The sequence below is a fragment of the Rhodanobacter sp. FW106-PBR-R2A-1-15 genome, assembly GCF_058789735.1.
In genome coordinates this window covers 1-48,523 of the sequence record NZ_JBYTEM010000024.1, presented here as the reverse complement: position 1 = coordinate 48,523, position 48,523 = coordinate 1, and the positions used below count along the sequence as shown (strand labels likewise).

The following is a 48,523-nucleotide window of genomic DNA, read 5'->3' as shown; positions in this document are numbered from 1 at the left end:
CGGTTTTTTTCCCCCCCCCCCCCCCCCCCCGGCGCAAGGTGAGCATGAGGTGTGGCATGTGCGTTCCCCGAAGGGAAGCCGAGAGGCGGCTTCTTGACCAGTTGCCTGCTCCCGCGCGCAGGGCCAAGAGGGTTGGGCTTGGCAAGGCAAGCGCGCGCGACCGGGCAGGGTGCCCGATTCGCGACGCGCTCCCCCGCGGAAGCGGTCACCCGCACCGGACGTTCGGCCCGATGTGTCGGCAGGTCTTCGGACTTTGCGGACGCGGGCCTTGGCCCACCTACTGTGCCTCGCTTCCCGGGTGCTGTGCGCCCAGTGCCTGTAAGGCAGTTCGTTTCCGCTTACCGCTGCGGGGCAGCTCCGGATTCACACCGGATTCCCTTTTCAACCCGGCTGCCGCAAGCGGCCGGGTACCGACAGGCACAACATATTGGGTCTTGTGGCGTGCGTCAATACCAGAGATGGTCCTTGCGTCACGATGTCGGCGCCATGACGACCGCCGGCATCCGGGGCTTGCCGCAGCGCATCATGGCAGCTATGCTGTGCGCTATTGTATTAACGCATTAGTACATCATGAAACGTAGATCACCTGACGCAACTGCCGTGAATGCCGCCGCGCAAAGCCTGTACGAGGCGCTGCTGTCGCTGAAGAACGCGGAGGAAATGGCCGCCTTTCTCGGCGATCTGTGCACGCCGGCCGAGCTGGAGGTGATGGTGGATCGCTGGCGCGTGGTGCCGCTGTTGCTGGACGGCTTGCCGTATCGGGAGATCCACGAGCGCACCGCGGTCAGCATCACCACCATCGGGCGGGTGGCGCGCTATCTCAACCAGGGCAACGGCGGCTACCTGGCCGCAGCAGCCCGCGCGGCGCGGCGGCAGGCGCAGGCCGCGAGGAAGAAGGCATGAAGCCGCGCGACCGCCTGCGCATCGCGATGCAGAAGTCCGGCCGGCTCACCGAGCCGGCGCTGGAGCTGCTGGCCCGCTGCGGACTCACCTTCCGGCAAAGTCGCGACAAGCTGTTCTGCTTCGGCGAGGGCGAGCCGGTCGACCTGCTGCTGGTGCGCGACGACGACATCCCCGGCCTGATCGCGCAGGGCGTGTGCGACCTGGGCATCGTCGGGCGCAATGTGCTGAACGAATTCCAGCTCACCGCGGGGCGCGAGGCCGAGCCGCTGAGTGAACTGCGTCCGCTCGGATTCGGCCGTTGCCGGCTGTCGATCGCGGTGCCGCAGGAGCTGGACTACCACGGGCCCGGGCAACTGGAAGGCCGGCGTATCGCCACCTCGTATCCGGGCCTGCTGGGCGAATGGCTGCGCACGCAGGGGATCGCTGCCGGCGTGGTGACCCTGGCTGGTTCGGTCGAGATTGCGCCGAAGCTGGGCACCGCCGATGCGATCTGCGACCTGGTGCAGAGCGGCGGCACCCTGGTGGCGAACCAGTTGCGCGAAGCCGACGTGCTGCTGCACAGCGAAGCCGTGCTGGCCGGGCCGCAGGCGCTGCCGGTGGACGAGCGCGGCGACCTGCTGGAACTGCTGCTGAAGCGGCTGGACGGGGTGATCCAAGTGCGCGAGTCGCGCCTGCTGCTGCTGCAGACCTCGCGTCACACGCTGGAAGCCGTCACCCGCCTGCTGCCGGGCGGTCCGCAGCCGACCCTGTTGCCGGTAGCCGGACAGCCAGATCAATTGATGCTGCAGGCGCTGTGTGCCGGCGAAGTGAGCTGGCGGCAACTGGAAGAGATCAAGAAGGCTGGGGCACGCGAGATGTTCGTGCTGCCGGTGGAGAAAATGTTGGCATGAAGCAGATTGGCATGAAGAGCAGGCTCACATGAAACGTCTGGACTGGAACGCCCTGGATGAAACGGCGCGCCGCGAGGCGCTGGCGCGCCCCGCGCAGTCGCGGGCCGACGAACTGCGCCGCGGCGTCGAGCAGATCATCGCCACCGTGCGCGAAGGCGGCGACACGGCGCTGCGCGAACTGAGCGCGAAGTACGACCGCTGCGAACTGCAGGCGATCGCGGTGGACGAGACCGAATTCGCCGCAGCCGAGGCTTCCCTCGATCCGGCCCTGAAGGCCGCGATCCGCGAAGCGGCAGCGCGCATCGAGGCGTTCCATCGCGCGGCGGCGCTGCAGCCGGTGGCGGTGGATACCGCGCCCGGCGTGCGGGTGGAGCGCATGCTGCGGCCGATCGGCCGGGTCGGCCTGTACGTGCCGGCCGGCAGCGCGCCGTTGCCGTCGACGGCCCTGATGCTGGGCGTGCCGGCGCACATCGCCGGTTGCCGCGAGGTGGTGCTGTGCTCGCCGGCGCGCGCCGACGGCCGTTGCGACGAGGCGGTGCTGTACGCCGCGCGCCTCACCGGCGTGCACAAGGTATTCAAGCTGGGCGGCGCGCAGGCGATCGCCGCGATGGCCTATGGCACGGAATCGGTGCCGAAGTGCGACAAGCTGTTCGGCCCCGGCAATGCCTGGGTCACCGAAGCGAAATTGCAGGTGTCGTCCGATCCGGACGGCGCCGCGATCGACATGCCGGCCGGCCCATCCGAAGTGCTGGTGATCGCCGATGCTGGGGCGAATCCGGTCTTCGTCGCCGCCGACTTGCTGTCGCAGGCCGAGCACGGGCCGGATTCGCAGGTGATCCTGCTGAGTCCTTCCGCCGACCTGCTGGACCGGGCGGCAGCCGAGGTCGAGCGCCAGTGCGCCGAATTGCCGCGTGGCGAGATCGCCGGCCGGGCGCTGGCGCAGAGCCGGCTGATCGCGGTCGACTCGCTGGCGCAGGCGGTGGAGGTGAGCAACCGCTACGCGCCCGAGCACCTGATCCTGCAGGTGGCCGCGCCGCGCGCGTTGCTCGACGGCGTCGAAAACGCCGGTTCGATCTTCCTTGGCCAGTGGGCGCCCGAATCGGTGGGTGATTATTGCAGCGGCAGCAACCACGTGCTGCCAACCTATGGCTACGCGCGCAGCTACAGCGGCGTGTCGGTGGCGAGCTACCAGAAGCAGATCAGCGTGCAGGAAGTCAGCGCGGACGGCTTGCGCAACATCGGCCCGTGCACCGCCACGCTGGCGGCGGCGGAGCAACTGGAAGCGCACCGCCGCGCGGTGACGCTGCGCCTGGAGGCTTTGGCATGAGCGTGCTCGATCTGGCGCGGCCGGAGATCCGCGCGATGCAGCCGTACTCCTCGGCGCGGATGGAGGCCAGCGGCGGCGAGGTGTTCCTCAACGCGAACGAGTCGGCGTGGGCGCCGGTGGGCGACGACGGCCTTGGCTGCAACCGCTATCCCGAGCCGCAGCCCGCCACCCTGGTTGACGCGCTGGCCGCGCTCTATGGCGTGCGGCGCGAGCAGTTGCTGGTCGGTCGCGGCAGCGACGAGGCGATCGACCTGCTGGTGCGCGCGTTCTGTCGCGCCGGCCGCGACGCGATCCTGATCCAGCCGCCCACGTTCGGCATGTATGCGGTGTGCGCGCGGGTGCAGGACGCAGGCATCGTCGAGGTGCCGTTGACGGCGGACGCCACGCTGGACGCGGATGCGGTGCTGGCCGCGTTGACCCCGGCAGTGAAACTGGTCTTCATCTGCACGCCGAACAATCCCACCGGCCAGCCGGTGCCGCGCACCGACCTGGAGCGGTTGGCGCGCGCGCTGGCCGGCCGCGCGCTGCTGGTGGTGGACGAGGCCTATGTGGAGTTCGCCGACGAAGGCAGCGTGGCCGACCTGATCGACCGCTACGACAACCTCGCCGTGCTACGCACCTTGTCCAAGGCCTGGGCGCTGGCCGGCGTGCGCATCGGCAGTCTGCTGGCGAACGCCGACGTGATCGCCCTGCTGCGCCGGATCATGGCGCCGTACCCGCTGCCGTTGCCGAGCGTGGACGCGGCGCTGCTGGCGCTGTCCGGCTGGGGGCAGGCGAACGCGCGCGAACACCTCGCCGTCGTGCGCGCGGAGCGCGCACGGATGCGCGAGGCGTTGCGCCGGTTGCCCGGCGTGCGCGACGTGCTGCCGTCGCAGGCGAACTTCCTCGCCGTGCGCTTCGACGATGCCGGCGCGGCCTACCGGCGCCTGCTCGCCGCCGGCATCGTGGTGCGCGACGTGCGCCGCTACCCCAACCTCGGCGACGCGCTGCGCATCACCATCGGCACGCCGGCGGAGAACGAGCGGGTATTGGCCGTATTGGATGGCCGGGGTGTTGCCGAGGCAGCGGCATGAGCAAGCGCAAGATCCTCTTCCTCGATCGCGACGGCTGCCTGATCGAAGAGCCGGCCGACGAACAGATCGACAGCTACGAAAAGCTGGCCCTGCTGCCTGGCGTGATCGCCGCGTTGCAGCGCTTCGTCGCCGCCGGCTACGAGCTGGTGATGGTGAGCAACCAGGACGGCCTGGGCACCGACAGTTTCCCTGAGCCGCATTTCACCGGGCCGCACGAACTGCTGCTGCGCATCCTCGCCTCGCAGGGCATCCGCTTCCGTGAGGTGCTGATCGACCGCAGTTTCCCGCACGAGGGCCTCGATACGCGCAAGCCCGGCGTCGGCATGCTGCGGCACTACCTCGCCGATGACGGCTGGAGCCGGGCGGTGTCGGCGATGGTGGGCGATCGCGAAACCGACCTGCAGTTCGCCGCGAATCTCGGCGTGCGCGGTTTCCGTGTGGGCCCGCTCGGCACGAGCTGGGATGCATTGGCGCATCAGCTGCTGGATGCGCCGCGCACCGCCACGGTGGTGCGCAACACGAAGGAAACCCGCATCACGGTCAGCGTCGACCTGGATCGGGTGGCCGAGCCGCAGGCGCATACCGGCCTGGGTTTCTTCGACCACATGCTGGAGCAGATCGGCAAGCATGGCGGTTTCGCGCTGGAACTGGCCTGCGACGGCGACACCCACATCGATGAACACCACACCATCGAGGACTGCGCGCTGGCGCTGGGCCAGGCGCTGAAGCAGGCGCTCGGCGACAAGCGCGGCATCGGCCGCTACGGTTTCACCCTGCCGATGGATGAGGCGCAGGCCAGTGCTGCGCTGGACCTTTCCGGCCGGCCCTACTTCGTGTTCGAAGGCAGCTTCCCGCGCGAACGGGTGGGCGAGGTGCCGACCGAACTGGTGCCGCATTTCTTCCGCTCGCTGTGCGAGACGCTGGGCGCGAACCTGCACCTGAGCGTGCGCGGCGACAACGCGCATCACATGGTCGAGGCCTGCTTCAAGGCGGTGGCGCGTACGCTGCGCCAGGCGATCGCACGCTCCGGCAGCGAACTGCCCAGCACCAAGGGCGCGCTGTGATGAACGTGGTGCTGGTCGACGCAGGTGGCACCAACATCGGCTCGGTGCGCTACGCGCTGCAGCGGCTGGGCGTGGACGCTGCGCTGACCTCGGACGCAGCGGCGATCCGTGGTGCCGACAAGGTGATCCTGCCCGGCGTGGGCGCCGCCGGTCCCGGCATGGCGCGGCTGCGCGAGCTGGGTTTGGTCGACGTGCTGCGCTCGCTGGAACAGCCCGTGCTCGGCGTGTGCCTCGGCATGCAGCTGTTGTGCGCGCATTCGGAAGAGGGCGGCACGGAGTGCCTCGGACTGATCCCGACGCCGGTGCGCCGTTTCACCGATGCGCCCGGCCTGCGCGTGCCGCACATGGGCTGGAATGGCTTGTCGATCCAGCGGGAACATCCGCTGCTGGCCGGGCTCGACGACGGCGAACAGGCCTACTTCGTGCACAGTTACGCTGTACCGACCGGCGACTGGACACTGGCCGACTGCGATTACGGCGACTCGTTCTCGGCGGTGATCGCGCGCGGCAATTTCTACGGCATGCAGTTCCACCCCGAGCGTTCCGCCGCCGTCGGCGCGAAGCTTCTCAAGAACTTCCTCGAACTATGAGTATGAGTGCCACCGGCCGAAAACCTGCTTGTTTGCCGTCATTCCCGCGAAAGCGGGAATCCAGGTTGCTATTGCGCAAGATCGATAGGGATTCCCGCTTTCGCGGGAATGACGGCATGGGAAGTTTCTTCGAGGTTTCCTGGTGACATATTTCGAGGTAATCCCCGCGATCGACCTGCGTGGCGGCCAGGTGGTGCGCCTGAAGCAGGGCGACTATGCGCAGCAGACCACCTATGCGGCCGATCCGCGCGCGCTGGCGCGCCGCTATGCTGAGGCCGGCGCGCGCTGGCTGCACCTGGTCGACCTGGACGGTGCGCGCTCGGGCAGCCTGGCCAACCTCGCGGTGATCCAGGCCATCGCCGCCGATGGCATGCAGATCCAGGCCGGCGGCGGCGTACGCGGTGAAGACGACCTGCGCCGGCTGTTCGACGCCGGCGTGCAGCGCGTGGTGCTGGGCAGCGTGGCGATCCGCGAGCCCGAACTCGTGGCCGGCTGGCTGGGCAGCCACGGCGCCGACAGGCTGACCCTCGCGCTCGATACGCGCCGCCTCGATGGTCGCTGGAGCCTGCCCAGCGCGGGCTGGACCGAAGTCGAAGCGCGCACGCTGGACGAGCTGGCGCCGTGGTACGCCGCGCGCGGCGCGCGCCACCTGCTGTGCACCGACATCGACCGCGACGGCATGCTCGCCGGCTTCAACCTTGATCTCTACCGCCATCTCGCCGCCACGGTACCGTCGCTGGCCGTGCAGGCCTCCGGCGGCGTGCGCTCACTGGACGACATCCGCGCCGCGCGCGGGGCGGGCGCCCGGGGTGTGATCCTGGGCAGGGCCTTGCTGGAAGGGCGCTTCACCGTGGCGGAGGCGTTGGCAGCATGAAATTGGCGACGATCTTGCGGGCTTTTCTCCTCCCCCTGCGTGCAGGGGGAGGCTGGGAGGGGGTAAAGCTCTTGCGCGTTCAGCGAAGAGCACCCCTCCCAAACCCTCCCCTGCTCGCAGGGGAGGGTTTGGATGCGGCGACGGCTGGAGTTGCACGATGCTGAGCCGCCGCATCATTCCCTGCCTCGACGTGCGCGAGGGCCAGGTGGTCAAGGGCGTGCGCTTCCGCGACCACGTGGTGATGGGCGAAATCGTCGATCTCGCGCTGCGCTACCGCGATGAAGGCGCCGACGAGCTGGTGTTCTACGACATCACGGCCAGTCCCGAAGGGCGCAGCGTGGATCGCGGCTGGGTCGAGAAAGTCGCACGGGTGATCGACATCCCGTTCTGCGTGGCCGGCGGCATCCGTTCGGTGGACGAAGCACGCGCGGTGCTGCACGCGGGTGCTGACAAGATCTCGGTGAACTCGCCGGCGTTGGAGCGTCCCGCACTGATCGACGAACTGGCCGCCGCGTTCGGCGTGCAGTGCGTGGTGGTCGGCATCGACTCGCTGCGCGACGCGGACGGCGAGTGGCGCGTGCGCCAGTACACCGGCGACCCCGCGAAGACCCAGGCGCTGCCGCGTCGCACGCTGGACTGGATGGTCGAGGCGCAGCAGCGCGGCGCCGGCGAGATCGTGTTGAACTGCATGGGCAGCGACGGCGTGCGCCGGGGGTACGATCTGGAGCAGCTTTCCGCGGCCCGCGCGCTCTGTCGCGTGCCGCTGGTCGCCTCCGGCGGCGCCGGCGAGCCGGAACACTTCCGCGATGCCTTCGACGAGGCCGACGTGGACGGTGCGCTGGCGGCCAGCGTGTTCCACTCGGGTGCGATCGCGATATCTGCGCTCAAGGAATACCTGCAGTCGCAAGGTGTCGCGGTACGACGTATCCCCTAGCTCGTCATTCCGGCTTTCGTCGGAATGACGGGAGAGCCAAACTTGATCACATGCTTCGACGCATGTTCGCAGCAGGTATCCCGATGACTGATCCCAATGCCGATTTTTCACGTCTCGACTGGGCCAAGGGCGACGGCCTGCTGCCGGCGGTCGTGCAGCACTGGCTCAGCGGCGAAGTGCTGATGCTCGGCTACATGAACGCCGAGGCGCTGGCGCAGACGCAAGCCAGCGGCCAGGTCACCTTCTACAGCCGCAGCAAGCAACGCCTGTGGACCAAGGGCGAAAGCTCCGGCCACGTGCTCGCGCTGAAGTCGATCCGCACCGATTGCGACGCCGACACCCTGCTGATCCAGGCCGCCCCGCACGGGCCGACCTGCCACCTCGGCACCTCCAGCTGCTTCGGCGAAGACCCGCGCCCGCCGCTGGGCTTCCTCGCCGAACTCGATGCGCTGGTCGCGCGGCGTCATGCCGAGCGTCCGGAGGGCAGCTATACCACGAAGCTGTTCGACGGCGGCATTCGCCGCATCGCGCAGAAGGTGGGCGAGGAAGGCGTCGAGACGGCGCTGGCCGCTGTCGCGCAGGGAGATGCGGAATTGCTGGGCGAGGCGGCCGACCTGCTGTTCCATCTCACCGTGGCGCTGCGCGCGCGCGGACTTGGCCTGGCCGACGTCGCCCGCGTGCTGGCCGAACGACATGCGCGGCGTGGATGAGCCGGACTAGCGGGGCGTGGCGACGGATGCGTTGCCGGCCGGCGCCGGGCTGAACGGCAACGCCGGTCCCGGCGTGAGCCCCTTGCGCCACAAGGCGAGTTGCCCGGTGATGCCGCTGCCGATGTCGATCTGCGGTTCCGAGGGGGTGAGCTTGCCCTGCCGCTCCCACTGGCTGATTTCGCCGCTGGCCCGTTTGAACGCATCCGCAAAGTTGTCGGTGCGGTTCAGCGCATCGACCAGCCAGGCCTTGCCGAAGTAGGTGATGTCGGAATCGCTGCCGCAGCCGAACGAGCTGCGGTCGGCGCGGGCGGCGGTGAGCACCAGAGTGCCGGGGCCGCGCAGCGGCGGCACGAAACCGCCCGAGTAGCAGGCGTTGACCACCACCACCTTCCACTTGAACGGGTGCATGGCCAGGATGCCGGCCAGGTCGCTGGCGCCGAGCTGGTCCAGCGGCAGCGGGTCCATGTCGAGCAGGAGGTCGTGGTTCTCGCTGCCGTGGCTGGTGAAGTACAGCAGCAGGATATCCTGGTCTGGTTGCATCACCTTGCCCAGGCCTTCGAGCGCGGTTTCCAGATTGCTCCAGCTGGCCAGCGGCCGGGTGGTCAGGCTGGCCGGGTTGTTCTCCAGCACCAGGCTGTGCGCGCTGGCGCCGAAGCGTTGCGCGAACAACCGCGCGGCGTACTCGGCCTCATTGCGGAATACGTCCTCGTCACCGTCGCCGGCGAAGGCGAGCAGGTACAGGTTCGGCTGGCCAGGTACGCGCGGGCCGAGTTGCGCCAAGGCGTCGCGCATCATCCGCGGCTGCGCATACAGCACCTGTTCCGGGGTGGGAGCCTGGCTGGGCCAGCGGTCGGCATCGGCGTCGTCACTCGGCGCGGCTTCTGCCGCGGCGCTGCCAGGTGCCGCGGCGACGAAGTGGTCGGCACTGGGTGCCGTGGACTGGCTTGGCCACCAGGTCGCCAGCAGCACCCCGGCGGCAAACGCGAGCAGGACGGTCAGGATGCTACGCATGGCGGGGGCGCGTGCGGCGGTTTCACGGCGTGATCGCGTCGAAATCGCGATAGACCGCATGGCGCGGCGCATCGGGCAGCGCCTGCGGCTCGCGCACCAGCCAGCCGGTGTGGAAGCCGGCCGCCTGCGCGGCGTCGAGTTCTTCCGCGATGTCGGACAGGAACAGCAGGTGGCGCGGCTGCTCGCCGATGGCGTCGGCGATGCGCCGATAGGATTCGACCTCGCGCTTCGGGCCGGTCTCGGTATCGAAGTAGCCGGCGAACAGCGCGCTCAGGTCGCCGGCCTCGCTGTGGCGGAAAAACAGTTTCTGCGCCGGCACCGAGCCGGAGGAGTAGACGTACAGGCGCAGTCCGTCGGCGCGCCAGTGGCGCAGCCTCGCGGCGACTTCCGGATAGATGTGCGCGCGGTAGTCGCCGGCCTCATAGCCGTCCTTCCAGATCATGCCCTGCAGCGCCTTCAGCGCGGTGGACTTGCGGTCCTGGTCGATCCACTTGAGCAGCAACTCGATGACGTCCTGGCGATGGGCCTCCACCAGCCCGGCCTCCAAGGCAGCTTCGTGCAGCCAGTGCTGCACCTCGGGCTTGTCGCCGTGGGTCTCGACGAAGGCAGGTAGCCGCTTGCGCGCGTACGGAAACAGCACCTCGCGCACGAAGTCGATCGAGCTGGTGGTGCCTTCGATGTCGGTGACGATGGCGCGGATTTCGATCATGGATTCGGGATCCGGGGTTCGGGAAGAGCATCGCCCGCGAGCGGGCTCCTACACGGCAGGCGCCATGCGCGGGAAGCGCTCGGCGATCGTGTCGCCGGTGAAGTTGGCTACCCAGCCTTCCTTGTTGGTGAACAGGCGGATCGCCACGAAGTAGGGCGCTTCGCCCATGTCGAACCAGTGCCGGGTGCCGTCGGGCACGCCGATCAGGTCGCCCTGCTCGCACAGGATGTCGTAGACCTTGCCGCCGAGATGCAGGGTGAACTGGCCGGAGCCGGCGACGAAGAAGCGCACCTCGTCTTCGCTGTGGGTGTGCTCGCTGAGGAACTTCTGGCGCAGCGCGGCGCGGTCAGGGTGGTACGGGGTGAGACTGATCACGTCCACGGCCTGGTAGCCCTCCTCGCCCATCAGCCGGTCGATGTCGCCGCGGTAGGCGGCGATCACCTCGTCCTGGCTGGCGCCCGGGATGATCGGCTGGCTTGCTTCCCATTGCTCGAAGCGGACACCGGCCCTGGCGAGTTCCGCGACGATCGCGGCGTGTTCGTCGATCACCGTCAGCGGCGATTGCGGTCGGGTTTCGTCGAAGATACGCAGGCGGCTCATGATGCCCTCAGTCTTTTCAGGTCAAGTTCGCAGCCGAGCAGGAACTCCAGCGCTTCCAGATGGCGCCGGGTCTCGGCCATGTCGCGGCCCCAGGTGTAAATGCCGTGGCCGTCGATCAGGTAGGTATGCAGCGGCTTGCCGGTGTCCAGCCAGGCGTCGACCCGGGCCACCAGCTCGGGCATGTGCTGGGTGTTCGGGAACACCGGGATCTCCAGCACGCTTTCGTGGGTGTGGTAGCCGGCGATCGCCTTCTGCAGTTCCCAGCCCTGCAGGCGGATCACCCCGTCGGCGGCGAACAGCCGCGAGGCCACGCTCTGCACGTGCGAGTGGGTGTGCAGCACCACGTTCATCTCCGGCCAGCGTCGGTAGATCTGGGTGTGCAGCGCCGTTTCGGCGCTGGGGCGGGCGTCGGTGCCGACCGCATGGCCGTCCAGGTCGATCAGCATGATGTCGCCGCGGCCCAGCCGGCCCTTGTGCCTACCGGAGACGGTGATCGCCGCGTGGCCGGCGTCGACCCGCATGGAGAAATTGCTGCTGGTGGCCGGCGTCCAGCCCATCGCCGACAGCTCGCGTGCGGCGTCGGCGATGGCGTCGGCGCAGCGTTCGAACACGCTGGCGGGGATCGCAGCTGGCAGGGTCTGGCTCATGCGGTTTGGACGTCCAAATGGACGTTGACTATACCATGTGCTGCTGTGCGACCGTGCTGTAATGAGATCCATTCTCGCAAGTCAGGGAAGATTTGGACGGCGGGCGTACCATCGGCGAGGATCCGGCGCGGGGTGTGCCGGACAGATTCCGACGGAGGCTTGCCCATGTCGAAAGAACAAGATATCGAATCACGTCGCCGGTTCCTCAAGGTGGCTGCCGGCACCACGGCAGCTGCCGTGGTCATGGGCAGCCTGCCGCGCTTTGCGCGGGCGGCGGATCTGCCGGCACTGAGCGAGTCGGATCCGACCGCGAAGGCGCTGGGCTACGTGGAGGATGCCACCAAGACCACCAACGCGAAGCACAAGGCTGGCGACGACTGCACCAACTGCCAGTTCTACAGTGGCGGCCCCACCGGCCGCGGCCCGTGCCAGTTGTTCCCGGGCAAATCGGTGAATGCGAAGGGCTGGTGCGTGTCGCACACGCCGAAGAAAGCCTGATCGCGTCAATCCAGAGGCTTGTATCGAAAGGCCGGCGTATCGCCGGCCTTTTCGTTTCTGCGGGCGAGACGTGTTACGCGGGCAAAAGTGCGGCCCGGACACACCAGGCTGAGGAGCTACCCACCTGACGCGCCGAGCCGCGATCCGGGGCCCACTGCCAAGTGATCAACCCGCGGACTGAGGATGATACTACCGAGTTCGCCGAATGGGCGACCGGTCCCGCGGTTCCTCTTGGAAAATTCTCATTAATTCATTGAAACTAAAGAAGATATTTCAGCTTTCCCGGAAATTTTCGAGAATTTATTAGGTATCGACAGATAAGTACTTTTTGCAGTATTTTGGCGGTCTTTGCAGAAAATACGATTTTTTCTGCGCTATTCGGCGAATTTACGCATCGGTGGAAGGGGCGTCCGCCATCGAGTCGCGCAGGTGGCTGTGCCGGTTGCCATAGCTGAAATAGATCACCAACCCGATCAGGGTCCAGGCGATCATCAGCGACCAGTTGTACCAGGCCATGGTGGACAGCAGGGCGAGGCAGCTGAGGATGCCGAGCGTGCAGACCACCGGCGCGAACGGCACGCGGAATGTGCGCGGCAGCTCCGGCCGGGTATGCCGCAGGATCCACACGCCGGCACAGACCGCCATGAACGCGATCAGCGTGCCCATCGACACCAGATCGCCCAGCACATCCAGCGGGAAGATCGCCGCGAGCAGGGCGATGCCCGCACCGGTGATCAGCGTATTCAGGTGCGGCGTGCGGTAGCGCGGGTGGATTCGCGTGAATATCTTGGGCAGCATGCCGTCGCGGCCCATGATCATGAAGATGCGCGGCTGCGCGATGATCATCACCAGCACCACCGACGACAGGCCGAGCAGTGCGCCGACCTCCACCAGCCAGCGCAGCCATTCCAGCTGCGGGTGACCATGCAGGGCGGTCACCACCGGCTCATCGGTACCGAGCAGGGTGTACGAAGTCAGCCCGGTCATCACCGCGGCCATCGAGATGTACAGCACGGTGCAGATCGCCAGCGAGGCGAGGATGCCGATCGGCAGGTCGCGCTGCGGGTTGCGCGACTCCTGTGCGGCCACCGAGGTCGCCTCGAAGCCGATGTAGGCGAAGAACACCATCGCCGCGCCGCGCAGCACGCCGGGCCAGCCGTATTTGTAGTGACCCTGCGACTCGGGCACGAACGGGGTCCAGTTGGACGGGTCGACGTAGCGCCAGCCGACCACGATCACCAGGGTAATCAGGCCGACCTTGAGCGCCACCATCGCGGTGTTCGCCAGGCTCGACTCGCGGATGCCGACATAGCAGATCCAGGTCAGCAGCAGGATCAGCACCACCGCCGGCAGGTTGAACAGCGCGCCGGTGGCGACCAGCTGGTGGTCGGCGGTAAAGGTCAGCGGCGCATTGGTCAATGCCGCGGGCAGGCTCAGGTCCATGTTGAAGGTGGTGCCGATATGCTGGAGCAGGCTGAGGAAATAGCCGGTCCAGCTCACCGCCACCGCCGAGGCGGACACGCCGTATTCCAGTACCAGGTTCCAGCCGATGAACCACGCCATCAGTTCGCCGAGCGTGGCGTAGGCGTAGGAATAGGCGCTGCCGGAAACCGGGATCAGCGTGGCGAATTCGGCGTAGCACAGCGCGGTGAACGTGCTGCAGATCGCTGCCAGGATGAACGACAGGATCACCGCCGGACCGGCATGGTCGGCCGCGGCCTGTCCGGTGATCACGAAGATGCCGCCGCCGATCACCGCGCCGATGCCCAGCGCGGTCAGCCCCCAGGGGCCGAGCGTGCGGCGCAGGGTAGGCCCGTGCGTGTCGTCGGGTTCGTTGAAGTCGGTCTTGCGGGCGAGCAGTTGCTTGAGCATGGGGTCAGAGCCTGTTCAATGTCTCTATATGGCCCGCGCCGGGAGCTGTTTGCGCGCAGGCCAAGGAAGAACGAGGGAGTGGAGGTCGGTCCACGACCGAGTAATGACGCAGGAATGCGGGCAAACAGCCCCGGCCCTTCGGGTTGCCTTGCCGTGGCTGCCATGCGGCAGCGCGCGGCTTGGCCCCTGCCTTCGCAGGGTCAGGCTCTGCCAGCCAGCCAGGCAGGCGCTGCGCCACGCGCCGCCATCTGACGGCCACGGCAAGACAACGCGGGCCATGTAGAGACATTGAACAAGGCTCTTGTGGACGTGCCGGCGGCGTAGCGATCAGCATGCGTCGGGCGGGATCAGTCCGCTTCGACGCCGCGAGCCAGGTGGCTCTTGCGGTGGCCGTACAGGTAGTACACCACCAGGCCGATCGCACCCCACGCGAAGAAGGTGATCTTGGCTTCCTTCGACAGGTTGAGGAACAGCAGCAGGCAGCCGATGATCGCCAGTGGGCAGATCAGCCACGGCAGCGGGGTACGGAACGGACGCGGGCGCCCGGGCTGGGTGCGGCGCAGGATCAGCACGCCCACCGCCACCATGATGAACGCGAACAGCGTGCCCGAGTTGGTGATGTCGGCGAGGATGCCCACCGGGAACAGCGCGCCGAACAGCGAGACGAAGGTGCCGGTGATCAGGGTGATTACGTGCGGCGTGTGGAAGCGCGGATGGATCTTGGCCAGCTTGCTGGGCAGCAGGCCGTCGCGTGACATGGTGAAGAAGATGCGGGTCTGGCCGTAGGTCATGGTCAGGATCACCGACGGCAGCGCGATGCCGGCGGCGAAGGCGATGAAGGCGGCGGTATTGGTGTAGCCGAGCAGGCGCACCACGTGGGCCAGCGCCTCCTTGCTGCACACCAGCGCGTCCGAACCCTGGCAGGCCGCGGCGAACGCCGGGGTGCCCGGCTCCAGCGCCAGTCCGTCCGGACCCATCATCGGCTGTGAACCCACCGAGCCCACCGCGGCGTAGCTCACCAGCAGGTAGTAGATGGTGCACACGCTCAGCGAGGCGATCAGGGCGATCGGGATGTTGCGGTTCGGGTTGCGGGTTTCCTCGGCCGCGGTGGAGATGGCGTCGAAGCCGATGTAGGCGAACACGATGGAAGCCGCCGCGCCCAGCACGCCGATGCCGCCCATCGGGCTGCCCCAGCCGTTCGGCACGAACGGCGTGAAGTTCTGATCCTTCACCGCCGGCAAAACGATGATGATGAAGACGGTGAGCGCGACGATCTTGACCAGCACCAGTACGGTATTGACCGTGGCCGATTTCGAGGTGCCGATCACCAGCAGGCCGGTGACCGCCAGGCCGATCAGGCAGGCCAGCAGGTTGAAGCTGCCGCCGTCCATCGGGCCTACCTGCAGGAAGTGCGGCAAGCCGAATCCAGCGTGCGTAAGAAGGCCGTTGACGTAGCCGGCCCAGCCCACGCACACCGTGCTGGCGGCGATGGTGTACTCCAGCACCAGCGCCCAGCCCACCATCCAGGCGGTGGTCTCGCCGAGCACGCCGTAGGTGTAGGTGTAGGCCGAGCCGGCCACCGGCACCATCGAGGCGAGTTCGGCGTAGGCCAGCGCAGCGAACGCGCACACCACTGCGGCGATCACGAACGCGATCATCATGCCGGGGCCGGCCTTCTGGCCTGCCTCGGCGGTGAGCACAAAGATGCCGGTGCCGATGATCGCGCCGATGCCAAGCATGGTGAGCTGGAAGGCGCCGAGTTGACGGGTGAGGCCTTTCTTCTCCGCCGTGGCGATGATCTGGTCGATCGGTTTGATGCGCTTGAACAGCATGCAGCGGCTCCCCCGGGGAAAACAGCGACGCCGCGCTCGAACGGAAACGCGACGAAGAGGGACGCGACGAGCCGACGGACGGCCAACCTTAGCGGAGCGATGGAAGGGGTACAAGACGCGATGCAGCTAGAATGGCCGCTGTTTTTCCACCACCTGCCACCAGCCATGCCATCGCATTTTCCGCAGCTGGGCGCTGCATTGGACGACTATCGCGCACGCCATCCCGGAGACGGCGAGCTGGTTGCCGCCTTCAATGTTTTCCTCGCGTCGCATGCCGCGGTGTTCGAGCGCAGCCATCTGCTGGGCCACTTCACCGGCTCGGCCTGGCTGGTCAGCGCGAATGGCGGGCGCGTGCTGCTGATGCACCACCGCAAGCTGGACCGCTGGCTGCAGCCCGGTGGCCACGCCGACGGTGATGCCGAGCTGGCAAGCGTGGCACTGCGCGAGGCGCGGGAGGAGACCGGCGTGGCCGGCCTGCGTGTCGAGGGCGGCATCTTCGACCTCGACCGGCATCGCATCCCGGCACGCGGCAGCGAGCCGGAACACTGGCACTACGACGTGCGCTACGTGGTGCGCGCTGGTGCGGACGAGTGCTTCACGATCAACCAGGAATCCCGTGCGCTGGCTTGGCGACCGGTTGTCGAGGTGGCGAAGGACGAAAGCCTGGACGTTTCATTGCGGCGCATGGCGCGCAAGTGGCTCACCCGTCACTCGTAGGAGCCCGCTCGCGGGCGATGCATTAAGAGCTGGGATTCGGGATTCGCAAGAGCTATCGCCCGCGAGCGGGCTCCTACCCATATCTCGCTGGCGCCGGGTTGAGGTGGCCGCAGGCGGTGCAGGTGCGCGCCTTGCGCGAGCGGTAGAAGCGCTCGAACACCGGCGGGAAGTCGCGCTCGATGCTGTCCAGCACGAAATATTCCTCGTACAGCTTGTGGTTGCAGCGCTCGCAGAACCACATCAGGCCGTCCTTTTCGCCGGCGGTGCGGAGGCGCTCGATCACCAGCCCGATGGAGCCGGCGGCGCGGTTGGGTGAATGCGGCACGCGCGGTGGCAGGTAGAAGATCTCGCCGGCGCGCAGCGGTATGTCGCGGGCTACGCCTTCGTCCTGCACCTTCAGCGTGATCTCGCCTTCGAGCTGGTAGAAGAACTCGGGGCCTTCATCGTAGTGATAGTCGGTGCGCGCGTTCGGTCCGCCCACGATCATGATGATGAAGTCGCCGTCGACGATGCATTTGTTGCCCACCGGCGGCTTCAGCAGGTGGCGGTGTTCCTCGATCCAGCGCTGCAGGTTGATGGGCGGGGGCAGGGCCATGGCGTTGCTCGCAGGTGACGCGTACATCTTAGCGCCAGCGTACGCATCACACCTCCAGCGTGGCCAGGTCGCCCTTTTCCTCCAGCCAGGACTTGCGGTCGCCGGCGCGCTTCTTCGCCAGCAGCAGATCCATGAGGCGTGCGGTGCCGTCGCCGTCGTCCACGGTGAGCTGCACCAGCCGGCGGGTATCGGGGTGGATGGTCGATTCGCGCAGCTGCGGCGGGTTCATTTCGCCCAGGCCCTTGAAGCGGGTGGTGCTGACCGCGCCCTTCATCTTCTCGCGCTCGACCCGCTGCAGCATCGCTTCCTTCTCGGCCTCGTCGAGGCAGTAGAACACCTGCTTGCCCACGTCGACGCGGAACAGCGGCGGCATGGCCACGAACACGTGGCCTTCGCTGACCAGCTTCGGGAAGTGCCTGAGGAACAGCGCGGACAGCAGGGTGGCGATGTGCAGGCCGTCGGAGTCGGCATCGGCGAGGATGATCACCTTGCCGTAGCGCAGGCCGGAAAGGTCGTCCTTGCCCGGGTCGCAGCCGATCGCCACGGCGAGGTTGTGCACTTCCTCCGAAGCCAGCACCGAGGTCGATTCGACTTCCCAGGTGTTGAGGATCTTGCCGCGCAGCGGCAGGATCGCCTGGAACTCCTTGTCGCGCGCCTGCTTGGCGCTGCCGCCGGCGGAGTCGCCCTCGACCAGGAACAGCTCGGTGCGGCTGAGGTCGGTGGCGGTGCAGTCGGCCAGCTTGCCGGGCAGTTGCGGGCCCTGGGTGATCTTCTTGCGCACGATCTGCTTGGCCGCCTTCAACCGTGCGCTGGCGCGTTCGATCGCAAGCGTAGCGATGCGCTCGCCCATCTCCACGTTCTGGTTGAGCCACAGGCTGAAGGCGTCGTGGATGACGTTCTCGACCAGGCCGGCGGCGTGGCGCGAGGACAGCCGCTCCTTGGTCTGGCCGGCGAACTGCGGGTCCTGCAGCCGCGTGGACAGCACGAACGACAGCCGTTCCCACACGTCTTCCGGCGCCAGCTTGACGCCGCGCGGCAGCAGGTTGCGGATGTCGCAGAACTCACGCACCGCGGTGGTGAGGCCCGAGCGCAGGCCGTTGACGTGGGTGCCGCCCTGCGCGGTGGGGATCAGGTTGACGTAGCTCTCCTGCACCAGCTCGCCTTCCGGCAGCCAGGCCAGCGCCACTTCCAGGCCCTCGACGTCGCGCGCCATGTGATGCACGAACAAATCGTTCGGCAGCGCCTCGATGCCGTCGAGTTCGCCGCGCAGGTAGTCGCGCAGACCGTCCTCGTAATGCCACTCGACGACTTCGCCCGAAGCCTCGTCGGTGAACTTCACGCTGAGGCCCGCGCACAGTACCGCCTTGGCGCGCAGCAGATGCTTGAGCTTCGGCAGCGAGATCTTCGGCGAATCGAAGTACTTCGCCTCGGGCCAGAAACGCAGGGTGGTGCCGCTGCGCTTCTTCGGCACGCTGCCGATCACTTCGAGCGGGCTGATCCTGTCGCCGTGCGCGAACACCATGCGGTACTCGGAACCGTCGCGGCGGATGGTCACCTCGACCTTTTCCGACAGCGCGTTCACCACCGACACGCCCACGCCGTGCAGGCCGCCGGAGAAGTTGTAGTTCTTGCCGCTGAACTTACCGCCGGCGTGCAGCCGGGTCATGATCAGCTCGACGCCGGACACGCCCTCTTCGGGGTGGATGTCCACCGGCATGCCGCGGCCGTCGTCGCTCACTTCCACCGAGCCGTCGCCGTGCAGCACCACCTCGATCGCCGTCGCGTAGCCGGCCAGCGCCTCGTCCACCGAGTTGTCCACCACCTCCTGCACCAGATGGTTCGGGCGGGTGGTGTCGGTGTACATGCCGGGCCGGCGCTTGACCGGGTCCAGGCCGGAGAGGACTTCGATATCGGCGGCGTTGTAGCGACTGCTCATGCGGGTGTTTCGATGGAGAAAAGACGGTGAAGCATGGGGTGGCAGGCAGGCAGGGTCAAGCTGGCGGGCGAATGCGCCATGCCGACGGCGTTCGCGGCCGAAGAACCGGACTCGGTGTTTGAATCGATCCTGGATGATGTCAACGATCGCTCCGTGTCGTGACATGGCGCAATTTATTGCGGTCCTGCGGCCGGCTTGTCGCTGCGCGGAACGGGAGATTAGAGTTGCTCGCCAGCTCGCCATGCCGCTTCGGGCATGGCGTGATCTGGTCATCAGATCGAATCAGGGGAAAAGCATGAGCCGAGGATGCAGGTTGGCCGTTGCCATGGCAGCGGTATTGGGAGTGGGTGGCTGTGCACAGCAGGCGCAGGTGATACGGCCGAGTTCGGCCCAACTGCAGGCGCTGGAGCCGCTGCCGGTGGTTGACGTCATTGATCAGGACAGCTTGGCTGCGCAGGATACTTTTACTGCCGCCAACATCAGCGTGGTGCCGGGGCCTGGCGTGCCGATCCTTGCAGCAGCAGCCGGGGGCGCACTCGGCATGGTGATCGTGAATGCCGCAGTGAAGGCGGAGGCGGAGCGTTTCGCCGAGGCGCACGTGCAACCGTTGCGCACGGCGCTGCAGGGGTTTGATGCGAGGTCGGTGCTGGGCGACTCGTTGCAGCAGGCGCTGGTCCTGCAACCAACGCATTTCGGCAATTACACGATGACGTCAACCCGACCGACCTCTGCGGCCCGTCGTTTACTGGTGCAAACCGCATATTCGATGACACCGGATTTTTCAGCACTGCAAGTGATCGCGACTGTTTCGATTCAGGACGCCGGCGCAACTCCGGACCAACCGGTTTATCGGAACGTGCTGGTTTATCAGTCGGAGCGCCAGGTGGCGCCGCAGAAAACCGCTGAAGACAGCCAACGCATGGTGACGCAGGAGAATCAGCGTTATTCCGCATTGCACGTCGATGACGACATTGCGAAGGCAAACGCCGAGCCGAATCGGCGCGACTCGGAAGCGGCCCGCCTGCGCACGAAGATCAACCAGGAGCAGGTCGAGCATCGCCAGCGGCTGGCTCAGGCGGCCCTGCCAGTCTGGGATGCCGATACCCGCGCCCAGCATCTGGCAAATGCGTGGGCAGCCAATCAGGGTGATGCGCTGAAGACCGCGATGCGGGCCAGCGGTGCCGAGATTGCACATATGCTGCAGCTTGATCTGGCCGGCCAGATCGCGACTGATCGGATCGAACAGTCGCGTAAGGTGTTCAGCGAAGGCACGAGGGAGATCGACTATGTCAGCGGCGGCCGCATGGTATCGATGGCGACGGGTGACGCCGATGCCTCGCTGAAAAAGCCTTCGCCGATGGTGATGGTGCCGGTCAATGCCGCAGGTCGCCGTTGAACGATGCCGTAGGCTGCCTTCTTCTTGCGGAAGGATCCTGGTTCCGCAGCTGGTGAAGAAAGCCACATCTGTGGTTTTCTTCGATCGCGGGCCCCGTGCACGGCCGGACTCGCTCACGCGAATCCGGCACCGGCGTAGCTGATCCGTGGCGTTTCAGGGATGTTCTGGTCAGGTCTTTGCTCGTCATTCCAGCGAAAGCTGGAATCCAGCGTCTTCAAACAGTTGGGCGCTGGGTCCGGGCTTTCGCTGGGATGACGGCTTGTTCAGACCTTTCCTGGGGGGCGGGCTTCGACGTCGAGTGTGCCGAACTTCAAAGTTGAGTCTTCCGGCCAGCAGCTGCTGGTGGTTGCTGCGGTCGTCACGGCCTCACCGATACCCCTGCGCCTGCAGCGAAAACAGCTGCGCGTAGTGCCCGCCCAGCGCCATCAGCTGCTGGTGGTTGCCGTGTTCGACGATGCGGCCGTCCTGGATCACGATGATCTGGTCGGCCATGCGCACGGTGGAGAAGCGGTGCGAGATCAGGATGGCGATGCGGCCGCCGGAGAGTTCGCGGAAGTGTTCGAAGATGGTGGCTTCGGCTTGCGCGTCCATCGCGGCGGTGGGTTCGTCCAGCACCAGGATGTCGGCACGCGAGCGCATGAAGGCACGGGCCAGCGCGATCTTCTGCCACTGCCCGCCGGACAGCTCGCGGCCGTCGTTGAACCATTTGCCCAGTTGCGTGTGAAAGCCGGCCGGCAGGCTGTCGATGAAGTCGCTGGCCATGCCCTTGTCGCTGGCGTCGCGCCAGCGTGCTTCGTCCTCGAAATGGCCGACGTCGCCGACACCCACGTTCTCGCCCACGCGCATCTGGTAGCGCGCGAAGTCCTGGAAGATCACCCCGATGCGTTGCAGCAGGGTGGCCTCGTCCCACTCGCGCAGGTCGGTGCCGTCGAGCAGGATGCGGCCGCGGTCCGGCGCGTACAGTCGCGTGAGCAGCTTGATCAGGGTGGTCTTGCCTGAACCGTTCTGGCCGACCAGGGCCAGCGATTCGCCGGGACGGATGTGCAGGTTGATGTCGTGCAGCGCCGGCTCGCCGGCGCCGGGATAGGTGAAGCCGACGTGCTCGAAGCGGATGCCGTCGTCGGGCTTAGCGCCGCGTTGCGCCATGCCGGTGGCGGGCGGCACCGGGGTCTCCAGGTATTCGTACAGGGTGGACAGGTACAGGTTGTCCTCGTACATGCCGCCGATCGCCGACAGCATCGCCGACACCGCCGCCTGGCCCTGGCGGAACAGCATCAGGTACATCGTCATCTGACCCAGCGTGATGCGCGCGACGACGGTGCTGGCGGCAATCCACGCATACGCGCCGTACAGCGTGAGCGTGCCTAGCAGGCCCAGCCCGAAGCCCCAGCTCTCGCGGCGCACGGTGAGGTCGCGGTCGTCGCGGTAGAGCTTGTCGAAGATGCCACGATAGCGGCCCAGCAGCAGCGGGCCGAGGCCGAACAGCTTCACTTCCTTGGCGTGGTCCTCGCGTGCCAGCACGGTTTCCAGGTACAGCTGCATGCGCGTTTCCGGCGAGCGCCAGCGGAACAGCCGGAATGCGTCGCCGGAGAACTTCGTTTCGGCGAAGAACGCCGGCAGCCCGGCCAGCAGCAGCACGGCCACCGCCCACGGCGAGAACTGCAGCAGCAGGCTGCCGTAGCTGAGCAGCGAGATCGCGTTCTGGCCCAGCCCGAACGTGCGCGTGACCAGCGACAGCGGCCGGCTGGATGCCTCGCGGCGGGCGCGGGTGAGCTTGTCGTAGAACTCGGAGTCCTCGAAGTGCGCCAGTTCCAGCGTGAGCGCCTTCTCCAGGATCATCACGTTGACGCGCTGGCCCAGTTGCGCGCGCAGCAGCGATTGGCACATTGAAAGCCCGCGCTGTGCGCCGGCCAGCGCCGCCACCAGCACGCCTTCCAGCGCCACCCATTCGTATACCGGCCGCAAGCCTGCCTGGCCGCTGGCGGACCACGCACGGCTGGCGTTCACCACCGCATCGACGATGTGCGCGCCGACCCAGGCCACGCCGGCCGGCAGCAGGCCGGCGACCAGGGTCAGCAGCGCCAGCGCGACGGTCAGTGGTTGGCTGGTGCTCCACACCAGTTCCAGCGCGCGCCCGCTATAGCGGAACACGCCCAGGAAGCTGCGGGTGAGTTCGCTCGATCCAGCGGGTTCGGGGAAAGGGTGGGGCGGCACGTGGGAGGTCGTCAGGCCATGGGCGCAGCTTGCGCGGAACTCCCGAGATGGGGGCCGTGCCCCTTCACGCAAGGCAGAACGTGTAGGAACGCACCCTGTCCACAGGGGACTTCCTTCGGTCGTGCGCGATGCCTTTTTGTCACGTGACGAAGAGCATCGCGCACAGAGCCTGCCCCGGACTCGATCCGGGGGTGCGCTCCTACAGAGAGACCTGGTATAGCTCGGGGAGCAGCTGTCGCAGCTGCGCCACTTTCGGCGCGTCGTTGATGACGATGTATGGGTTGTACGGGTGCCGCTGGAAGTAATGCTGGTGGTACGCCTCGGCCGGGTAGAACGCGCGCAGCGGCACTACCTGGGTAACGATCGGCGCCGGGAAGGTTTTCGCCGCGGTCAGCTGCGCGATATAGGCGCCGGCGATGCGCTGCTGCTCGGGGTTGGCGTAGAAGATCACCGAGCGGTACTGGCTGCCCACGTCGGGGCCTTGCCGGTTCCGCTCGGTCGGGTCGAGTGCGACCGAGAAGAACACCTGCAGCAGCGTGCCGTAACTGACCTGGGCCGGGTCGAAATGCACCTGCACCGATTCGGCGTGGCCGGTGTCGCCCGCGCTGACCTCGTCGTAATGTGCGGTGTCGGCGTCGCCGCCGGAGTAGCCGGCGATCACCTCGTTCACGCCCCTGACGTGCTCGAACACCGCCTCGACGCCCCAGAAGCAGCCGCCGGCCAGCACCGCGACCTGCTCGCCGTGGGCGGCGGTTTCCGGGGTATCGACGGTCGGCGCCGGGAGCGCGCCGCTGGCGGCGGATACCGGCTGGCAGGCGCTCGCGCCCAGCATCAGCAGGGCGGCCAGCGACACGGACTGGAATGTGCTGCGACGGATCATGCTGCGCCTCGCCGGCATGGCCACCGCGTGGCCGGTATCTGTTCTTCGCCGGGCACATGCCATTGGTTACCTGTGCGGGGCCGGCTGGCCCGATACCATCATGCTGATCGGTTTCATGGAGTTGAGGGATGCACGGTTCCATTGATCTGGATGCCTACCTGCGGCGCATCGGCTGGCACGGCAGCGTGGCCGCCGACCTGGCCAGCTTGCGCGGGCTGGCCGTGGCGCATGTGGCGGCGATCCCGTTCGAGAGCTTCTCCCCGCTGCTGGGCCTGCCGGTGCCGCTGGATACGCCCGCGCTGGAACGCAAGCTGGTGCACGAGGGCCGCGGCGGCTATTGCTTCGAGCAGAACCTGCTGTTCGCCGCGGTACTGCGCACGATCGGCTTCGACGTATCCGGGCTGATCGCGCGGGTGCTGTGGCAGCACCCGGAGGATGCGGTCACCGCGCAGACCCACATGCTGCTGCGCGTCGAGCTGGACGGAGCGAGCTGGCTGGCGGACGTCGGTTTCGGCAACCAGGTGCTGACCGGCGCACTGCGGCTGCAGGCCGACGTGGAACAGCCGACCGGCCACGAGCCGTTCCGGCTGGTCGAGCGCGATGGCGAATGGCGCATGCAGTCATGCGTGCGTGGGCAGTGGCTGACGCTGTACCGATTCGACCTGCGCCGCTGCGAGATGGTCGACTACGTGGTGGCCAACCACTACGTCTCCACGCACCCGGCCTCGCGCTTTCCGCGCAACCTGATCGCGGCGCGTACTACCGCCGACCGGCGCCTGAGCCTGCTCAACCATGAGTTCACCGTGCGCCGGCTGGGCCGGGAGCCCGAGCGGCACCGGCTGGCTGACGTCGCCCAGATCCGCCACGTGCTGGAACATGAATTCCTGCTACGCCTGCCGCCGCACGCTGGCCTGAATCAGCGGCTGGGCGAGTTGCCGGACTGACCCGCATCACCAGGGAAAAGAGGGGCAGGAGCCGCTTGCGGGCGATGCCCTGCTTTTGCGAATCCCGAATCTCGAATCCCGAATCTCGGCTCCAAGAGCGAGCGGGCTCCTACCGGGAGCGTGAGTCGTGCGGGTTGGGGTCGGCCAGCACGTGGATTTCGGCGTCATCGATGCGCACGACCTGGCCTGCGCGGATCTTGCAGGTCTTGCGCAGCTCGGTCGCGCCGTCCACGCGCACTGCGCCACTGGCCACGATCGCCTTGCCAGCGCCGCCGCTGTCGCACAGACCGACCAGCTTCAGCAGCAGGTTCAGTTCGACGTAGTCGCCTTCCAGTTCAAAGTCGATGATTTGCATGGGTGTCCCGGGTGGTTGGGTCAGGCGGTGGGGCGTTCGTCGAACGCGCTGTCGGGCAGTGCGAGGAACGCGAACCATGGGCGGTCGTGTTCTGCGCCGAAGGTGGCCGCGTCGTCGAGGATGCCGAGCAGGATGTCGTAGTCGGCCGCGGCGGCCTGGCGCAGTTCGTCGGCATGGTCGAACAGCAGCACGTGGCCCCACGCCGGCAGCCAGCCGAGGTCGCGCAGGCAATCGGCCAGCGCGTCCCAGTTGTGGCCGAAGCTGGCCGGCAGCTGCAGCGAGACGGCGAGGCGGCGCAGCAGTTCGTTCTTGTCGCGGCAGCCAGCGAGGTCGGTGCGGCATACGTGCAGTTCATCGCGCGTGGCGGCGCGCGCCAGGCGGTCCAGATCGTTGACGCCGACGAAATACACCCCGCTCAGGCCGGGCTTGGTCAGGTCCAGATCGAAACCGTGCGGATTCATTGGGTCATCTCGAGGCGACGGAAGCTGCGGTAGTGGTCGTCGCTGTAGTACCAGACCACCGGCGGCGTGCCGCCGGTGATGATGCGCCGCGCGCCGCGGTTGCGCGCGCCGGGCGTTTCCACCGTGTATTCGTGGTAGTAGCCGCGCGACTGTTTCGGCAACAGGCCTTCGTAGTTGCCGAACACGGCGCCGTCCTGGGCATGCGGAAAGGGGCCGCCGCGGGCGATCAGCGCCAGCGTGTCGCGCGCCTCGGGCGGCAGCGCGTCTGCGGCGGGGGCCGCGGGCAGGGCCGGGACGGAAGCGGCGGTCGCGGCCGTTGCCGGCACGGCGGCGGGTGCCGGGACGCCGGTGTAGTGCTTCCACAGGATCGCCGCGAGGACGACGACCAGCACGATCAGGGGCTTGAACGAACGCATGCAGGCAGGTGAGCGAAGGGAGGCGGCGCGAGCTTAGCAGGGCCGTTGCGCGGGCCGGGGTTCCGCGATCGCAGGAAATTGCGCACACTCGGCCGCCGTGGCCGCGCTGTCTGCGCCGCCCCCGTTCCTGGAATCGCGATGAGTCATACCCCCGAGCACACCGAGGGCCGCCTGCCGCGGCAGATCGCCTACATCATCGGCAACGAAGGCTGCGAGCGTTTTTCCTTCTACGGGATGCGCAACATCCTCACCCCGTTCCTGATCACCTCGCTGCTGCTGTACCTGCCCGAGGGGCAGCGCGCGCTGGCGGCGAAGGACGTGTTCCACACCTTCGTGATCGGCGTGTACTTCTTCCCGCTGCTGGGCGGCTGGCTTAGCGATCGCTTCTTTGGCAAGTACAACACCGTGCTGTGGATGAGCCTGGTGTACTGCGCCGGCCACGCCTGCCTGGCGATCTTCGAGAACAACCGGCTGGGCTTTTTCGCCGGGCTGGGGCTGATCGCGCTGGGCGCGGGCGGCATCAAGCCGCTGGTGGCATCGTTCGTGGGCGACCAGTTCGACCAGTCCAGCAAGCACCTGGCGAAGATGGTGTTCGACGCGTTCTACTGGATCATCAACTTCGGCTCGTTCTTCGCCTCGCTGCTGATGCCGCTGTTCCTGCACCACTTCGGCGCAGCGGTGGCGTTCGGCATCCCCGGCGGCCTGATGTTCGTCGCCACCGTGGTGTTCTGGCTGGGCCGCAAGCAGTACGTGATGGTGCCACCGGGGCCGCCGGACCCACATGCGTTTTCGCGGGTGATCCGCACCGCGCTGCTGGCGCAGCGGCCGGGTCAGGCGCGCCCCGGCCTGTGGCTGGCGGTGGCCGCGGTGGTGGCGGCGCTGGCGTCGTTCGCGCTGGTGCCTTCGCTGGGCTTCGTCATTGCTGCCTGCATCGCGCTGGTGGTGCTGATCGGCGGCGTGGGCGGCGGCGCGTGGCTGCAGATGGATCGCGCGAGCGGCGTGCATCCGGACGCTGCTGTCGATGGCGCACGCAACGTGCTGCGCGTGCTGGTGATCTTCGCGCTGACCACGCCGTTCTTCTCGCTGTTCGACCAGAAGGCCTCGACCTGGGTGATCCAGGGTGGCGAGATGGCGATGCCGTCCTGGTTCCGGCCGGCACAGATGCAGGCGCTGAACCCGCTGCTGGTGATGCTGCTGATCCCGTTCAACAACATGGTGCTGTACCCGCTGCTACGCCGCGCCGGCTACCCGCCCACCGCGCTGCGCCGGATGACCGCCGGCATCGCCTACAGCCAGGCACCGGCCTCGATGAAGGGCGTGGTGATGAGCTTCTGGAACCTCACCACCACGGTCGGCAACCTGTGGGTGCTGCTGGCCAACGCGGCGGTGCGCAATGAAACCGTCACGGGCTCCATTGTCAGCACGGGGCTCAGCGTCACCGCATTCCAGATGTTCTTCTTCGCCGCGTTCGCGCTGCTCGCCGCGCTGGCGTTCGGGCTGTACGCGCGGCGTTATCGCGAGATGGATCACTACCGATCGGCATGACGATCACCCGTAGGAGCCCGCTGGCGGGCGATGCTCTGCTTTCGCGAATCCCGAATCACCAATCCCGAATCCCGGCCCCAAGAGCATCGCCTGCCAGCGGGCTCCTACGGTGAGAGCGGGGCGTCGATGCGTGACTGCAGCGCCATCGCCGCGGCCGGGTTGCGGTGTTTGGCGGCGCTGATGAAGAACACGAACACGTCGCGCGGCGCTGCCGGCGGCTGCAGCGCGGACACGTGCGGCAGGGCGGCAATGTCGTTTCCCGCAGCCCAGTCGCGTGCATGGCCGGCCCAGCGGTCCAGCTCGACGGGCACGTAGCCGGCGGGGTTGGCGTCTTCGCTGCGCATCAGCCGCGCATAGGCGAAATCGCCGGTGAGGTCGGCCAGCGAAGGGTAGTCGGGTGAGTCGGTGAACACGGTCGGCACGCGATGGATGCGCGCCAGTTCCACGTAGCGCGGGTCGAGGAAGCTGGGGTGGCGCACTTCCAGCACGTGGCGCAGCGCCCGGCCGTCCAGTTCGCGCGGCAGCAGGGCGAGGAAGGCGGCGAGGTCGTCGGTGTCGAACGGGCGCGATGGCGGCAGCTGCCACAGGATCGGTCCCAGCCGGTCGCCCATTTCGGCCAGCCCGCCGTGCACGAAGCCGCTGACGCCCTTGCCGGTGTCGGCCAGTCGCTTGCCTTCGGCGATGTAGCGCGGTGCCTTCAACGAGAAGACGAAACCGGCCGGCGTTTCCGCCGCCCACTTCGCGTAGGTGGCCGGTTTTTGCGCGCCGTAGAACGTGCCGTTGATCTCGATTGCGCGTAGCTGGCGGCTGGCGTATTCCAGCTCGCGCCGTTGCACCAGTTTCGCCGGGTAGAAATTGTCGCGCCACGGCGCGTAGTTCCAGCCGCCGATGCCGACGCGGATGCGCGGGCCGTCGTGGCTGGCGGCAGCGAACAGGTCGTTCATGGCCGTACCCCCGTTGCCGGCCGGCGCAGCTGTTCGGCGGCGCCGATGCACAGCACCAGCCACGCCCCGCCCGCCGCATAGCCGCCCATCACGTCGCTGAAGTAGTGCACCTGCAGCATGATGCGGCTGATCCCGACCACGCCGACCAGCAGCACCGCGGCGGCGACCACCGCACGATGGAAGCGCGGCGGCAGCAGGCGCAGCAGCACATAGGCGAGCATGCCGTAGAACACGATGGCGCCGAACGCGTGACCGCTGGGGAAACTCCAGCCGGGTTCGACCACGAAGCCGTGGTCGTGCAGCGGCCGCACCCGCCGGAACAGCGCCTTGAGGCTGCCGTTGATCGGCTGGATGCCGAGCAGGGCCAGCGCCCAGATCCCCGCCAGCCGCCCATGCCGGCGCAGCAGCAGGAACAGGGCCACCACGGCAGCAGCCGATGCCACCCACCACAGGTCGCCCAGATGGGTGACCGCCGCGATGCCGCGCAACACCGGCAGCGGCAACTGCGCGTGCAGGTCCTCGGCCAGGCTGCTGTCGAAGCGCACCAGTTCACCGGCCGGCTGTCCGGCGACCGCGGAGGCGATGGCGAGGAACAGCAGGGTCAGCGCCAGCAGCAGGATCAGCCCGACCTGCCAGCGCAGTACGGTCGGCTCATCGCCGCGGACGAGCGCGTGGCGCTGCCGGCGTGCGTTGTACCGCCAGACGAGGTCACCGGTCAGCAGGGCCAGCAACAGCAGCAGTGCCCACAGTCGCAGGGCATGGGCGGCGATCCATTCCACCATCGGGTCCATCGCGTTCCTCGGTTCGCCGTGGCCGGCATGAGGGCGCCATGATCGGCGTTGCCGCACGTGGCGTCGAGCCGTGACTTCCAGCGCTGGCCTTGCCTGGGGTTTGCCGCGATAGTGGCGCGACTGTCACCCGCGGAGCCCCTGATGTCCCAGCGACCCCTCTCCCTGTGCCTGGCGTTGTGCTGCGCGCTGCTCGTGTCCGCCAACGCCGCCGTGGCGCAGGTCCCGGCCGCGCGCATGCCGCCGCCGGTCTCCACCGGCGACACGGCGCGGCCGCTGCTGCCGGCGCAGCTGCAGGACTTCGGCGCCTACGTGGACGGCGCGCGCAAGGCGTTCGACGTGCCGGGCATCGCGGTGGCGATCGTCAAGGACGGCCACGTCGTCATGGAACAGGGCTTCGGCCTGCGCGAGCTCGGCAAGCCGGCGCCGGTGGACGCGAACACGCTGTTCGCGATCGCCTCCAACACCAAGGCGTTCACCGCCGCCGCGCTGCAGCAGCTGGCGGGCGCGGGCAAGCTGAAGATGGACGACCGGGTGGTCGACCACCTGTCGTGGTTCCGCATGTCCGACCCGTACGTCACCCACGAGATGCGCATCCGCGACCTGCTGGCGCACCGCAGCGGCCTCAGCCTCGGCGCGGGCGACCTGTTGTACTGGCCGCCGACCTCGTACAGCACGAAGGAGGTGGTCGAGCGCCTCGCCAACGTGCCGATCAGGAACGGCTTCCGTGCCGGCTATGCCTACGACAACATCCTGTTCGCGGTGGCCACGCTGGTGATCGAGCAGGCTTCCGGCCAGAGCTACGCCGACTACCTGCGCGAGCACCTGTTCAAGCCGGTCGGCATGGACGAGTCGCTGGTCGACATGACGGGCCTGAAGCCCGGCATGGACGTGGCCACCGGCCACGCCAAGTTCGACTTCAAGGACCTGAAGCCGGTGCCGCCGATGGCCTGGCTCAACGACCCCGGCGCGGGCGGCATCTACTCCAGCGTGCATGATCTGGCGAAGTGGATGAACGTGCAGCTGGCCGGCAGCGAGCTGCCGGCGAAGGGCGCCGACGGCAAGCCGGCGCGGCTGTTCTCCGAGGCCAGCCACCGCGAGATGTGGAGCATGCTCACGCCGATCCGCATCGGCAAGCCGCCGGTTCCGGAACTGGCGCCGCTGGTGCCGAACTTCTCTGGCTACGGCGAAAGCTGGTTTCTGACCGACTACCGCGGCAAGAAGCTGGTGTGGCACACCGGCGGCTGGCCGGGCATGGTCTCGCGGGTGACCATGGTGCCGGAGCTGAAGCTTGGCGTGGTGGTGCTGACCAATGCCGAATCCGGCGCTGCGTTCAACGCGGTCACCTTCCGCGTGCTCGATGCCTACCTCAACCCGGAGCACAAGACCGACTGGGTGGCCGCCTACGCCAAGGCGGTGAAGCAGGCCGAGGCGAAGGCCGACGACAGCTTCGCCAAGCACGAGGCGGCGCGCGACAAGCACAGCAAGCCGTCGCTGCCGCTGGCGAAGTACGTCGGCAGCTACCGCGACCCGTGGTACGGCGACGTCATCGTCGGCCAGGAGAACGGCAAGCTGCGCCTGCGCTTCTCGAAGACCGCGCAACTGGTCGGTACGATGACGCCGTGGCAGCACGACACCTTCGTGGTGCGCTGGGACGACCGCTCGCTCAACGCCGATGCCTTCGTCAGCTTCAGCCTCGACATGGACGGCCGCATCACCGAGGTGCGCATGCAGCCGATCTCGCCGTTGACCGACTTCAGCTTCGACTTCCAGGACCTGCGCCTGGCGCCGGTCGCGCTGCCATCGGAAGCCGACTGAGATCGTCCACGCGCCGCGGCCGCTGGCGGCTGCGGCGGGTCATTACCGCCATCAGTCAAGGGGAAGGATCATGCGTGGAATGCATCGGATGGTCGTCGTACTGCTGGCGTGCGGCCTGTGCGCCGGCGCGGCGCTGGCACGCGATGCCGCGCCGCTGGCGCACAGCCCGTTCCGGGTCGAGCTGGGCGGCGCGCAGCACGCGCCGGTCTCCGGTCGCCTGCTGCTGTTCGCCGTTGACGCCAAGGCAGCCAGCGCCGCGGCGAAGGACGGCAAGGTCGACGAAGTGGACGCCAACCCGTTCGGCGCCGTACAGGCTTCGGTGGCCGCGCGCGAGGTGCGCCGACTGGAGCCGGGTCAGGGGGTAGAGGTCGACGCGGATGCGGAGGCGTTTCCCGCCGGCTGGTCGCAGTTGCCGCCCGGCGACTACTTCGTGCAGGCGGTGCTCGACGTCAATCACGACTACAACTACGGCGGCCGCGGCGCCGGCGACCTGGTCAGCCCAGTGCTGAAGGTGCGCCTGCCTGCCGCGGCGGTTCCCGCGCTGAGCCTGGACCGCGTGCTGCCCGCGCGCGAGCCGTGGGACCTGCCGGTGCGCTACTTCAGCGAGACCACCCGCAAGCACCTCGACGAGGCGCGCCGCGCCGTGCAGCCGCTGGACTTCGTCAGCCCCGCGCTGAGCGCGTTCTGGGGCCGCCCGATCCACATGCGCGGCTGGGTGGTACTGCCACCGGGCTACGACCCGCACGCGAAGCAGACTTGGCCGGTGGTGTATTCCACCCACGGCTACGGCGGTAGCACGGCATCGCTCGCCGGCAGCGCCGCGATGGTCTATGGCGCGATGGCCGAGCGGCAGATGCCGGCGATGATCTGGGTGTTCCTGGACGAATCCAGCCCCACCGGCACGCACGAGTTCGCCGACTCGGTGAACAACGGCCCGTGGGGCACGGCGCTCACCACCGAGCTGATCCCGCAGCTGGAAAAAACCTGGCGCATGGACGCGAAGCCGAGCGGCCGCTTCCTGCAGGGCCACTCCTCCGGTGGCTGGGCCACACTGTGGCTGCAGACGCGCTACCCGACGGTGTTCGGCGGCACCTGGTCCACCTCGCCCGACCCCAGCGACTTCCACGACTTCACCGGCGTCGACCTGTACGCACCGCACGCGAACGTGTACCGCAAGCCGGACGGTTCGGCCTACCCGCTGGTACGCGACAAGGGCAAGGTAATCGCCAACTACGAGGCATTCGCCAAGCTCGAGCGCGTGCTGGGTGCGTACGGCGGCCAGATGGCCTCGTTCGAGTGGGTGTTCTCGCCGCGCGGCGCGGACGGCCGCCCGCTGCCGATGTTCGACCGCGACACCGGCGCGGTCGATCCCGCGGTGGTGGCGTACTGGCGCGAGCACTACGACATCGCCCATCTCGTGCAGGCCAACTGGCCGCGGCTGAAGGCGGACCTGGACGGCAAGATCCACGTGGTGGTGGGCACCGCCGACACGTTCTACCTCGACGGCGCCGCGCACCGGCTCAAGGCGGTGCTGGACGCGCTGGGTGCGCAGTCGGACTTCCGCTTCCTGCCGGAGCGCACCCACTCCGACCTGTACGTGCAGGGCAAGGATCGTCAGGGGCTGCTCAAGCAGATGGCGTGGGAGATGTACGCGGTCGCCCGGCCGGGCACGCAACTGAAGCTCGCCGCGGCCGCACCCTAGCGGTTTTAGCCACGGCGCCGCTGCGCGGTCCTGCCGACCGGCCCCACCGCACAGCCATTCCCTTTCCCGGGCGCATGGCGCGTTTTCGCAAGTTCGTTCGAGGCAGCCGACTGCCGGATGAATGCCACGCCGCCATCACGTTTGCGTCGTCATGATTCCGCTGCATAGTCATGCCGCAAGTGCCGCGGTAGCGGGTGCTTGGGAGCGTCGTCGCGTACCCACCCTGGAGGGAATCTGCATGAAATCTTCGAGTCTTGCCGCCATCGCCCTGGCCTGTCTGCTGGCGATGCCGGCTGTCTATGCACAACAGGCATCCGCCCCGTCCGGTTCGACCGGTCAATGCAAGGACGGCAGCTACACCAGCACCGCCACCAAGCGCGGCGCCTGCAAGGGGCACAAGGGCGTGAAGGAGTGGTATGCGGCGGCCAGCGCACCGGCGGCCAAGCCCGCGCCGGCAGCTGCGCCGGCTCCGGCTCCGGCTCCGGCCCCAACCCCAACCCCAACCCCAACCCCAACCCCAACCCCAACCCCAACCCCAACCCCAACCCCAACCCCAACCCCAACCGCCGCTGCTCCGGCGGCGCCGGCGGCGAATGCCGCCATGAAGCCCCACGCGATGCCGGCTCCGGCAGCCAACGCCGCGCCGGGCGGTGGTCCGGGCATGGTCTGGGTCAACGACAGCAGCAAGGTCTACCACTGCTCCGGTGACAAGTGGTACGGCAAGACCAAGCATGGCCAGTACATGAGCGAAGCCGACGCCAAGGCCAAGGGCAACCACGCCGAGCATGGCAAGGCCTGTACACCGTAAAGCTTCCAGCTGCACGCTTGACGAGGGGCCGGCGCAAGCCGGCCTCTTGTTTTACGGGTTACCCGGGCTGCCACGGGTCGTAGCTGCCGAAGTACCACAGGTGGCCTTCCGGGTCGTGGCAGCTGTAGCCGGCACCGCCGTAGTCCTTCTCGGCGTAGTCATCGACGATCACCGCGCCGGCCGCCTTCGCCCGCTGGTAATGCGCCTTGCAGTCGGCCACGGTCACGCGGGCGCACTGCGTCTCGCGGCCGCCGATCTCGTCGGGCTGTGCGATGTGCCGGCCGAACGCGTTGTCGCGCACTTCGCCGAGCATGACCATGCCGCTGCCGAAGGTGAGCTGGGCGTGTGCCACGCTGCCGTCCTCGCTCTCGTAAACCGCCTGTTTTTCGAAACCGAACGCCTTGCACAGCCACTCGATGGCGGCATGCGCGTCGCGATAGCGCAGGCAGGGCATGATGGTGCTGCCGTGGGAATGGGACGCCGGCAAGGCGGGACTCCGTGGGCGGAAATTTCGCGCAGGCTAGCGTGCCGGTTGTCGCCGTTCCGTGCAGCGGCTCAGCCGGTGTGCTCGTCGTCCTCGGGCAGCGGCGGCAGCGTGCGCACCAGCATGCTCTGCGGGCTGGTCATCGGCAGCCGCTCGCGACGCAGGCGTTCGAGGATTTCGAACAGCAGCTCGCTCTTCACGCTGCCGGCCTCGCGCGGACCGCTGACGTAGGCGACGCAGTTGAACGTCATCACGCCAGTGGCGACACTTTCCAGCTGCACGTACGGCGCCGGCGCAGCCAGCGTGCCGTGGTGCGCACGCAGGATGCCCAGCACCAGCTCGCGCACCTTGCCGGCGTCGGTGTCCAGCGGCATCGGCAGCTTGATCTGCACGCGGCCCTGCGCGTTGGCCAGGGTCACGTTGCGCACGTTCTGCGTGATCAGCTGCGAGTTCGGTACGATCACAGTGGAGCGGTCACCCATCTGGATCTCGGTGGCGCGCACGTTGATGCGCCGGATGTCGCCCTCGACGTCGCTCGACAGGCTGACCCAGTCGCCCACCTTCACCGGCCGTTCGACCAGCAGGATCAGGCCGGAGATGAAGTTCTGCACGATCGCCTGCAGGCCGAAGCCGATACCCACCGACAGTGCGCTGACGATCCAGGTGATGCTCTTCAGGTCCACGTGCAGCGCCGCCAGCGTCAGCACCGCCACCAGCAGCCCGCCGACGTAGCCGAGCAGGGTGACGATGGAGTCCTGCATGCCCTTTTCCATCGTGGACTTCGGCAGCAGCTGCTCGGCCAGCCAGCGCTTGAGCATGCGCAGCACGAACATCCCGACGACCAGCACCAGCACGCCGCCGAAGATGGTGCCCGGGTTGATCGCCAGTTCGCCGAGCTTGACGCTGCCCAGGGTCTGCTCGGCGCTGGCCAGCAGGTCTTTCGGGCCAGCGCCGAACGGGGTCAGCACGGTGGCCAGCGCCAGCAGCACCAGCCCCACGCGGCCGATGCCGGTGAGCAGAACGGCGGTCTGCTCCAGCGTGTGCGGCGCCAGTTCGAAGGTGGCCTGCAGCCGCCGGCCGCTGCGCCCGTGCGGCAACAGCAAGGTGTCGATCAGGTCGGTGAGCAGCTGGATCAGCAAGTAGACCGTGGCCACGATCACGCCGACCCACAGCATCTGCACGGCGACGAAGAACGCCAGCGCGATGAAACCGGTGGCCACGCCCAGCCAGCTGACGGCCACACCGAGCGCGGCGGCGGCGCTGAGGAGGCCGATCCATAGCGGTCGGTGTTCCGGCTCGGCGCCTTCAGCGGCGGCTGCCCGGCGGGCGCGGCGCAGGCGCAGCAGGGCCAGGCCGATCAGGCCGCTGATGACCAGCGCGAACAGGCCGCGCGTAGCCACCGAGGCCGGCAGGCTGGTGCCGATCGCGCGGCTGGTGCGGTCGAGCAGGCCGAACAGCAGCGCCGCCGCGGCCAGCAGCCAGGGGAACAAGTGCAGCCGCTGCGCCGCCAGGTCCGACAACGCCGGCAGGCGCCACGACGGCCGCCGCACCGACAACAGCGCCCGGCCCAGCCCGGTGACGTAGGCGGCGAAGTACACCAGCCCGACCACACTGGTGGCCAGCGCGGCGAGGTCGTTGTCGAGAATGCCGTTCCAGTTCAGCCCCTGGTAGGCCAGTTGCGCGGCCAGCCCGGTGGTCAGGACGGCGCTCAGCGCCACGGCGGTGGCCATCGCGCTGCGTCGCAGGTGGCCGTCCGGCACGTGGCGCGCGGCCAGCAGCAGCAACAGCCATTCCAGCAGTCGGCGGCCGCCGACCAGCAGTAGCACGGCGGTGACCAGGCACCACATCAACGGCTGCCGGTTTGGCGGCTGCCATGCCTGCGCCATGGCGCCGGCGAAGCGTGCGCCGAGGCGTTTGAACCGCACCATATCGTCCGGAAACGCCCGCACCGGATCGGCCCAGAACGTGCGGCTGAACGGGGTGGCCGTGCGCGAGGCCAGCCGCGCCTGGAACTCGTCGTTGCGCAGGCCGTTGATCTGCGCCGCCAGTTGCGTCGCGTTCTGGCCGAGCAACTGCGCTTGCTTGATCTGTGCGTCCAGGTCGGCCTGCGCCTTGTCCAGCTTGCGGCGCTGCGTGGCGACTTCCGGCGCCTCGGCCGGCGCACCCTTCGCCGGCACGGGCCCCAGCACGGCCAGCTGCGCCTGCAGCGCGGTCATCTGCGGCGCCAGGTTGGTGGCCAGCTGGCGCGCCTGGTCCTGCACGCCGAGTGCGGTGTTGCGTAGGTCGGCCAGCGGCGTGTCGGACTTGTTGTCCTTCAGCGCGGCTTTGACCGTGTCGAGCTGGCTGCCAAGCTGGTCCAGTGTCGGCGCAGGGGTCGCTGCCGGCGCGGTGGTCGGCGGCGACTGGTCGTTGTCCTGGGCAGGCGACGCGGCACTGCCAAGCGTCAACAACAGGAGCAGGAGGAAACGGAGCAGGTTGGGCATCCGTCCATGATCGGAGCGCCACCGCAGGCGGTCAATCGTGCCGGGACGGAGGAACAGCGGAACCTGCGGCTGGCGTTCAGGCTCGGTGTCGTGCCCTTCGCGGCGGGCTGCCCGGAGCGGCGGCTCCGCCCTCGGCGGTGGCAGGTCTCGCGCCGATCACGAAAGCGCCGCATCGTCACACGTATCGTGCGGGCTTTACGCACAATGGAGAGCCCGCAGGCCCGGAATGCCCATGATCTTCCGCTGGTTCGAATCGCTGATCGACGCGTTCAAGGAACCCGCCGACGGCATGCCGCCGACATCGGTGTGGCGCTTCTACGCGTTCTACCTGCGCCAGGTGTGGCCGGTGTTCGCGGTGGCGATCGCGGTGGGCTTCGTGGTGGCGATCGTCGAGGTCTCGCTGTTCGGCTTCATCGGTCGCATCGTGGACATGGCCAAGGGCGCGCCGGCGGCGGATTTCTTCCGGCAGCACGGCAATGAGCTGTTGTGGATGGGTTTCGTGGCGCTGATCGTGCGGCCGCTGGCGATCGGCGCGCACGACCTGCTGGTGAACCAGGCGATCGTGCCCAGCCTGACCAACCGCATCCGCTGGCAGAACCACCGCTACGTGGTCCGCCAGAGCCTGGGTTTCTTCCAGAACGACTACGCCGGGCGCATCGCCAACCGCATCATGCAGACCGGCGGCGCGCTGCGCGAGTCGGCGGTGCAGATCGTCGACGCGATCTGGTATGTCACCATCTACACCGGCAGCGCGATCGTGCTGTTCGCGCAGGCGGACCTGTGGCTGGCCGCGCCGCTGTTCGCCTGGGTGTTCGCCTATGTCGGCCTGCTGGCGTTCTTCATTCCGCGCATCAAGCAGCGCTCGTGGCTGGCCTCGGAGGCGCGCTCGAAATTGATGGGGCGCATCGTCGACGGCTACAGCAACGTGCTCACGCTGAAGCTGTTCGCGCACACCCGGCGCGAGGAAGCGTATGTGGCCGACGCGATGGCCGAGCAGACCGACAAGCTGCGCCGCATGACCCGCGTCACCACCGCACTGGACGCCAGCATCACCACGCTCAACGGCTTCCTGATCGTCGGCACCTCGGCGCTGGCGCTGTGGCTGTGGAGCGAGGGCCGGGTGACGGTGGGCGCGATTGCGCTGTCGACTGGGCTGGTGATCCGCATCAACAACATGTCCGGCTGGATCATGTGGGTGGTCAACGGCATCTTCGAGAACGTGGGCACGGTGCAGGACGGCATCACCACCATCTCGCGGCCGCGTGCGGTGCAGGACCGCAAGGGCGCGATGCCGCTGGAGGTCACCAACGGCGTGGTGCACTTCCACGACATCCACTTCCACTACGGCAAGCAGGGTGGGGTGATCGCGGGTCTGGAACTGGCGGTGCGCGCGGGGGAGAAGATCGGCCTGGTCGGCCCGTCCGGTGCGGGCAAGTCCACCCTGGTCAACGTGCTGCTGCGGCTGTACGACCTCGAGGGCGGACGCATCACCATCGACGGCCAGGACATCGCCGGCGTCACCCAGGAAAGCCTGCGCTCGCAGATCGGCGTGGTCACCCAGGACACCTCGCTGCTGCACCGTTCGATCCGCGACAACATTCTGTATGGACGTCCGGATGCCAACGGGGCGCAGGTGATCGAGGCCGTGCGCAAGGCGCGCGCCGACGAATTCATCCCGAACCTCAGCGACGGCGAGGGCCGTCGTGGCTACGACGCGCTGGTCGGCGAACGCGGTGTAAAACTCAGCGGCGGCCAGCGCCAGCGCATCGCGATCGCCCGTGTGCTGCTCAAGGACGCGCCGATCCTGGTGCTGGACGAAGCCACCAGCGCGCTCGATTCCGAAGCCGAGGCGGCGATCCAGGAAAGCCTCGACCTGCTAATGCAGGGCAAGACGGTGATCGCCATCGCGCATCGCCTGTCCACCATCGCGCGGATGGATCGCCTGGTGGTGCTGGACAAGGGCCGCATCGTGGAAACCGGCACGCACGCCGAGCTGATCGCGCACGGTGGCCTGTACGCGCGGCTGTGGCAGCGCCAGACCGGCGGCTTCGTGGCCGCGGAGGATGGGTCGTTTTAGTCAGTTGGCGCGGTAGGTGGGTTTATTCGCCGCCGAGAGTCTACTCAAAGTCTCCAGGCGCCCCGCATGGCCATCAAGCGGCCGCCATCGGCACTGGGCGTTGAAATCCATCGGCTAGATCCGTTCGGTCCATGGATTGCCGGGCAGGTAGGCCCTGAGCGTTGCGGTAAACAGCTTGCCGTGGTTGCGGATGCGCAGGTGCAGCAACTCGTGGACGATCACGCAATCCTGAAACGCCGCCGGCTTGCCGCACAGGTCGCGGCTGAAGGTGACGCGACCCGCCGGTGAGCACGAAGCCCATTTGCGGGTCATGCGCTGAACCCTGATCTGCATGGGTCTCACCTTGAGCGTGACGGCCCATTGTTTGACGCGCTGGCGCAAGGCATCGACGGGCATGACGGTCTCAGTCACGCAGTATGCGCAGCACGGCCTCGCCGAGGCGCACCATTTGCGCGCCATCGACGCCGCGGGTCACCAGGCTGCGGTAAATCTCGGACTTGAGCTGGCGTCGCTCGTCGTCGTTCTCGCGGTGGTTGGGGTATTTGCCGGCCGCCGCCATGATCTCGTGCGCCACGGGCAGCGCGTCCTTGATGCCATCGCCGTGCAGGTGCCAGTAAATGGCGAACGTGGATGGATCCAGTCCCAGTTTCTCCCGTTCCACGTCAGCCTGCTCACGTTCGCCGACCAGTTGCGAAAGCTGCTCGATGGCCTGCTGCGTGTGTATCGTGCGCTGCTCCAGCGCATCGAGGATGGCGGTAGCGCGCTGGGCAATGTCGACCAGCACGGGTTGCTGCTCCGTCTGTTCCTCGGCCTCGGTTTCGATGGCTCGCACCAGGTTGATCACGGTGGCGTTGTCGTCGCCCTCCGAGCGCAGGGCCTGCAGGGTCTTGAGGTCGAATTCGACGGTTTTGCCGGTGGCCACCGGTGCGTAGCTGCTGGCCATCTCGCGCACCATCTGCTCGGTCTTGTGCGCAACGTCTTCGTAGAAGCGGCTCGGGCTGCTGTAGGCGTTGCGCATCATCAGGTACAGGTCGGCCAGTTGGCGGAAGTCCTCGACGTGTTCGCGCAACTCCGGCGAGGGCGAGAGGATTTCGTACAGGCTTTCGATCTGCCGATAGCTGTCGATGAATTCCTGGCGTGCCTCCGGTGCGAGGAATACGTCGTAAAGCATCGTTTCGAGCTGCTTGTCCTTGCCGCCATCCAGGGGTGCCAGGTAGTGCGCCTTCGCTTCCGCCAGCAGCCGACGGAACTCCGCCACCCGCGCGGCCAATCTCTTGCAGTTCTTTGTATCGGCTCCGCATGAATTGATAAACGAAGGCAGGAACGACATCTTTGTGATCAAACCGGACGTAAGCCAGGTGTTGACTGATTGTGGTGTCAAATTCGACCAGTGCAGAATTGCCGAGGGTTTTTCCTTGCCCGGTGATGGCGATCAACAGGCTGCCGGCAGGGACGATGGGCAGATGGCATTCCTTGACTGCAGTGTCGCTGACGAACTGGTCAGCGGAGCGGATGATTCCATCGTGCACCTTGGCACTCGTCAACCAAGGAGCGGTCGGATTGCGCCAATAGTCTGGTGTGGTTTTCTTGGGTGTCGAACCGTTCCCGATGCGGCCGAACTCACCTAATGAAGCGACTTTCCAGCTTCCTGGAATTGCGCCGATTTCGGTTTCCTTCAACGGTTCGCCGCGCAGGCCGTGGGTGAAGAGGCGCTGCATGGCGGATTGCTTGAGATCGCGGGTGACGGCGATCAGGCGATACTGGGTGGCGATGGCACGTTGTAGCTTCCACAGGATGGCGGCGATTTTTTGCTGCTCGGGTTTGGGTGGTAGCGGCACCTGCAACGTAGCAAGACGGCTGCGGGAGAGATTCGGGATGGTCGTCTTGTTGCCCGCACCTTCATAAATATTGAGTTGGGTAAACCCCGCTTGCAGGTAGTACATGATGAAACGCGGCGCGACGTTGTCGTCTTTGGGCCGCAAGCGGTGGAGATGATTTTGGAAACTGCACAGTTTCAGTTCCCCGTTCCATATGGCAGCACGCCCGATATCGCCACCTTCGCAGACCAGAAGATCGCCTGGCCGCAGCGCCTTGGCTTCTATTTCTTGGTCGGTGAAATGCATCGTGCTGACTTGGGAGACATCCACCTGTCCCCAGTAGATATTTGAGGTTCGTAGAAACGGGTGGCTTCGTTCACCAGCGCGCGCTGAAGGCGTGACTGACTTTCCGGCACCTATTTCGAACAACTCTCCGACGGTAGTCAGCGGCCACGTGCCTGCCGCGCTTTTCCCTTCTCCCTCCGGGAGAAGGTGGCGCGAAGCGCCGGATGAGGGTTCGGGGTCGCGGGGAGTCTGCGCTTCGCTCGCACCCTCACCCTCGCCCCTACCCCTCTCCCGGAGGGAGAGGGGTTCAAGCGCTGCGTTCGTGTTGGCTTTCTTCAACTTGCTCATAGCGATGCTGTTGCGGATCTGAATGGAACAGGGGGGTTGTCGCAAATGCCGCGGCGAAAGGGAGGTCAGGGCTTGACTCTGGACCTTGATCAATGGTGTAGACTCTCTCTCCATGAATACGCAAACCTCCCCCCTGACCATCGGTGCCGTCGCCAAGCGCGTCGGCGTGGCGATCGACACCATCCGCTTCTACGAGCGCGAGGGACTGCTGCCGGAGCCGCAGCGGCGGGCGTCCGGTTATCGCAGCTACGGCGAGGGCGCGGTCGTGCAGTTGCGCTTCATCCGTCGCGCCAAGGATCTGGGCTTCACGCTGGAGGAGATCCGCGAGCTGCTGGCCTTGTCGGCCGATCGCCAGCACGGGGTGAAGGCGGTGAAACAACGCGCGCAGCAGCGGCTGGTGGCGATCGAGCAGCGCATCGCCGAACTGCAGCGCGTGCGCGACGGACTGGCGCAGCTGGTGACAGCGTGCCCGGGACATGGCAAGCCGGAGCAATGTCCGATCCTGCGTGCCTTGGGCGACGAGGAGGTGAAGTCATGAGCGGGCAAGCTTCCTGCTGCGCGAGCGGCGACAAGCCGGCGGCCGGCGCGGCGATCGATCCGGTATGCGGGATGACGGTGGACCCGGCGACGGCGAAGCACCTCAGCACGCACGACGGGCAGACGTTCCATTTCTGCAGCGCAGGTTGCAAGGCGAAGTTCGATGCGTCGCCGGCGACTTACATCGCCGCCGGGCAGAAGCCTGCAGGGGGCTGTTGCGGTGGCAAGCCGGCGGCGGATGACCACGCGAACCACGATCACGTCCATCACGACCATGCCCATCACGATCATGCCCACCACGATCACGCCGATCACGGGCATGCGCACGCCGTGAAGGACCCGGTCTGCGGCATGACGGTGGATCCGCAAACGGCGAAATACCACGCCGACCATGACGGCCGGAGCTACCACTTCTGTTCCGCGCGTTGCCGCGAGAAGTTCGTGGCTGATCCGCCGACCTACCTCGGCGAACGCCAGCCCGCGCCGCCGGTGCCGGCCGGCACCATCTATACCTGCCCGATGCACCCCGAGATCCGGCAGGTCGGCCCTGGCCATTGCCCGATCTGCGGCATGGCACTGGAACCGCTGATGCCGACACTGGACGAAGACGACGGCGGCGAGCTGGCGTCGATGACTCGGCGCTTCTGGTGGCTGGTGGTATTGACCGTGCCGACCTTGCTGGTGGCGATGGGGCCGCACCTGTTCGGCCGGCACCTGCCCGCGCCGTGGGACGGCGTGGCGGCCTGGACCGAGGCGCTGCTGGCCAGCGTGGTGGTGTTGTGGGGCGGCGCGCCGTTCTTCGTGCGCGGCTGGCGCTCGCTGAAACCCTGGCGTCCGAACATGTACACGCTGATCGCGCTGGGCACCGGCGTGGCATGGCTGTACAGCGCGGTGGCGTTCCTGTTGCCGGGGGTGTTCCCGGACGGCTTCCGCGACGCGCAGGGCCGCGTCGCGGTGTACTTCGAGTCGGCGGCGGTGATCGTCACCCTGGTCATGCTGGGCGATTTCCTGGAACTGCGCGCGCGCCGCCGTACCGGCGCGGCGCTGAAGGCGCTGCTGGGACTGGCGCCGAAGACCGCCCGACGCATTGCCGCCGACGGCGGCGAGGCTGACGTGGCACTGGAGGAAGTGCAAGCCGGCGACGTGCTGCGCGTGCGCCCCGGCGAGAAGGTGCCAGTGGACGGCGTGGTGCTGGAAGGCGAGAGCCACATCGACGAGTCGATGCTCACCGGCGAGCCGATGCCGGTGGCGAAGGCGAAAGATGATCCGGTGACTGGCGGTACGGTGAACCAGGATGGCGCGCTGACCATGTGCGCGCAGAAGGTCGGCGGCGAGACCATGCTGGCGCAGATCGTGGCGCTGGTGGCGCAGGCGCAGCGCAGCCGCGCGCCGTTGCAGCGCGTGGCCGACCAGGTGGCGGCGTGGTTCGTGCCGGCGGTGGTGGCGGTGGCCGTGGCGGCGTTCGCCGTGTGGGCGACGGTGGGGCCGGAGCCGCGCCTGACGCACGCGCTGATCGCCGCGGTATCGGTGCTGATCATCGCCTGTCCGTGCGCGCTGGGCCTGGCCACGCCGATCTCGATCATGGTCGCCAGCGGCCGCGGCGCACAGCACGGCGTGCTGTTCAAGGACGCCGGCGCAATCGAATCGCTGCGCAACATCGACACCCTGGTGGTGGACAAGACCGGCACGCTGACCGAGGGCAAGCCGGCGCTGACCGAACTGGTGATCCTGGGCGGCCAGCCGCGCGAACGGCTGCTGGCGCTGGCCGCCGCGCTGGAGCGGCCGAGCGAGCACCCGCTGGCGCGCGCGATCGTCGTCGCAGCAGACGCCGAAGGCGTGCCGACGCTGGCGGCAACGGATTTCCGCTCGCTCACCGGCCGTGGCGTCGGCGCCAGCGTGGATGGCAGCCGGGTGGCGCTGGGCAACGCGAAGCTGATGGCCGAGTTGGGCGTGGCGATCGGCGCGAACGCCGACGCCCGCGCCGAACAGCTGCGCGGGCAGGGCGCCACGGTGATGTTCCTGGCCGTCGACGGTGCGCTCGTCGCCTTGCTGGCGGTAGCCGACCGGATCAAGCCGGGCACCCCTGCCGCGATCGCCGCGTTGCATGCGGCCGGCCTGCGCATCGTGATGCTCACCGGCGACAATGCCACCACCGCGCAGGCGGTGGCGCGCACGCTGGGCATCGACGAGGTGCACGCGGACGTCTCGCCGGCCGACAAGGCAGCAGTGGTGGGCGCGCTGCGCAGCGAAGGCCATCGCGTGGCGATGGCTGGCGACGGCATCAACGACGCGCCGGCGCTGGCCGCTGCAGACATCGGCATCGCGATGGGCAGTGGCACCGACGTGGCGATGGAAAGTGCGCAGGTCACCCTGGTGAAGGGCGAGCTGGGCGCAATCGTGCGTGCGCGCAAGCTGTCGCAGGGTACCGTGCGCAACATCCACCAGAACCTGTTCTTCGCCTTCATCTACAACGCGGTCGGCGTGCCGCTGGCCGCCGGCGTGCTGTACCCGTGGTTCGGCATCACGCTGTCGCCGGTGATTGCCGCGCTGGCGATGAGCCTGAGCTCGGTGTCGGTGGTGAGCAATGCACTGCGGCTGCGTCGGCTGCGTTTGTGACGCCGTGCTCGCAATGGGCAGTGCGAGGGACGTTCATTCGTTCGTTTGTTCGGGTGATGCTTTAAACTTTGTGCTTCCCTTTTGCATGAAGTCACTGCATGAGTCGCACTCTAGCCGAATGGCTGGCGTACCAGGAACGCGTCAACGTCCACAGCATCGAGCTGGGACTGGACCGGGTTCGCGAGGTTTGGCGACGGATGGGCGCGCCGGCGCCGGCGAAACGGGTGATCACGGTCGGCGGCACCAACGGCAAGGGTTCTACCGTGGCATTGCTGGAGGCGATGCTGCGTGCCGCCGACCTGCGCGTGGGCGCATTCACCTCGCCGCACCTGCTGGAATACAACGAGCGCGTGCGCATTGGCGGCGTCGATGCCGATGACGCTGCGCTGATCGCCTCTTTCGAGCGGATCGAGGCGTCACGCGGCAGCATGCCGTTGACCTATTTCGAATTCGGCGCGCTGGCCGCGCTGGACCTGTTCGCCCGTGCCGCGCTGGACGTGGCGGTGCTGGAAGTCGGCCTGGGCGGGCGGCTGGATGCGGTCAACATCATCGACGCCGACGTGGCGGTGATCACCACGGTGGACCTGGACCACATGGAATGGCTTGGCCCGGACCGCGACAGCATCGGACGCGAGAAGGCCGGCATCGCGCGTGCCGGACGGCCGGCGATCGTGGGCGAGCTGGACCCGCCGGCCGGGCTGCTCGACGCGCTGGCCGAGCGCGGCGCGCGGGTCGAGCGGGCCGGCATCGATTTCAGCATCGAGCGGCACCAGGACGGCTGGCGCTGGCGCCACCGCGACGGCAGCGCGATGGAGCTGCCCGACCCGGCATTGGCGGCGCCGGTGCAGTACGCGAATGCGGCAGCGGCGATCGCCGCGTTGCACGCGCTTGACCTGGAGGCGTTCACGCCGAGCAGTTTTTTCGCGGCGGTCAGCGCGGGCCTGCACGAGGTACGGGTGCCGGCGCGGTTGCAGTCGATCGGCGGCGAGCCGCCGGTGATCGTGGATGTGGGCCACAATCCGCAGGCCGCCCGCGCGCTGGCCGAATGGCTGGATCTGCAGGCGCCGACGCGGGTGCATGCGGTGTACGGCGCGTTGGCGGACAAGGACGTGGCCGGGGTGATCGGTGCGCTCGGCCCGCACATTGGCCACTGGCACCTGGCCGGGCTGGACCAGGCCACCCCGCGCGGCATGCCGGTGGCCGCGCTGGCCGCGGTGCTGCGGCAGGTGCTGCCGCAGGCGCCGTACGACGCGCATGCTGACGTGACCGCCGCGCTGGCGGCGGCCCGCGCCGTCGCACAGCCGAACGAACGCATCCTCGCGTTCGGCTCGTTCTTCGTGGCCAGCGTGGTGCTCGCTGAACGCATCGGCTGAGGGTGAGCCATGGCGTCCGGCGCGGGCAGGTATAATTGCGCTGTTGTGCACCGCGTTTGCCGCCCTGGAGCGAAAACTTGAAAACACGCCTGCTGGGAGCCGCCGTCCTGATTGCGCTGGCGGTTCTGTTCGTGCCCATGTTCTTTTCCAGTACCCCGCCGGCGCCGGGCGGCGACCAGGCGGTCAGTCTGGCGATCCCGCCAGCGCCGGACCGTGACCTGCAGACGCGCACCATGAGCCTGGCGCCGGGCGCCGCGGCGGCCGCCGCGAGCGCCGCTAGCGCGCCGTCGCCGTCGGCACCGCCGGCCTCGAGCGACCGGCTGGCCACGGTGAACATCGGCTCCAGCCGCCCGCGCGACGTCGAAACCGACCCCGAGGCGGGCAAGCCGCCGCAACCGACCACGGTGACCATCGGTTCGGGTACTTCGCCCAGCCAGCCGGTGATTCCGCAGCAGACCACCCCGTCGCCGACCAGGGCGAACACCGCCACGGCGCCGGCGAAGAAGCCGCAGACCGTGGCGGTCGTGCCGCCGTCCCGGCCGGTGGCTGCGGCGCCGATGGCAGCTGCGCCCGCACTGGCTGCGGCGCGCGGCAACTACACGCTCAATCTCAGCGCCTACGCCAGTGCGGCCGGCGCCGCCAGCCTGGAACGTCGGGTGCGGGCGCTGGGCTATCCGGTCAGCGGCCACGCCATCACCCAGGCCGGCCAGCCGCGCACCCTGGTCACCGCCGGGCCGTTCGAGACGCGCGCCGCGGCCGAGGCTGCGCGCTTGAAGATCACCCAGTCGATCCCCGGCGTGCCGGCCCGGCTCGAACAGGACGCCAGCCGCGAAAGCGCCGCGGCGGCGCCCGCGACTGCGGCCACGGGCACTGCCAAGGCCGGCGGCTGGGCGGTGCAGCTGGCGGCGATGAGCGACCAGGCCGATGCGAACGCGCTGCGCGACAAGCTGCGTGCGAACGGTTTCGACGGCTTCGTCGATTCGGTGCAATCCGGCGGCCGGCGGTTGTGGCGCGTGCGGGCCGGCCCGCAGACCCAGCGCGCCGATGCGCAGCGCGTGCACGACCAGATCAAGGCGAAGCTGGGCATCGACGGCAACGTCGTGCCGGTACCCTGAGCGCGCTGGCGTCGGTACGGAACCCGCGCGGATGAACGGATGAACTGGACCGACGACATCATCCTTGGCGTGCTGGCCCTGTCGGTCTTCGTCGGCCTATGGCGCGGCCTGGTCTCCGAGGTGCTGGCGCTGGCGATCTGGATTGCCGCGTTCTGGGTGGCGTGGATGCTCGGCCCCGCCGCGGCGGCACGGCTGGAGCATGTGATCGAGCTGTCGTCGGCGCGGATCATCGTGGGCTATGGGCTCTGCTTCGTCGCCGTGCTGATACTCGGTGCGCTGCTGCGTTTCGTGATCGGCAGGCTGATCGAGGGCACCGGGCTGTCCGGCACCGATCGGCTGCTGGGCATGCTGTTCGGCTTTGCGCGCGGCGTGTTGCTGGTGACCCTGCTGGTGTTCCTGGTCGGTTTCACCGCGTTCACGCGCGATCCGTGGTGGCGGCAGTCAGTGCTGTTGCCGCACTTTCAGCACATGGCGGCCTGGCTGGGCCAGCAGGTGCCGCCGGGCGTGCGCGAATATCTCCACCCGCCGGCGACGCTCGGCCGGTGGTCCGGCTTGCCGGCGGCGCGGCCGGACCCCATATCGGGCAAGGCGCCCGCGCCGGCCGCGAGCGTGCGGTATCCGGCGTCACCGGCGGCGGCCGGCACGGCCGGTCCACCCCGGACTTTCTGAACCATCCTTTGAAGCAGGCAACAAACCATGTGCGGAATCATCGGCATTGTCGGTACCACCGAAGTGGCATCGGCGCTCTATGACGGCCTGACGGTGCTGCAGCACCGCGGCCAGGACGCGGCCGGGATCGCCACGGTGGATGGCGCGCGGCTGCGCCTGCACAAGGGCAACGGACTGGTGCGCGACGTGTTCGGGCAGAGCGCGATGAGCGGCCTGCGCGGGCGCATCGGCATCGGCCACTGCCGCTACCCCACCGCCGGCTCGGAAGGCTCGGCCGAGGCCCAGCCGTTCTACGTCAACTCGCCGTACGGCATCGCGTTCGCGCACAACGGCAACCTGGTCAACACCGACGCGCTGCGCCGCGAGATGTTCCAGGACGACCGCCGCCACATCAACACCGATTCCGATTCCGAGGTGCTGCTGAACGTGCTGGCGCACGAGTTGCAGATCCAGGACCGGATGGAGCTGACCCCGGACCACATCTTCAAGGCAGTGGCCGGCGTGCACGCGCGCGCCCGCGGCGGCTACGCCTGCATCGCCCTGCTGCTGGGCTACGGCCTGATCGCGTTCCGCGATCCGAACGGCATCCGCCCGCTGGTGCTGGGTGAGCGGATCAGCGGCGAGGGCCGCGAGTACGCGGTGGCGTCGGAGTCGGTGGCGCTGGACATCCTCGGCTTCAAGCGTATCCGCGACGTGGCGCCGGGCGAGGCGGTGATCATCACCGATGCCGGTCAGCTGTACACCCGCCGCTGCGCCGAGGGCGCGCCGCACACGCCGTGCATCTTCGAATACGTGTACTTGGCCCGGCCCGACTCGATGATCGAGGACGTCTCGGTGTACAAGGCGCGCCTGCGCATGGGCGAGAAGCTGGCCGAGAAGATCCTGCGCGAACGGCCCGACCACGGCATCGACGCGGTGATCCCGATCCCCGACACCGCGCGCACTGCCGCCAGCGCGCTGGCCGGTGCGCTCGGCGTGCCGTTCCGCGAGGGCTTCGTCAAGAACCGCTACATCGGCCGCACCTTCATCATGCCGGGGCAGGGCGAGCGGGTGAAATCGGTGCGCCGCAAGCTCAACGCGATCGACCTGGAGTTCCGCAAGAAGAACGTGCTGCTGGTGGACGACTCGATCGTGCGCGGCACCACCTCGAAACAGATCATCCAGATGGCCCGCGACGCCGGCGCGAAGAACGTCTACTTCGCCTCCGCCGCGCCGCCGGTGCGCTACCCGAACGTGTACGGCATCGACATGCCGTCGGCTTCGGAACTGGTCGCCGCCGGGCGCACCGAGAAGGAGGTCGAGCAGGCGATCGGCGCCGACTGGTTGATCTACCAGGACCTGAAGGACCTGATCTGGGCGGTGCAGGACGGCAACGAGGAACTGAAGCAGTTCGACGCTTCGTGCTTCTCCGGCGAGTACGTCACCGGCCTCGACCAGAGCTACCTGGCGCAGATCGAAATGCTGCGCTCGGACGACGCCAAGGCCGCGCGGCGGGCAGGCTGAGCCCCGTACTGCACGCGTAGGAGCGCACCCTGTCCACAAGGGACTTCCTTCGGTCGTGCGCGATGCTCTGATGTTGGACGGAGCCAAGAGCATCGCGCACAGGGTGCGCTTGTATGTTTGGTCCCGGCAAGCGAGAAAGAGCTTGCCGGGGTGGAGGGACCAG

45 protein-coding genes, 2 pseudogenes and 1 riboswitch are annotated in these 48,523 nt (G+C 67.8%); of the genes and pseudogenes, 27 read left to right on the top strand and 20 right to left on the bottom strand.

All coding sequences use genetic code 11. The features are described 5' to 3' along the window. Window positions 1–220 precede the first annotated feature (220 nt). Window positions 221–430: riboswitch (cobalamin riboswitch) on the bottom strand. Between the two features lie 140 nt (window positions 431–570). The 9 genes from AC3WTD_RS12900 to hisIE all read left to right on the top strand — a co-directional run bounded on the left by AC3WTD_RS12900 (window position 571) and on the right by hisIE (window position 8,365). Continuing rightward, complete coding sequence (locus tag AC3WTD_RS12900) at window positions 571–903, top strand: YerC/YecD family TrpR-related protein (RefSeq protein ID WP_027492654.1); 333 nt, start codon at window positions 571–573, stop codon at window positions 901–903. Next, the gene (gene hisG / locus AC3WTD_RS12895; RefSeq protein ID WP_027492653.1) at window positions 900–1,793 is read left to right on the top strand and encodes an ATP phosphoribosyltransferase; all 894 of its coding nucleotides are present in this window, start codon (window positions 900–902) and stop codon (window positions 1,791–1,793) included. Before AC3WTD_RS12900 ends, hisG begins: the two co-directional genes overlap by 4 nt. A gap of 28 nt (window positions 1,794–1,821) precedes the next feature. Next, window positions 1,822–3,120 carry a histidinol dehydrogenase gene (gene hisD, locus AC3WTD_RS12890; protein WP_492614010.1) on the top strand — a complete coding sequence of 433 codons (1,299 nt, stop codon included), beginning with the start codon at window positions 1,822–1,824 and terminating at the stop codon, window positions 3,118–3,120. Next, window positions 3,117–4,193 carry a histidinol-phosphate transaminase gene (gene hisC, locus AC3WTD_RS12885; RefSeq protein WP_492614009.1) on the top strand — a complete coding sequence of 359 codons (1,077 nt, stop codon included), beginning with the start codon at window positions 3,117–3,119 and terminating at the stop codon, window positions 4,191–4,193. Before hisD ends, hisC begins: the two co-directional genes overlap by 4 nt. Then, window positions 4,190–5,257: a bifunctional histidinol-phosphatase/imidazoleglycerol-phosphate dehydratase HisB gene (gene hisB / locus AC3WTD_RS12880; RefSeq protein ID WP_492614008.1), complete on the top strand. Its 1,068-nt coding sequence runs from the start codon at window positions 4,190–4,192 to the stop codon at window positions 5,255–5,257. Before hisC ends, hisB begins: the two co-directional genes overlap by 4 nt. Then, complete coding sequence (gene hisH, locus AC3WTD_RS12875) at window positions 5,254–5,847, top strand: imidazole glycerol phosphate synthase subunit HisH (RefSeq protein WP_492614007.1); 594 nt, start codon at window positions 5,254–5,256, stop codon at window positions 5,845–5,847. Before hisB ends, hisH begins: the two co-directional genes overlap by 4 nt. Window positions 5,848–5,989: 142 nt before the next feature. Further along, window positions 5,990–6,721: a 1-(5-phosphoribosyl)-5-[(5-phosphoribosylamino)methylideneamino]imidazole-4-carboxamide isomerase gene (gene hisA, locus AC3WTD_RS12870; protein WP_492614006.1), complete on the top strand. Its 732-nt coding sequence runs from the start codon at window positions 5,990–5,992 to the stop codon at window positions 6,719–6,721. Window positions 6,722–6,878: 157 nt separating this feature from the next. Further along, the gene (gene hisF, locus AC3WTD_RS12865) at window positions 6,879–7,655 is read left to right on the top strand and encodes an imidazole glycerol phosphate synthase subunit HisF (protein ID WP_492614005.1); all 777 of its coding nucleotides are present in this window, start codon (window positions 6,879–6,881) and stop codon (window positions 7,653–7,655) included. Between the two features lie 83 nt (window positions 7,656–7,738). Beyond that, entirely contained in the window at window positions 7,739–8,365 is a 627-nt protein-coding gene (hisIE, locus tag AC3WTD_RS12860) for a bifunctional phosphoribosyl-AMP cyclohydrolase/phosphoribosyl-ATP diphosphatase HisIE (protein WP_027492647.1), read from the top strand. A gap of 6 nt (window positions 8,366–8,371) precedes the next feature. On the opposite strand, the gene AC3WTD_RS12855 is transcribed toward hisIE, so the two are convergent. The 4 genes from AC3WTD_RS12855 to AC3WTD_RS12840 are packed head-to-tail and all read right to left on the bottom strand — an operon-like array spanning window position 8,372 to window position 11,332. Continuing rightward, window positions 8,372–9,376 carry a C13 family peptidase gene (locus AC3WTD_RS12855; protein ID WP_492614004.1) on the bottom strand — a complete coding sequence of 335 codons (1,005 nt, stop codon included), beginning with the start codon at window positions 9,374–9,376 and terminating at the stop codon, window positions 8,372–8,374. 22 nt (window positions 9,377–9,398) lie between these two features. Further along, a complete protein-coding gene (gene mtnC, locus AC3WTD_RS12850) occupies window positions 9,399–10,085 on the bottom strand; it encodes an acireductone synthase (RefSeq protein WP_492614003.1) in 687 nt (228 codons plus the stop codon). A 48-nt stretch (window positions 10,086–10,133) separates the two neighbouring features. Beyond that, window positions 10,134–10,685, bottom strand: a complete 552-nt coding sequence (locus tag AC3WTD_RS12845; RefSeq protein WP_492614002.1) for a 1,2-dihydroxy-3-keto-5-methylthiopentene dioxygenase — start codon at window positions 10,683–10,685, stop codon at window positions 10,134–10,136. Continuing rightward, window positions 10,682–11,332, bottom strand: coding sequence for a methylthioribulose 1-phosphate dehydratase (locus AC3WTD_RS12840; RefSeq protein ID WP_492614001.1), 651 nt, complete (start codon window positions 11,330–11,332; stop codon window positions 10,682–10,684). The genes AC3WTD_RS12845 and AC3WTD_RS12840 overlap by 4 nt, the downstream gene beginning before the upstream one ends. Window positions 11,333–11,497: 165 nt before the next feature. Between AC3WTD_RS12840 and AC3WTD_RS12835 the strand changes: the two genes are divergently transcribed. Next, complete coding sequence (locus tag AC3WTD_RS12835) at window positions 11,498–11,830, top strand: high-potential iron-sulfur protein (RefSeq protein ID WP_492614000.1); 333 nt, start codon at window positions 11,498–11,500, stop codon at window positions 11,828–11,830. Window positions 11,831–12,217: 387 nt separating this feature from the next. On the opposite strand, the gene AC3WTD_RS12830 is transcribed toward AC3WTD_RS12835, so the two are convergent. Both AC3WTD_RS12830 and AC3WTD_RS12825 read right to left on the bottom strand, forming a co-directional pair. Then, entirely contained in the window at window positions 12,218–13,702 is a 1,485-nt protein-coding gene (locus AC3WTD_RS12830; RefSeq protein ID WP_027492641.1) for an amino acid permease, read from the bottom strand. A 347-nt stretch (window positions 13,703–14,049) separates the two neighbouring features. Beyond that, the gene (locus AC3WTD_RS12825; RefSeq protein ID WP_369491213.1) at window positions 14,050–15,534 is read right to left on the bottom strand and encodes an amino acid permease; all 1,485 of its coding nucleotides are present in this window, start codon (window positions 15,532–15,534) and stop codon (window positions 14,050–14,052) included. Window positions 15,535–15,699: 165 nt separating this feature from the next. On the opposite strand from AC3WTD_RS12825, the gene AC3WTD_RS12820 reads away from it, so the two are divergent. Further along, complete coding sequence (locus tag AC3WTD_RS12820; RefSeq protein ID WP_235642656.1) at window positions 15,700–16,251, top strand: NUDIX hydrolase; 552 nt, start codon at window positions 15,700–15,702, stop codon at window positions 16,249–16,251. 73 nt (window positions 16,252–16,324) lie between these two features. Here AC3WTD_RS12820 and AC3WTD_RS12815 read toward each other — a convergent pair whose 3' ends face one another. Continuing rightward, window positions 16,325–16,846, bottom strand: a complete 522-nt coding sequence (locus AC3WTD_RS12815) for a 3-hydroxyanthranilate 3,4-dioxygenase (RefSeq protein WP_027492639.1) — start codon at window positions 16,844–16,846, stop codon at window positions 16,325–16,327. A 46-nt stretch (window positions 16,847–16,892) separates the two neighbouring features. Then, window positions 16,893–18,782, bottom strand: a complete 1,890-nt coding sequence (parE, locus tag AC3WTD_RS12810) for a DNA topoisomerase IV subunit B (protein ID WP_492613999.1) — start codon at window positions 18,780–18,782, stop codon at window positions 16,893–16,895. A gap of 33 nt (window positions 18,783–18,815) precedes the next feature. Here parE and AC3WTD_RS12805 point away from each other — a divergent pair, with 33 nt between their 5' ends. Continuing rightward, window positions 18,816–18,944: a hypothetical protein gene (locus AC3WTD_RS12805; protein WP_255324866.1), complete on the top strand. Its 129-nt coding sequence runs from the start codon at window positions 18,816–18,818 to the stop codon at window positions 18,942–18,944. A 163-nt stretch (window positions 18,945–19,107) separates the two neighbouring features. Continuing rightward, the gene (locus tag AC3WTD_RS12800; protein WP_492613998.1) at window positions 19,108–20,178 is read left to right on the top strand and encodes a hypothetical protein; all 1,071 of its coding nucleotides are present in this window, start codon (window positions 19,108–19,110) and stop codon (window positions 20,176–20,178) included. 366 nt (window positions 20,179–20,544) lie between these two features. Here AC3WTD_RS12800 and AC3WTD_RS12795 read toward each other — a convergent pair whose 3' ends face one another. Continuing rightward, entirely contained in the window at window positions 20,545–22,392 is a 1,848-nt protein-coding gene (locus AC3WTD_RS12795; protein ID WP_492613997.1) for an ABC transporter ATP-binding protein, read from the bottom strand. Window positions 22,393–22,591: 199 nt separating this feature from the next. Beyond that, complete coding sequence (gene msrA, locus AC3WTD_RS12790) at window positions 22,592–23,272, bottom strand: peptide-methionine (S)-S-oxide reductase MsrA (RefSeq protein WP_492613996.1); 681 nt, start codon at window positions 23,270–23,272, stop codon at window positions 22,592–22,594. Here msrA and AC3WTD_RS12785 point away from each other — a divergent pair. Next, complete coding sequence (locus tag AC3WTD_RS12785; protein ID WP_492613995.1) at window positions 23,271–23,417, top strand: hypothetical protein; 147 nt, start codon at window positions 23,271–23,273, stop codon at window positions 23,415–23,417. The two genes, msrA and AC3WTD_RS12785, sit on opposite strands and share 2 nt — an antisense overlap. Further along, complete coding sequence (locus tag AC3WTD_RS12780) at window positions 23,401–24,216, top strand: arylamine N-acetyltransferase family protein (RefSeq protein ID WP_492613994.1); 816 nt, start codon at window positions 23,401–23,403, stop codon at window positions 24,214–24,216. Before AC3WTD_RS12785 ends, AC3WTD_RS12780 begins: the two co-directional genes overlap by 17 nt. A 109-nt stretch (window positions 24,217–24,325) precedes the next feature. Here AC3WTD_RS12780 and AC3WTD_RS12775 read toward each other — a convergent pair whose 3' ends face one another. From AC3WTD_RS12775 to AC3WTD_RS12765, 3 genes are read right to left on the bottom strand one after another with little or no spacing between them, the layout of a single operon-like run. Further along, complete coding sequence (locus AC3WTD_RS12775) at window positions 24,326–24,571, bottom strand: RNA-binding S4 domain-containing protein (RefSeq protein WP_027493879.1); 246 nt, start codon at window positions 24,569–24,571, stop codon at window positions 24,326–24,328. A 20-nt stretch (window positions 24,572–24,591) separates the two neighbouring features. Then, a complete protein-coding gene (locus tag AC3WTD_RS12770; protein WP_027493878.1) occupies window positions 24,592–25,032 on the bottom strand; it encodes a barstar family protein in 441 nt (146 codons plus the stop codon). Then, window positions 25,029–25,448, bottom strand: a complete 420-nt coding sequence (locus AC3WTD_RS12765) for a ribonuclease domain-containing protein (RefSeq protein ID WP_492613993.1) — start codon at window positions 25,446–25,448, stop codon at window positions 25,029–25,031. The genes AC3WTD_RS12770 and AC3WTD_RS12765 overlap by 4 nt, the downstream gene beginning before the upstream one ends. Before the next feature lie 138 nt (window positions 25,449–25,586). Here AC3WTD_RS12765 and AC3WTD_RS12760 point away from each other — a divergent pair, with 138 nt between their 5' ends. Then, window positions 25,587–26,993, top strand: coding sequence for a POT-type proton-dependent oligopeptide transporter (locus AC3WTD_RS12760; RefSeq protein WP_492613992.1), 1,407 nt, complete (start codon window positions 25,587–25,589; stop codon window positions 26,991–26,993). A gap of 104 nt (window positions 26,994–27,097) precedes the next feature. On the opposite strand, the gene AC3WTD_RS12755 is transcribed toward AC3WTD_RS12760, so the two are convergent. Then, a complete protein-coding gene (locus AC3WTD_RS12755) occupies window positions 27,098–27,937 on the bottom strand; it encodes a DUF72 domain-containing protein (protein WP_492613991.1) in 840 nt (279 codons plus the stop codon). Further along, window positions 27,934–28,728, bottom strand: a complete 795-nt coding sequence (locus AC3WTD_RS12750; protein ID WP_492613990.1) for a phosphatase PAP2 family protein — start codon at window positions 28,726–28,728, stop codon at window positions 27,934–27,936. The genes AC3WTD_RS12755 and AC3WTD_RS12750 overlap by 4 nt, the downstream gene beginning before the upstream one ends. Window positions 28,729–28,869: 141 nt before the next feature. On the opposite strand from AC3WTD_RS12750, the gene AC3WTD_RS12745 reads away from it, so the two are divergent. The 4 genes and pseudogenes from AC3WTD_RS12745 to AC3WTD_RS12730 all read left to right on the top strand — a co-directional run bounded on the left by AC3WTD_RS12745 (window position 28,870) and on the right by AC3WTD_RS12730 (window position 33,053). Beyond that, window positions 28,870–30,543: a serine hydrolase gene (locus AC3WTD_RS12745; protein WP_492613989.1), complete on the top strand. Its 1,674-nt coding sequence runs from the start codon at window positions 28,870–28,872 to the stop codon at window positions 30,541–30,543. Window positions 30,544–30,613: 70 nt separating this feature from the next. Continuing rightward, the gene (locus tag AC3WTD_RS12740; RefSeq protein WP_492613988.1) at window positions 30,614–32,245 is read left to right on the top strand and encodes an alpha/beta hydrolase-fold protein; all 1,632 of its coding nucleotides are present in this window, start codon (window positions 30,614–30,616) and stop codon (window positions 32,243–32,245) included. A 121-nt stretch (window positions 32,246–32,366) separates the two neighbouring features. Next, window positions 32,367–32,651: pseudogene (locus tag AC3WTD_RS12735) on the top strand (DUF3761 domain-containing protein); the annotation flags it as partial. 195 nt (window positions 32,652–32,846) lie between these two features. Next, window positions 32,847–33,053 (top strand): hypothetical protein, encoded by a 207-nt coding sequence (locus AC3WTD_RS12730; protein WP_492614021.1) that lies wholly within the window; start codon window positions 32,847–32,849, stop codon window positions 33,051–33,053. 58 nt (window positions 33,054–33,111) lie between these two features. Here AC3WTD_RS12730 and AC3WTD_RS12725 read toward each other — a convergent pair whose 3' ends face one another. Both AC3WTD_RS12725 and AC3WTD_RS12720 read right to left on the bottom strand, forming a co-directional pair. Continuing rightward, entirely contained in the window at window positions 33,112–33,507 is a 396-nt protein-coding gene (locus tag AC3WTD_RS12725) for a VOC family protein (RefSeq protein WP_051257650.1), read from the bottom strand. A 101-nt stretch (window positions 33,508–33,608) separates the two neighbouring features. Next, complete coding sequence (locus AC3WTD_RS12720; RefSeq protein WP_492613987.1) at window positions 33,609–36,020, bottom strand: DUF3772 domain-containing protein; 2,412 nt, start codon at window positions 36,018–36,020, stop codon at window positions 33,609–33,611. A gap of 235 nt (window positions 36,021–36,255) precedes the next feature. Between AC3WTD_RS12720 and AC3WTD_RS12715 the strand changes: the two genes are divergently transcribed. Then, window positions 36,256–38,097 carry an ABC transporter ATP-binding protein gene (locus tag AC3WTD_RS12715; RefSeq protein WP_492614020.1) on the top strand — a complete coding sequence of 614 codons (1,842 nt, stop codon included), beginning with the start codon at window positions 36,256–36,258 and terminating at the stop codon, window positions 38,095–38,097. 114 nt (window positions 38,098–38,211) lie between these two features. Here the strand turns inward: AC3WTD_RS12715 and AC3WTD_RS12710 are convergent, their stop codons facing one another. The 3 genes and pseudogenes from AC3WTD_RS12710 to AC3WTD_RS12700 form a co-directional block, all read right to left on the bottom strand. Beyond that, the gene (locus AC3WTD_RS12710; protein WP_235642634.1) at window positions 38,212–38,493 is read right to left on the bottom strand and encodes a M48 metallopeptidase family protein; all 282 of its coding nucleotides are present in this window, start codon (window positions 38,491–38,493) and stop codon (window positions 38,212–38,214) included. 7 nt (window positions 38,494–38,500) lie between these two features. Then, window positions 38,501–39,367, bottom strand: a complete 867-nt coding sequence (locus AC3WTD_RS12705; RefSeq protein ID WP_492613986.1) for a type I restriction enzyme endonuclease domain-containing protein — start codon at window positions 39,365–39,367, stop codon at window positions 38,501–38,503. Window positions 39,368–39,425: 58 nt separating this feature from the next. Beyond that, window positions 39,426–40,547, bottom strand: a pseudogene (locus AC3WTD_RS12700) (restriction endonuclease subunit S); the annotation flags it as partial. Window positions 40,548–40,659: 112 nt separating this feature from the next. Between AC3WTD_RS12700 and AC3WTD_RS12695 the strand changes: the two are divergent. The 6 genes from AC3WTD_RS12695 to purF all read left to right on the top strand — a co-directional run bounded on the left by AC3WTD_RS12695 (window position 40,660) and on the right by purF (window position 48,360). After that, a complete protein-coding gene (locus AC3WTD_RS12695; protein ID WP_027493865.1) occupies window positions 40,660–41,085 on the top strand; it encodes a heavy metal-responsive transcriptional regulator in 426 nt (141 codons plus the stop codon). After that, window positions 41,082–43,700, top strand: a complete 2,619-nt coding sequence (locus tag AC3WTD_RS12690) for a heavy metal translocating P-type ATPase (protein ID WP_492613985.1) — start codon at window positions 41,082–41,084, stop codon at window positions 43,698–43,700. Before AC3WTD_RS12695 ends, AC3WTD_RS12690 begins: the two co-directional genes overlap by 4 nt. Before the next feature lie 98 nt (window positions 43,701–43,798). Continuing rightward, entirely contained in the window at window positions 43,799–45,073 is a 1,275-nt protein-coding gene (folC, locus tag AC3WTD_RS12685; RefSeq protein WP_492613984.1) for a bifunctional tetrahydrofolate synthase/dihydrofolate synthase, read from the top strand. Window positions 45,074–45,150: 77 nt separating this feature from the next. Then, window positions 45,151–46,188 (top strand): SPOR domain-containing protein, encoded by a 1,038-nt coding sequence (locus AC3WTD_RS12680; RefSeq protein ID WP_492613983.1) that lies wholly within the window; start codon window positions 45,151–45,153, stop codon window positions 46,186–46,188. A 39-nt stretch (window positions 46,189–46,227) separates the two neighbouring features. Further along, complete coding sequence (locus tag AC3WTD_RS12675; protein WP_235642637.1) at window positions 46,228–46,857, top strand: CvpA family protein; 630 nt, start codon at window positions 46,228–46,230, stop codon at window positions 46,855–46,857. 27 nt (window positions 46,858–46,884) lie between these two features. Next, window positions 46,885–48,360: an amidophosphoribosyltransferase gene (gene purF / locus AC3WTD_RS12670; protein WP_027492360.1), complete on the top strand. Its 1,476-nt coding sequence runs from the start codon at window positions 46,885–46,887 to the stop codon at window positions 48,358–48,360. Window positions 48,361–48,523 lie beyond the last annotated feature (163 nt).

What these genes read in the sequence shown, in the direction of transcription:
- hisG (WP_027492653.1), top strand. Translation starts at nt 900, where the DNA reads ATGAAGCCGCGCGACCGCCTGCGCATCGCGATGCAGAAGTCCGGCCGG.
- AC3WTD_RS12720 (WP_492613987.1), bottom strand. Translation starts at nt 36,020, where the DNA reads ATGCCCAACCTGCTCCGTTTCCTCCTGCTCCTGTTGTTGACGCTTGGC.
- AC3WTD_RS12785 (WP_492613995.1), top strand. Translation starts at nt 23,271, where the DNA reads ATGCTGCGCCTCGCCGGCATGGCCACCGCGTGGCCGGTATCTGTTCTT.
- AC3WTD_RS12845 (WP_492614002.1), bottom strand. Translation starts at nt 10,685, where the DNA reads ATGAGCCGCCTGCGTATCTTCGACGAAACCCGACCGCAATCGCCGCTG.
- AC3WTD_RS12710 (WP_235642634.1), bottom strand. Translation starts at nt 38,493, where the DNA reads ATGCCCGTCGATGCCTTGCGCCAGCGCGTCAAACAATGGGCCGTCACG.
- AC3WTD_RS12765 (WP_492613993.1), bottom strand. Translation starts at nt 25,448, where the DNA reads ATGCGTTCGTTCAAGCCCCTGATCGTGCTGGTCGTCGTCCTCGCGGCG.
- AC3WTD_RS12820 (WP_235642656.1), top strand. Translation starts at nt 15,700, where the DNA reads ATGCCATCGCATTTTCCGCAGCTGGGCGCTGCATTGGACGACTATCGC.
- AC3WTD_RS12755 (WP_492613991.1), bottom strand. Translation starts at nt 27,937, where the DNA reads ATGAACGACCTGTTCGCTGCCGCCAGCCACGACGGCCCGCGCATCCGC.
- AC3WTD_RS12675 (WP_235642637.1), top strand. Translation starts at nt 46,228, where the DNA reads ATGAACTGGACCGACGACATCATCCTTGGCGTGCTGGCCCTGTCGGTC.
- AC3WTD_RS12825 (WP_369491213.1), bottom strand. Translation starts at nt 15,534, where the DNA reads ATGCTGTTCAAGCGCATCAAACCGATCGACCAGATCATCGCCACGGCG.
- AC3WTD_RS12855 (WP_492614004.1), bottom strand. Translation starts at nt 9,376, where the DNA reads ATGCGTAGCATCCTGACCGTCCTGCTCGCGTTTGCCGCCGGGGTGCTG.
- AC3WTD_RS12740 (WP_492613988.1), top strand. Translation starts at nt 30,614, where the DNA reads ATGCGTGGAATGCATCGGATGGTCGTCGTACTGCTGGCGTGCGGCCTG.
- AC3WTD_RS12730 (WP_492614021.1), top strand. Translation starts at nt 32,847, where the DNA reads ATGAAGCCCCACGCGATGCCGGCTCCGGCAGCCAACGCCGCGCCGGGC.
- hisB (WP_492614008.1), top strand. Translation starts at nt 4,190, where the DNA reads ATGAGCAAGCGCAAGATCCTCTTCCTCGATCGCGACGGCTGCCTGATC.
- AC3WTD_RS12815 (WP_027492639.1), bottom strand. Translation starts at nt 16,846, where the DNA reads ATGGCCCTGCCCCCGCCCATCAACCTGCAGCGCTGGATCGAGGAACAC.
- AC3WTD_RS12835 (WP_492614000.1), top strand. Translation starts at nt 11,498, where the DNA reads ATGTCGAAAGAACAAGATATCGAATCACGTCGCCGGTTCCTCAAGGTG.
- AC3WTD_RS12800 (WP_492613998.1), top strand. Translation starts at nt 19,108, where the DNA reads ATGGCAGCGGTATTGGGAGTGGGTGGCTGTGCACAGCAGGCGCAGGTG.
- hisD (WP_492614010.1), top strand. Translation starts at nt 1,822, where the DNA reads ATGAAACGTCTGGACTGGAACGCCCTGGATGAAACGGCGCGCCGCGAG.
- AC3WTD_RS12745 (WP_492613989.1), top strand. Translation starts at nt 28,870, where the DNA reads ATGTCCCAGCGACCCCTCTCCCTGTGCCTGGCGTTGTGCTGCGCGCTG.
- AC3WTD_RS12770 (WP_027493878.1), bottom strand. Translation starts at nt 25,032, where the DNA reads ATGAATCCGCACGGTTTCGATCTGGACCTGACCAAGCCCGGCCTGAGC.
- AC3WTD_RS12830 (WP_027492641.1), bottom strand. Translation starts at nt 13,702, where the DNA reads ATGCTCAAGCAACTGCTCGCCCGCAAGACCGACTTCAACGAACCCGAC.
- AC3WTD_RS12690 (WP_492613985.1), top strand. Translation starts at nt 41,082, where the DNA reads ATGAGCGGGCAAGCTTCCTGCTGCGCGAGCGGCGACAAGCCGGCGGCC.
- AC3WTD_RS12725 (WP_051257650.1), bottom strand. Translation starts at nt 33,507, where the DNA reads ATGCCCTGCCTGCGCTATCGCGACGCGCATGCCGCCATCGAGTGGCTG.
- AC3WTD_RS12750 (WP_492613990.1), bottom strand. Translation starts at nt 28,728, where the DNA reads ATGGACCCGATGGTGGAATGGATCGCCGCCCATGCCCTGCGACTGTGG.
- AC3WTD_RS12695 (WP_027493865.1), top strand. Translation starts at nt 40,660, where the DNA reads ATGAATACGCAAACCTCCCCCCTGACCATCGGTGCCGTCGCCAAGCGC.
- hisIE (WP_027492647.1), top strand. Translation starts at nt 7,739, where the DNA reads ATGACTGATCCCAATGCCGATTTTTCACGTCTCGACTGGGCCAAGGGC.
- hisF (WP_492614005.1), top strand. Translation starts at nt 6,879, where the DNA reads ATGCTGAGCCGCCGCATCATTCCCTGCCTCGACGTGCGCGAGGGCCAG.
- AC3WTD_RS12775 (WP_027493879.1), bottom strand. Translation starts at nt 24,571, where the DNA reads ATGCAAATCATCGACTTTGAACTGGAAGGCGACTACGTCGAACTGAAC.
- folC (WP_492613984.1), top strand. Translation starts at nt 43,799, where the DNA reads ATGAGTCGCACTCTAGCCGAATGGCTGGCGTACCAGGAACGCGTCAAC.
- mtnC (WP_492614003.1), bottom strand. Translation starts at nt 10,085, where the DNA reads ATGATCGAAATCCGCGCCATCGTCACCGACATCGAAGGCACCACCAGC.
- purF (WP_027492360.1), top strand. Translation starts at nt 46,885, where the DNA reads ATGTGCGGAATCATCGGCATTGTCGGTACCACCGAAGTGGCATCGGCG.
- hisC (WP_492614009.1), top strand. Translation starts at nt 3,117, where the DNA reads ATGAGCGTGCTCGATCTGGCGCGGCCGGAGATCCGCGCGATGCAGCCG.
- AC3WTD_RS12805 (WP_255324866.1), top strand. Translation starts at nt 18,816, where the DNA reads ATGGGGTGGCAGGCAGGCAGGGTCAAGCTGGCGGGCGAATGCGCCATG.
- msrA (WP_492613996.1), bottom strand. Translation starts at nt 23,272, where the DNA reads ATGATCCGTCGCAGCACATTCCAGTCCGTGTCGCTGGCCGCCCTGCTG.
- AC3WTD_RS12780 (WP_492613994.1), top strand. Translation starts at nt 23,401, where the DNA reads ATGCACGGTTCCATTGATCTGGATGCCTACCTGCGGCGCATCGGCTGG.
- AC3WTD_RS12840 (WP_492614001.1), bottom strand. Translation starts at nt 11,332, where the DNA reads ATGAGCCAGACCCTGCCAGCTGCGATCCCCGCCAGCGTGTTCGAACGC.
- parE (WP_492613999.1), bottom strand. Translation starts at nt 18,782, where the DNA reads ATGAGCAGTCGCTACAACGCCGCCGATATCGAAGTCCTCTCCGGCCTG.
- AC3WTD_RS12900 (WP_027492654.1), top strand. Translation starts at nt 571, where the DNA reads ATGAAACGTAGATCACCTGACGCAACTGCCGTGAATGCCGCCGCGCAA.
- AC3WTD_RS12760 (WP_492613992.1), top strand. Translation starts at nt 25,587, where the DNA reads ATGAGTCATACCCCCGAGCACACCGAGGGCCGCCTGCCGCGGCAGATC.